The 57,671-nt window shown below is 67.2% G+C and carries 47 protein-coding genes and 1 pseudogene (2 of these 48 cut by a window edge); 27 read left to right on the top strand and 21 right to left on the bottom strand.

Annotated elements, in window-relative coordinates; genetic code table 11:
- On the top strand, nucleotides 1-2,831 hold the 3' portion of the coding sequence (locus KY501_RS38475) for an immunoglobulin-like domain-containing protein (protein WP_224368858.1). It extends 1,600 nt beyond the left edge of the window; 2,831 of the gene's 4,431 nt are visible here — the last part of the coding sequence; the start codon falls outside the window, past its left edge; its stop codon occupies nucleotides 2,829-2,831.
- A 78-nt stretch (nucleotides 2,832-2,909) separates the two neighbouring features.
- On the opposite strand, the gene KY501_RS38470 is transcribed toward KY501_RS38475, so the two are convergent.
- From KY501_RS38470 to KY501_RS38460, 4 genes and pseudogenes are all read right to left on the bottom strand, one after another.
- Nucleotides 2,910-3,464 (bottom strand): pilin, encoded by a 555-nt coding sequence (locus KY501_RS38470; protein ID WP_373691695.1) that lies wholly within the window; start codon nucleotides 3,462-3,464, stop codon nucleotides 2,910-2,912.
- Nucleotides 3,455-3,551: pseudogene (locus KY501_RS54425) on the bottom strand (prepilin-type N-terminal cleavage/methylation domain-containing protein); the annotation flags it as partial. The pseudogene KY501_RS54425 and the gene KY501_RS38470, both read right to left, overlap by 10 nt.
- Nucleotides 3,552-3,841: 290 nt before the next feature.
- The gene (locus KY501_RS38465) at nucleotides 3,842-4,486 is read right to left on the bottom strand and encodes a prepilin-type N-terminal cleavage/methylation domain-containing protein (RefSeq protein ID WP_224368856.1); all 645 of its coding nucleotides are present in this window, start codon (nucleotides 4,484-4,486) and stop codon (nucleotides 3,842-3,844) included.
- A 281-nt stretch (nucleotides 4,487-4,767) separates the two neighbouring features.
- Nucleotides 4,768-5,415, bottom strand: a complete 648-nt coding sequence (locus KY501_RS38460; protein WP_224368855.1) for a prepilin-type N-terminal cleavage/methylation domain-containing protein — start codon at nucleotides 5,413-5,415, stop codon at nucleotides 4,768-4,770.
- A 927-nt stretch (nucleotides 5,416-6,342) separates the two neighbouring features.
- Between KY501_RS38460 and KY501_RS38455 the strand changes: the two genes are divergently transcribed.
- The 3 genes from KY501_RS38455 to KY501_RS38445 all read left to right on the top strand — a co-directional run bounded on the left by KY501_RS38455 (nucleotide 6,343) and on the right by KY501_RS38445 (nucleotide 18,219).
- On the top strand, nucleotides 6,343-14,454 hold the full coding sequence (locus KY501_RS38455) for an immunoglobulin-like domain-containing protein (protein WP_224368854.1): 8,112 nt from the start codon (nucleotides 6,343-6,345) through the stop codon (nucleotides 14,452-14,454).
- A 178-nt stretch (nucleotides 14,455-14,632) separates the two neighbouring features.
- Nucleotides 14,633-17,083: an ELWxxDGT repeat protein gene (locus tag KY501_RS38450; RefSeq protein WP_224368853.1), complete on the top strand. Its 2,451-nt coding sequence runs from the start codon at nucleotides 14,633-14,635 to the stop codon at nucleotides 17,081-17,083.
- Nucleotides 17,080-18,219 carry an aminotransferase class V-fold PLP-dependent enzyme gene (locus KY501_RS38445; RefSeq protein WP_224368852.1) on the top strand — a complete coding sequence of 380 codons (1,140 nt, stop codon included), beginning with the start codon at nucleotides 17,080-17,082 and terminating at the stop codon, nucleotides 18,217-18,219. The genes KY501_RS38450 and KY501_RS38445 overlap by 4 nt, the downstream gene beginning before the upstream one ends.
- On the opposite strand, the gene KY501_RS38440 is transcribed toward KY501_RS38445, so the two are convergent.
- The 6 genes from KY501_RS38440 to KY501_RS38415 all read right to left on the bottom strand — a co-directional run bounded on the left by KY501_RS38440 (nucleotide 18,206) and on the right by KY501_RS38415 (nucleotide 22,617).
- Complete coding sequence (locus KY501_RS38440) at nucleotides 18,206-18,661, bottom strand: DUF6691 family protein (protein ID WP_224368851.1); 456 nt, start codon at nucleotides 18,659-18,661, stop codon at nucleotides 18,206-18,208. The two genes, KY501_RS38445 and KY501_RS38440, sit on opposite strands and share 14 nt — an antisense overlap.
- Entirely contained in the window at nucleotides 18,658-19,086 is a 429-nt protein-coding gene (locus KY501_RS38435) for a YeeE/YedE family protein (protein ID WP_224368850.1), read from the bottom strand. The genes KY501_RS38440 and KY501_RS38435 overlap by 4 nt, the downstream gene beginning before the upstream one ends.
- 10 nt (nucleotides 19,087-19,096) lie before the next feature.
- Nucleotides 19,097-20,005, bottom strand: coding sequence for a sulfite exporter TauE/SafE family protein (locus KY501_RS38430; RefSeq protein ID WP_224368849.1), 909 nt, complete (start codon nucleotides 20,003-20,005; stop codon nucleotides 19,097-19,099).
- Entirely contained in the window at nucleotides 20,002-20,376 is a 375-nt protein-coding gene (locus tag KY501_RS38425; RefSeq protein ID WP_224368848.1) for a rhodanese-like domain-containing protein, read from the bottom strand. The genes KY501_RS38430 and KY501_RS38425 overlap by 4 nt, the downstream gene beginning before the upstream one ends.
- Nucleotides 20,377-20,448: 72 nt before the next feature.
- A complete protein-coding gene (locus tag KY501_RS38420; protein ID WP_224368847.1) occupies nucleotides 20,449-21,147 on the bottom strand; it encodes an MBL fold metallo-hydrolase in 699 nt (232 codons plus the stop codon).
- A gap of 123 nt (nucleotides 21,148-21,270) precedes the next feature.
- Entirely contained in the window at nucleotides 21,271-22,617 is a 1,347-nt protein-coding gene (locus KY501_RS38415; RefSeq protein WP_224368846.1) for a sigma-54 interaction domain-containing protein, read from the bottom strand.
- A 200-nt stretch (nucleotides 22,618-22,817) separates the two neighbouring features.
- Between KY501_RS38415 and KY501_RS38410 the strand changes: the two genes are divergently transcribed.
- The 3 genes from KY501_RS38410 (at nucleotide 22,818) to KY501_RS38400 (ending at nucleotide 25,082) form a co-directional block, all read left to right on the top strand.
- Entirely contained in the window at nucleotides 22,818-24,080 is a 1,263-nt protein-coding gene (locus KY501_RS38410) for an NAD(P)/FAD-dependent oxidoreductase (protein WP_224368845.1), read from the top strand.
- Between the two features lie 94 nt (nucleotides 24,081-24,174).
- Nucleotides 24,175-24,726 (top strand): YaeQ family protein, encoded by a 552-nt coding sequence (locus tag KY501_RS38405; protein WP_224368844.1) that lies wholly within the window; start codon nucleotides 24,175-24,177, stop codon nucleotides 24,724-24,726.
- Nucleotides 24,723-25,082, top strand: coding sequence for a hypothetical protein (locus KY501_RS38400; protein WP_224368843.1), 360 nt, complete (start codon nucleotides 24,723-24,725; stop codon nucleotides 25,080-25,082). The genes KY501_RS38405 and KY501_RS38400 overlap by 4 nt, the downstream gene beginning before the upstream one ends.
- A gap of 32 nt (nucleotides 25,083-25,114) precedes the next feature.
- Here the strand turns inward: KY501_RS38400 and KY501_RS38395 are convergent, their stop codons facing one another.
- Together KY501_RS38395 and KY501_RS38390 are read right to left on the bottom strand one after the other, a co-directional pair.
- Complete coding sequence (locus KY501_RS38395; protein ID WP_224368842.1) at nucleotides 25,115-26,779, bottom strand: serine hydrolase domain-containing protein; 1,665 nt, start codon at nucleotides 26,777-26,779, stop codon at nucleotides 25,115-25,117.
- A 38-nt stretch (nucleotides 26,780-26,817) separates the two neighbouring features.
- Nucleotides 26,818-27,414, bottom strand: coding sequence for a DUF2442 domain-containing protein (locus tag KY501_RS38390; protein WP_224368841.1), 597 nt, complete (start codon nucleotides 27,412-27,414; stop codon nucleotides 26,818-26,820).
- 79 nt (nucleotides 27,415-27,493) lie between these two features.
- On the opposite strand from KY501_RS38390, the gene KY501_RS38385 reads away from it, so the two are divergent.
- Nucleotides 27,494-28,588, top strand: coding sequence for a hypothetical protein (locus tag KY501_RS38385; RefSeq protein WP_224368840.1), 1,095 nt, complete (start codon nucleotides 27,494-27,496; stop codon nucleotides 28,586-28,588).
- 51 nt (nucleotides 28,589-28,639) lie between these two features.
- On the opposite strand, the gene KY501_RS38380 is transcribed toward KY501_RS38385, so the two are convergent.
- The 5 genes from KY501_RS38380 to KY501_RS38360 form a co-directional block, all read right to left on the bottom strand.
- The gene (locus KY501_RS38380) at nucleotides 28,640-29,377 is read right to left on the bottom strand and encodes a hypothetical protein (RefSeq protein ID WP_224368839.1); all 738 of its coding nucleotides are present in this window, start codon (nucleotides 29,375-29,377) and stop codon (nucleotides 28,640-28,642) included.
- Entirely contained in the window at nucleotides 29,374-31,164 is a 1,791-nt protein-coding gene (locus KY501_RS38375) for a hypothetical protein (protein ID WP_224368838.1), read from the bottom strand. Before KY501_RS38375 ends, KY501_RS38380 begins: the two co-directional genes overlap by 4 nt.
- Before the next feature lie 430 nt (nucleotides 31,165-31,594).
- Entirely contained in the window at nucleotides 31,595-32,506 is a 912-nt protein-coding gene (gene cysK / locus KY501_RS38370) for a cysteine synthase A (RefSeq protein WP_224368837.1), read from the bottom strand.
- 36 nt (nucleotides 32,507-32,542) lie between these two features.
- Complete coding sequence (epsC, locus tag KY501_RS38365) at nucleotides 32,543-33,388, bottom strand: serine O-acetyltransferase EpsC (protein WP_224368836.1); 846 nt, start codon at nucleotides 33,386-33,388, stop codon at nucleotides 32,543-32,545.
- A gap of 129 nt (nucleotides 33,389-33,517) precedes the next feature.
- Entirely contained in the window at nucleotides 33,518-34,522 is a 1,005-nt protein-coding gene (locus KY501_RS38360) for an NAD(P)-dependent alcohol dehydrogenase (protein ID WP_224368835.1), read from the bottom strand.
- A 114-nt stretch (nucleotides 34,523-34,636) separates the two neighbouring features.
- On the opposite strand from KY501_RS38360, the gene KY501_RS38355 reads away from it, so the two are divergent.
- Nucleotides 34,637-36,280 (top strand): AMP-binding protein, encoded by a 1,644-nt coding sequence (locus tag KY501_RS38355; RefSeq protein WP_224368834.1) that lies wholly within the window; start codon nucleotides 34,637-34,639, stop codon nucleotides 36,278-36,280.
- Here the strand turns inward: KY501_RS38355 and KY501_RS38350 are convergent.
- On the bottom strand, nucleotides 36,267-36,797 hold the full coding sequence (locus KY501_RS38350; RefSeq protein WP_224368833.1) for a TfoX/Sxy family protein: 531 nt from the start codon (nucleotides 36,795-36,797) through the stop codon (nucleotides 36,267-36,269). The two genes, KY501_RS38355 and KY501_RS38350, sit on opposite strands and share 14 nt — an antisense overlap.
- A gap of 216 nt (nucleotides 36,798-37,013) precedes the next feature.
- Between KY501_RS38350 and KY501_RS38345 the strand changes: the two genes are divergently transcribed.
- Complete coding sequence (locus KY501_RS38345; RefSeq protein WP_224368832.1) at nucleotides 37,014-37,703, top strand: DUF2339 domain-containing protein; 690 nt, start codon at nucleotides 37,014-37,016, stop codon at nucleotides 37,701-37,703.
- A 1-nt stretch (nucleotide 37,704) separates the two neighbouring features.
- A complete protein-coding gene (locus KY501_RS38340; RefSeq protein WP_224368831.1) occupies nucleotides 37,705-38,385 on the top strand; it encodes a hypothetical protein in 681 nt (226 codons plus the stop codon).
- Here the strand turns inward: KY501_RS38340 and KY501_RS38335 are convergent.
- The gene (locus KY501_RS38335; RefSeq protein WP_224368830.1) at nucleotides 38,357-39,379 is read right to left on the bottom strand and encodes a serine/threonine-protein kinase; all 1,023 of its coding nucleotides are present in this window, start codon (nucleotides 39,377-39,379) and stop codon (nucleotides 38,357-38,359) included. The genes KY501_RS38340 and KY501_RS38335 overlap by 29 nt on opposite strands.
- 16 nt (nucleotides 39,380-39,395) lie before the next feature.
- Nucleotides 39,396-40,544 (bottom strand): oxygen-binding di-iron domain-containing protein, encoded by a 1,149-nt coding sequence (locus tag KY501_RS38330; RefSeq protein WP_224368829.1) that lies wholly within the window; start codon nucleotides 40,542-40,544, stop codon nucleotides 39,396-39,398.
- 329 nt (nucleotides 40,545-40,873) lie between these two features.
- On the opposite strand from KY501_RS38330, the gene KY501_RS38325 reads away from it, so the two are divergent.
- The 14 genes from KY501_RS38325 (at nucleotide 40,874) to KY501_RS38260 (ending at nucleotide 54,936) form a co-directional block, all read left to right on the top strand.
- Complete coding sequence (locus KY501_RS38325) at nucleotides 40,874-42,580, top strand: lamin tail domain-containing protein (RefSeq protein WP_224368828.1); 1,707 nt, start codon at nucleotides 40,874-40,876, stop codon at nucleotides 42,578-42,580.
- Nucleotides 42,581-42,804: 224 nt separating this feature from the next.
- Nucleotides 42,805-43,311 (top strand): ureidoglycolate lyase, encoded by a 507-nt coding sequence (locus KY501_RS38320; protein ID WP_224368827.1) that lies wholly within the window; start codon nucleotides 42,805-42,807, stop codon nucleotides 43,309-43,311.
- Between the two features lie 130 nt (nucleotides 43,312-43,441).
- Complete coding sequence (locus KY501_RS38315) at nucleotides 43,442-43,708, top strand: hypothetical protein (RefSeq protein WP_224368826.1); 267 nt, start codon at nucleotides 43,442-43,444, stop codon at nucleotides 43,706-43,708.
- A gap of 94 nt (nucleotides 43,709-43,802) precedes the next feature.
- Nucleotides 43,803-44,765: a DUF2381 family protein gene (locus tag KY501_RS38310; protein ID WP_224368825.1), complete on the top strand. Its 963-nt coding sequence runs from the start codon at nucleotides 43,803-43,805 to the stop codon at nucleotides 44,763-44,765.
- An 11-nt stretch (nucleotides 44,766-44,776) separates the two neighbouring features.
- Complete coding sequence (locus tag KY501_RS38305) at nucleotides 44,777-45,271, top strand: serine/threonine protein kinase (protein ID WP_224368824.1); 495 nt, start codon at nucleotides 44,777-44,779, stop codon at nucleotides 45,269-45,271.
- A gap of 83 nt (nucleotides 45,272-45,354) precedes the next feature.
- A complete protein-coding gene (locus tag KY501_RS38300; RefSeq protein ID WP_224368823.1) occupies nucleotides 45,355-45,864 on the top strand; it encodes an RNA polymerase sigma factor in 510 nt (169 codons plus the stop codon).
- A gap of 2 nt (nucleotides 45,865-45,866) precedes the next feature.
- On the top strand, nucleotides 45,867-46,505 hold the full coding sequence (locus KY501_RS38295; RefSeq protein WP_224368822.1) for a hypothetical protein: 639 nt from the start codon (nucleotides 45,867-45,869) through the stop codon (nucleotides 46,503-46,505).
- Nucleotides 46,506-46,610: 105 nt separating this feature from the next.
- Entirely contained in the window at nucleotides 46,611-47,447 is an 837-nt protein-coding gene (locus KY501_RS38290; protein ID WP_224368821.1) for an alpha/beta fold hydrolase, read from the top strand.
- A gap of 110 nt (nucleotides 47,448-47,557) precedes the next feature.
- Complete coding sequence (locus KY501_RS38285; protein ID WP_224368820.1) at nucleotides 47,558-48,979, top strand: tetratricopeptide repeat protein; 1,422 nt, start codon at nucleotides 47,558-47,560, stop codon at nucleotides 48,977-48,979.
- A complete protein-coding gene (locus KY501_RS38280; protein ID WP_224368819.1) occupies nucleotides 48,979-50,067 on the top strand; it encodes a glycosyltransferase in 1,089 nt (362 codons plus the stop codon). Before KY501_RS38285 ends, KY501_RS38280 begins: the two co-directional genes overlap by 1 nt.
- On the top strand, nucleotides 50,064-51,104 hold the full coding sequence (locus KY501_RS38275; protein ID WP_224368818.1) for a radical SAM/SPASM domain-containing protein: 1,041 nt from the start codon (nucleotides 50,064-50,066) through the stop codon (nucleotides 51,102-51,104). The genes KY501_RS38280 and KY501_RS38275 overlap by 4 nt, the downstream gene beginning before the upstream one ends.
- Nucleotides 51,101-51,979, top strand: coding sequence for a radical SAM protein (locus tag KY501_RS38270; protein ID WP_224368817.1), 879 nt, complete (start codon nucleotides 51,101-51,103; stop codon nucleotides 51,977-51,979). The genes KY501_RS38275 and KY501_RS38270 overlap by 4 nt, the downstream gene beginning before the upstream one ends.
- Nucleotides 51,980-52,097: 118 nt before the next feature.
- Nucleotides 52,098-54,266, top strand: coding sequence for a dipeptidyl-peptidase 3 family protein (locus KY501_RS38265; RefSeq protein ID WP_224368816.1), 2,169 nt, complete (start codon nucleotides 52,098-52,100; stop codon nucleotides 54,264-54,266).
- Nucleotides 54,267-54,738: 472 nt separating this feature from the next.
- Nucleotides 54,739-54,936, top strand: a complete 198-nt coding sequence (locus KY501_RS38260) for a hypothetical protein (protein ID WP_224368815.1) — start codon at nucleotides 54,739-54,741, stop codon at nucleotides 54,934-54,936.
- Between the two features lie 21 nt (nucleotides 54,937-54,957).
- On the opposite strand, the gene KY501_RS38255 is transcribed toward KY501_RS38260, so the two are convergent.
- The gene (locus tag KY501_RS38255) at nucleotides 54,958-56,049 is read right to left on the bottom strand and encodes an AI-2E family transporter (protein WP_224368814.1); all 1,092 of its coding nucleotides are present in this window, start codon (nucleotides 56,047-56,049) and stop codon (nucleotides 54,958-54,960) included.
- A gap of 117 nt (nucleotides 56,050-56,166) precedes the next feature.
- On the opposite strand from KY501_RS38255, the gene KY501_RS38250 reads away from it, so the two are divergent.
- Together KY501_RS38250 and xdhA are read left to right on the top strand one after the other, a co-directional pair.
- Nucleotides 56,167-56,583 carry a DoxX family protein gene (locus KY501_RS38250; protein WP_224368813.1) on the top strand — a complete coding sequence of 139 codons (417 nt, stop codon included), beginning with the start codon at nucleotides 56,167-56,169 and terminating at the stop codon, nucleotides 56,581-56,583.
- Between the two features lie 63 nt (nucleotides 56,584-56,646).
- Nucleotides 56,647-57,671: the 5' portion of a xanthine dehydrogenase small subunit gene (xdhA, locus tag KY501_RS38245; RefSeq protein ID WP_224368812.1), read on the top strand. Its footprint extends 427 nt past the window's final position; the window shows 1,025 of its 1,452 coding nt (coding positions 1-1,025); it begins with the start codon at nucleotides 56,647-56,649; its stop codon lies beyond the right edge, outside the window.

Below are 57,671 nucleotides of genomic sequence, written 5' to 3'. Positions count from 1 at the left end.
CGATCCTCTCCAGCAACGCCCCGCCGGTGGCGCTCTGCCAGAACCAGGACGTCTGCGCGGGCCCGGCGTGCACCGCTCAGGTCAGCATCAACAAGGGGTCGTACGATCCGGATGGAGACGCCATCTCGCTGGCGCAGTCGCCTGCGGGCCCGTATGCCATCGGCTCGCGCGCGGTGAGCCTCACCGTCTCCGACAGCTTCGCCAGCGCGAGCTGCTCCGGGAGCGTGAACGTGCGTGACTGCGAGCCGCCCACCATCACCTGCGGCCCGCCGGTGCAGGCCGAGTGCACGGGCAACCAGTCGGCCTCGGTGTCGGCGGGCGGAGCGGACGCCACGGATGCGTGCTCCACCGTGAGCGTGAGCGGCCCGGGCCTGGCCTCCTATCCGCTAGGCACCTCCTCCGTCACGTACACGGCGACGGATGCGGCGGGGAACACCGCCACGTGCACCACCGAGGTGCAGGTGCGGGACACGCTGCCTCCCTCCATCACCTGCCCGGCGCCTGTCACCGCCGAGTGCGTGGGCGGCGGCGCCTCCAACACCTCGGTGGGCACGGCGAGCGCCACGGACGTGTGCTCTCCCGCCACGGTGCTGGCCCCTGGGCAGGCCAGCTTCCCCCTGGGCACGGCGTCGCTCACCTGGTCCGCGACGGATACCTCCGGTAACTCGGCCAGCTGCACCGTGCCGTTCACCGTGGCGGACACCCAGGCGCCGACCGTCTCGCTGGTGGGCTCCTCCTCGCAGACGCTGGAGTGCGGCTCCTCCTATACGGATCCGGGCACCACGGCGACCGACGCGTGCGCGGGCAGCCTCTCCGCGCGAGTGGTGGCCAGTGGCACCGTCGACCCGGCGGTGCCCGGAAACTACACGCGGACCTATCGCGTGACTGATCCGTCGGGCAACACCTCGGCTGAAGTGACGCGCACGGTAAAGGTGCAGGACACCCAGGGCCCGAGCGTCACGTTGAACGGTCCCTCGTCGCTGACGCTCAACTGCTCCGAGACGTTCGTCGATCAGGGCGCCACCGCGGTGGACTCATGCCGTGGGGACGTTACCGACCGGGTGACGGTGTCGGGCTCGGTGAACTCCGGCAAGGCGGGCTCGTACGTGCTCACCTACGGCGCGACGGACCCGGCGGGCAATGCCGCCACACCGGTGACGCGCACGGTGACGGTGCTCAGCGCCCAGGGCCTGTCCATCGTCCTCAATGGCGCCAACCCGCTGCCGCTGGAGTGCAAGCGCGACTGGTACTCCGAGCCCGGCGCGACGGCGGTGGATGGGTGCTCCGGGCCCAGCTCCGCTGCCATCACCATCGATCACCCGTACATCGACTCGAACACTCCGGCCACCTATTCGGTCAGCTACCGCGCGCAGGACAGCGCGGGCACCGTGGCCACCGCTGTGCGCCAGGTCGTCGTCCAGGACACCCTGGCCCCGGAGATCTTCCTGAACGGTCAGGCCAGCATGGCCATCGAGTGCAAGGCGGGCACCTATGTGGAGCAGGGCGCCACGGCCACGGACCTGTGCTCGGGAGATCTCACCTCGGCCATCACCTTCTCGGGCGCGGTGAACCCGAACGCGACGGGTGCATACCCGGTGCTCTACCGCGTGCAGGACGGCAGCGGGCGCGTCGCGGAGAAGGTGCGGGACGTGAAGGTGGTGGACACGCGCGCGCCGACGATCACCCTCGAGGGAACGGCCGTTCCCGAGCTGGAGTGCTCGCGGGATGGCTTCCTGGCCATGGGGGCCACGGCCACGGACCTGTGCGCGGGTGACATCACCAGCCGCATCACCGTCTCGGGCACGCAGAACATCGTCGCGCCGGGGACGTACCCCATCACCTACAACGTCACGGATCCCTCCGGGAACGCGGCTCAGAGCGTCACGCGCAGCGTCACCGTCAAGGACACGAAGGCCCCCGTGTTGACCATCAATGGCGAGGCCGACATGACGCTGGAGTGCGGCGTGGACATCTACACGGAGCTGGGGGCCAAGGCGTATGACGCGTGCCAGGGAGACCTGACGAGCCAGGTGCGCACCTACGGCAACGGCGCCAACCCCAGCGCGGTAGGCACGTACAGCATCCAGTACGGCGTATGGGATGCGTCGGGCAACACCAGCATGGCCCTGCGCACGGTGAAGGTGGTGGACCGCCTGCCGCCCACGATCACGTTGGTGGGCTCCTCCGTCGTGCAGCACGAGTGCGCCAGTGGCTCCTTCGTCGATCCCGGCGCCACGGCGAAGGACGTGTGCTACGGCGACCTGACGCTCTCCATCAACAAGACCGGCAGCGTGAATGCCTGGACGCGCGGCAGCTACGCGATCACCTACAACGTGCAGGACAGCACGCTCCTGAAGGCCCCGTCCGTCACGCGCACGGTGCAGGTGGTGGACACGGTGCCGCCGACAGTCGACTGCCGAGAGAACATCGTGTGGCCGGCGGACCAGAGCATGAAGAGCTTCTCGCTGGCGGACTGTGTCACGGCCACGGATGCGTGCGACGGGTACGCGATCCCCAACAACGGCACCATCCTCTCCATCTCCAGCGACGAGCCCGAGGATGTGGCCGGTGACAGTGATGGGAGCACCACGGGGGACATCGTCATCACCGGCAAGAGCACCTTCAGCGTGAGGGCCGAGCGCCGGAGCGACGGGGATGGGCGCGTGTATGCGGTGACCTTCGTGCTGAAGGATCAGTCGGGCAATGCCAGGACGGGCCAGTGCAAGATTCGCGTGCCCGTTGCCGACGGAGGCCTGGCCAGTGACAGTGGCTCGTCCGCGGGCTACTCGGTGCAGGCGCCTCAGCAGGTGGCCAGCAGCTCGGCCCGGTAGTCGCGAGCGCGTTCACGAAGGGAAACGGCCCGTGTCTCGTCGAGGGACACGGGCCGTTTTGTTTCATCCGCCTTCAGATCAGTCGCAGTTGACGTCATTGTAGACGTTGAAGGGCTCGCCAGCGGCGACGTTCTCCGGAGCACCAGTGGCCGGGCAGGTGGCCTGGAGCTGGCCGTCCGAAGAGGCAATGGACCAGGTGTCGGCCTTATCGTTGACCGGGGTGTTGTCCACGTCACCCGCGCCGTAGGCGAGGAAGTCCCAGCTGTCCTGCGAGCCGAAGACGCCCGCGTTGGAAGCCATCCCATTGCTGGTGGCCTTCATGTTCCAGGTAGCGCCTGACAGAGACTCCACCGTGAAGAAGGCGGGGAAGCTCGGGAACTTGAACTGGTCCAGGCCGATGCAGGTGTCCATGTTGTTCTGGATGGTGTCAACGCCCGAGCGGTTCTCGTAGGAGGAGCAGTCGTTGTCGAGGTGGTAGCTGTAGCGGTTGCCGCGCTCGGGGCTGAAGCCGGAGGAGCGGATGGCCGCAGGCGGCATACGCTGCTGGGTGCGCAGACCGGTGAAGAGGCTCTTGAGGTTGGTGGTGACTTCGGACTGTCGGGCGCGGGCCTGGAAGCGGACGAAGTTGGGAATGGCGATGGCGGCCAGGATGCCGATGATGGCGACGACGATCATCAGCTCGATCAGGGTGAAGCCATGGTGACGGCGGTGGGTCTTCATAAGCGTACTCCCTTGAGTTGTGTTGGGTGGAGGTGAAGGACAGCGAGGAAAAGGAAGAGCAATCGACGGGCCATGCAGTGTGAAACAGTAAGTGATTGAGATTGCGAGGAGTTGGGGCAGGCATTGCGCGAGGGAAATGACAAAGCAGGGCAGTGGGTGACAGCTTTGGGCAGACGAGACAGCGCATGGTGGGAATGGAGTGGGGAGCAGGAACAGCCAAGCCCGCAAAGAGAAGACCCCCGAGTGCCTCGCCGCACTCGGGGGTCTTCTCTGATCAACTCATCTGAGTATCAGTCGCAGTTGACGTCGTTGTAGACGTTGAAGGGCTCACCGGCGGCGACGTTCTCCGGATAGCCCGTGGCCGGGCAGGTGCTCATGAGCTGGCCGTCCGCAGAGGAGATGGACCAGGTGTCGGCTTTGTCGTTGACCGGGTTGTTGTCCACGTCACCGGCGGCGTAGGCCAGGAATTCCCAGTCGTCCTGCGAGCCGAAGATGCCCGCGCTGGAAGCCATGCCATCGTTGGTGGCCTTCATGTTCCAGGTAGGGCCTGACAGCGCCTCCACGTTGAAGAAGGAAGGGAAGCTGGTGAACTTGAACTGGTCCACGCCGATGCAGGTGTCCGTGTTGTTCTCGACGGTGTTGACGCCTGCGCGGTCCTCGTAGGTGGGGGAGCAGCTGTCGTCGAGGTGGTAGCTGTAACGGTTGCCGCGCTCAGGGCTGAAGCCGGAGGAGCGGATGGAACCGGCTGGCTTGCGCTGCTGAGTCCGCAGACCGGTGAAGAGGCTCTTGAGGTTGGTAGTGACTTCGGACTGGCGGGCGCGGGCCTGGAAGCGGACGAAGTTGGGGATGGCGATGGCGGCCAGGATGCCGATGATGGCGACGACGATCATCAGCTCGATCAGGGTGAAACCGTGGCGGCGGCGGTGTGTCTTCATGAGGATGTTCTCTTGAGTTGTGGGTGAAGGACAGCGAGGAAAGGGAAGAGCAATCGGCGGGCCATGCAGCGTGAAACAGCAAGTGCATGAGATTGCGAGGAGTTGGGGCGGGGATGGCGCGAGGGAAATGACAAAGCAGGTCAGTGGGTGACAGCCTTGGGCAATGGAGTCAGGGCTCGGCGTGAATCGAGTGAGGCGTAGGAGCCGAGCCCGCAAAAGAGAAGACCCCCGAGTGCCTCGCCGCACTCGGGGGTCCAGACTCTTGTCAGCTCACCTGAGTATCAGTCGCAGTTGACGTCGTTGTAGATGTTGAAGGGCTCACCGGCGGCGACGTTCTCCGCATAGCCCGTGGCCGGGCAGTTCGCTTGGAGCATGGCATCCGAGGAGGCAATGGACCAGGTGTCGGCTTTGTCGTTGGCGGGGGTGTTGTCCACGTCACCGGCGGCGTAGGCCAGGAAGTCCCAGTCGTCCTGCGTGCCGTAGATGCCCGCACCGTTAGCCAAGCCATTGTTGGTGGCCTTCATGTTCCAGGTAGGGCCTTGCAGCGCCTCCACGCTGAAGAAGGCGGGGAAGCTGGGGAACTTGAACTGGTCCACGCCGATGCAGGCGTCCGTGTTGTTCTGGGTGACGTCAACGTTCGAGCGCTCCTCGTAGGTGGGGGCGCAGTCGTTGTCGAGGTGGTAGCTGTAACGGTTGCCGCGCTCAGGGCTGAAGCCGGAGGAGCGGATGGAACCGGCTGGCTTGCGCTGCTGAGTCCGCAGACCGGTGAAGAGGCTCTTGAGGTTGGTCGTGACTTCGGACTGTCGGGCGCGCGCCTGGAAGCGGACGAAGTTGGGAATGGCGATGGCGGCCAGGATGCCGATGATGGCGACGACGATCATCAGCTCGATCAGGGTGAAGCCCTGGCGACGTCGGTGCAGTGTCTTCATGATGAGTGTGCTCCTCGGTTTGTGTTGGAGATGTGAAGGACGGCGAGTCCCAGCAAGAGCAATCGGCGGGCCATGCATGTCGACACGGCAAGCGCACGAGATTGCGAGGAGTTGGAGCGAGCGCGGCGCGAGAGATGCGACAAAGCAGGGCAGTGGTGACGGCCTTGGGCAGTTGAACCCGCGCGGCGCGAGTGGGGAGCGGATCATTCGCGCGGTTCGCAAAAGAGAAGACCCCCGAGTGCCTCGCCGCACTCGGGGGTCCAGACTCCGTTCAACTCAGTTTCAGCTCAGTTACTATTGTCATCCGCCTTCATATGGAGCAGCTCAGCGGCGGCGACGGTCTCGGAGCGGCCCATCTGTCGTGCGAGAACGCGTCGACGCTGCGTCGGGGGGCATGAGCAATCAGCGGGCCACGCGCGAGCCCGCCGCAGGCCCACGGGATTCCTGGCGGTTGCAGCGCGCACCCCGCACGAGCAGCGACGAAGGAGGGCAGGCCGGTGACGCACTTCGGCACTGGCGGACCGATGGACCAGGCGCGTGATCCACACTCACCGACCGCTCGCAACTCCTTTACAGGAGTCGACATCCGGCACGAACTCCGGGGCGTGACGCACCGTTTCTCGAAGTTGGAGCTCGAAACACCTGCGACTGGGTGCGCACATGTCTGCCCCTCTGCGACAGTCCAGGGAATTCGATTAAACCGAGAAAATATCTACTTGCTTGGCTCTGCCTAAAAGGGAAAATTGCGGGACGGCTGAAGTGAAACTTTCAGCTAGGAGATGGTGGCGCAAGGTCCCGGGCCCCCCGGTTGCGCCCACATCGCCGTCTGCGAGTGAATCTTTCGAGTCGTGAAAAGCAGGTCCGTGGGATGCCGAGCGCTTTGTTCTTTAGACCGAGTCGTTCTTCAAGCCGTGGGGGATGTACAGCATGAAACTCAAAGGCGTATGGGGAGCAGCGCTGGTGGTGGTCGCCTTGGCGGCCAGCTCCTGCGACCAAAAGGAAGGTGCGCCACCGCCTGACGTCGCCCCGGCGAGCACGCGCACGACACGTCAGGACGTTCGTAGCACCAACAAGGTGCTGATCCTGAGCAGCACCGTGGATGGAGGCGCCAACAGCAAGGAGGCCGCAGCGGTTCAGGCTGCCAACTCCGCCACTCAGATCGAAGTCGTGACTCCGGCACAGTGGAACACGATGACGGCCACGCAGTTCATGTCCTACAAGGCCATCATCATCGGCGACGCGGCGTGCGAGAGCGGGTCCGCGGCGTTCCAGGCGGCCATCAACAACCGCAAGACCTGGGGCCCCATCATCGATGGTGACGTCGCCATCATCGCTTCAAACCCTTCCAGCAACGGTGTGGACCAGCTGGTGTACAACGGCGTGAAGTTCGCGCTGAACTCGGTGCAGTACCTGACCGGTATGTACGTCTCGCTGGGCTGCGCCTACCAGGATGCCGCCGCCCCGACGCATGTGGAACTGCTGGAGCCGTTCGGCGAATTCCAGGTCCAGGGCCTGTCGACATGTGCGGACACCGAGCACATGTTCGAGATGTACAACAGCATCATGTCCACCGACACGTGGGACTGGGCGCTCGTGGGCAATGACGCGTGCGCGACGCGGACGGTCTTCACGAAGTACCCGGACCACACCTTCTCGTATGCGGCGATCGCGGTGAACTCGTCTGGAGACCCGCTGCCGGGCGAGCGACACTACATCGATTACAGCATCGACCCGGGCAACGAGACGCCCTACACGGGCACGCCGTACGTCATCGTGCGCGGAGCCATGCCGCTTGGCGGCGGGTGCGGTACCCCCAACGCTCCCCTGACTTCGCAGGATCCTCTCCTTGTCTCCGAGGGATGCGACCTGGGTGACGGCATCAACGGCGCTCCCAACGACGGCAGCCAGAGCCCCGACGCGCTCTGCTCGTGGTCGTGCCAGATGCACTGGTGCGGCGACGGCCATACGGACGTCGACCAGGGCGAGGAGTGCGACAACGGCGGCCATAACGGCCGCACCGGTGACACCAGCGCCAACATCGGCGCGTGCAGCTCGTTCTGCAAGATTCCCGACATCCCGTCGAACAACAACCCGCCGGTGGCGCTGTGCGCCGCTCGGTCGGTGCAGGTGACGAACACCTGCGGCATGACGGCCGACATCAACAACGGCTCCAACGATCCGGACGGCGATCTGGCGGGCTGCGTTCAGAGCCCGGCGGGCCCGTACAGCATTGGCGAGACGATGGTCACGCTGACGTGCACGGATGACGCGGGCAACCAGGCTTCGTGCGAAGCCAAGGTGACGGTGACGGACAAGGTGCTGCCGACGGTGGCCCTGAGCGGCTCGCCGAACCAGACGCTGGAGTGCGTCAAGGGCGGCACGTACACCGATGATGGCGCGACCGCGAGCGACCTGTGCGAGGGCCCGCTGCCGCAGAGTGCCATCACCAAGTCGGGCACGGTGAACATGGGCGTGCCCAGCCTCTACACCCTGAGCTACTACGCGACGGACTCGTCCGGTAACCAGTCCGCGACCGTTCAGCGCAAGGTCACCGTGTCCGACACGCTCAAGCCGGTCATCACGCGCAATGGCATGGACACGACCATTGAGTGCCGCGACGCCTACACCGACCAGGGTGCCACGGCGGCCGACCAGTGCGACGGCCCGCTCAATGTCGTGACGACCGGGTCCGTGAACTCGGCGGCGGTGGGCGACTACGTGCTCCGCTACAACGTGAAGGACGGGGCTGGTCACCCTGCCGATGAGATGACCCGCACCATCTTCGTGCGTGACAGGTTGAAGCCCACCGTCACGCCCATCGCCCCGACGACCCTGACTGCAGAGTGTGGTGGCACCTTCACCGATCTGGGCGCCACGGCCGACGACTTGTGCGCTGGGGCCCTGGTGGCGTCGGTCCTCAACAGCAATCTCGACCTGAAGGTGCCGGGTAGCTACAGCATCACCTATAAGGCGACGGACCCGTCCGGCAACGTGGGCACTTCGTCCGCGCGCTCGGTGACGGTGTCTGACACGCTGGTGCCGACGCTGACGCTCCTTGGCGAGCCCTCCATGGGCCTGGAGTGCGCCACGGCGTTCACCGACCCGGGCGCCTCGGCCAGCGACCAGTGCTACGGCAACCTGACGAGCGCCATCTCCAAGACGGGCACGGTGAACAACAAGCAGCTGGGTACGCCTCAGACCATCACCTACAACGTGAAGGATCCGAAGAACAATGCCGCGACTCCGGTGACGCGTACCGTCACGGTGAGCGACACGCAGGGCCCGACCGTCACGGTCAATGGCCCGCTGAGCCAGAACGTGGAATGCGGCGGCGCGTACGCGGATCCGGGCGCCTCGGCCAATGACGCGTGCGCCGGCGCGCTGACGGTCACGGTCAACAGCCCGGCCAACCCGAACGCCCCTGGCAACTACGACGTGACGTACAGCGCGACGGACCCGTCGGGCAACACGACCACGTCGGCCTCGCACCGCACGGTGACGGTGAGCGACACGCTGGCGCCGACGCTGACGCTGCTGGGCGCTTCTCCCTCGACGCTCGAGTGCGGTGGCACGTACACCGACCCAGGCGCCACGGCCAGCGACCAGTGCGCTGGCAACATCACCGCGAACATCACCAAGACGGGCTCGGTCAACGCGCAGCTGCCTGGGCCGTACGGGCTCCACTACACGGTGAGCGACGGCAACGGCCACAGCGTGTCGGCCGACCGCACGGTGACGGTGAAGGACACCCTGGCTCCGACGGTGACGCTCACCGGCCAGACCACGGTCTCCGTGGAGTGCGGTGGCGCGTACAACGACCCGGGCGCCACGGCGAGCGACGCGTGCGCCGGGACGCTGGCGGCAGTGCCCACCTCCACGCCGAACGCGAACATCCCCAACACCTACAACGTCTACTACACGGCGACGGACCCGTCCGGCAACGTGGGCACCTCGGCCACCAGCCGCACGGTGACGGTGGCGGACACCCTGCCGCCGACCATCACCCTCAACGGTCCGGCCAACCTGCCGCAGGAGTGCGGTGTGGAGTTCAACGATCCGGGCGCCACGGCCAACGACCAGTGCGTCGGCAACCTGCCGGTGACGAAGGCCGGCGGTGTGAACGTGCAGGTGCCCGCCGCCTACCCGCTGACCTACAGCGCGAATGACGGCAGCCACACCGTGACCACGGAGCGTACGGTCACGGTGAGCGACACGCAGGCTCCGACCATCGCTATCTCGGGCGATCTCAACGTGACGTACGAGTGCGGCTCGCCCTACGTGGATCAGGGCGCGACGGCCAACGACACGTGCGATGGCAACCTGACCAACCGCATCGTGGCGACCCAGACGGGCAACCAGGCCGAGCCGGGCGTCTTCACCATCTCGTACAGCGTGACGGACAACGCGGGCCACCAGACGGTGTCGCCCACGCAGCGCACGGTGCACGTCAACGACAACGCCCCGCCCACCCTGGTCCTCAACGGCTCGGCGACGGTGGCGCTCGAGTGCGCCGATCCGTACAACGACCTCGGTGCCAAGGCCAACGACGCGTGCTTCGGTGACGTGTCCAGCCGCATCACGAAGACGGGCACGGTGAACAACAACCAGCCGGGCAGCTACCAGGTCACCTACAACGTGTCGGATCCGGCGGGCCAGGCGGCTCCGGCGGTCTCCCGCACGGTGAACGTGAGCGACACGAAGAAGCCCGTCGTCACCATCAAGGGCTCGGCCACGGCCACGGTGGAGTGCGGTGGCTCGTACGCGGATGAGGGCGCGACGGCGAACGACGCGTGCGCCGGGGCGCTGACTGCGGTGGCCAACACCGTGATCGACCCGACCGCGCCGGGCAACTACACCGTCACCTACTCGGCGACGGACCCGTCCGGCAACACCGGTGTCTCGGCCACGGGCCGCACGGTCACGGTGGCGGACACGCTGCCTCCGACCATCGCGCTCAACGGCCAGGCCACCATGGGCCTGGAGTGCGCCTCGGAGTTCGCTGATCCGGGTGCCACCGCCAACGACCAGTGCTCCGGCGCCCTGCCGGTGACCAAGTCGGGCAGCGTGGACCAGATGACGCCGGGCGCCTACCCGCTGCACTACTCCGCCACGGATGGGGCCAACCACACCATCAGCGTGGACCGCACGGTGAACGTGAGCGACACGCTGCCGCCCGCCATCACCCTCAACGGCAACGTCAATGACACGTTTGAGTGCGGCACCTCCTACGTGGATCCGGGCGCGGTGGGCTTCGACGCGTGCGCCGGGACGGTGCCGGTCACCTCGACGTCCGTGGGCAACCCGAACCAGCCGGGCCAGATCATCTACACCTACACGGCCAAGGACCCGTCGGGGAACAGCTACACCTCGCCGATCACCCGTACGGTGACGGTGAACGACAACGCTCCGCCCGTCCTGGCGCTCATCGGCTCGGGCACCCAGTCGCAGGAGTGCGGTTCGCCGTACACCGACCCCGGTGCCACGGCCAACGACGCGTGCTTCGGCGACCTGACGGCGCAGATCACCAAGACGGGCACGGTGAACACCGCCCAGCCGGCCAGCTACCAGATCACCTACAACGTGACGGATCCTTCGGGCCAGTCGGCTCCGGCGGTCCACCGCACGGTGAACGTGAGCGACTCGCTGGCGCCGACCATCAACGTGCTCGGCCCGCTGAGCCAGTCGGTGCAGTGCGGCAGCGGTCCCTTCGCGGATCCGGGCGCCACGGCCAATGACCAGTGCGCGGGCGACCTGACGGCGCAGATCGTCAAGTCCGGCAGCGTGAACTCGGGCGCGGCGGGCAACTACAGCATCACCTACAGCGTGACGGACCCGGCGGGCCACACGGTTACCTCGGCGGATACCCGCACGGTGACGGTGGTGGACAACCTGCCGCCGACGCTGACGCTGCTGGGCAATGCCAACTCCGGCCTGGAGTGCGGCTCGGAGTTCAACGATCCGGGCGCGACGGCCAACGACGCGTGCGCCGGGGACCTGACGGGGCAGATCACCAAGTCGGGCTCTGTGGATCCGAAGGTGCCGGCGACCTACACCGTGCACTACAGCGTGACGGATGGGTCCAACCCCGCGGTGACCGCGGACCGCACGGTGACGGTGAGCGACACGCTGCCGCCGACGCTGAGCCTCAATGGCTCTCCGACGCAGTCGGTGGAGTGTGGCGGCGAGTACACCGATCCGGGTGCCACGGCCACCGACGTGTGCGCTGGCAACCTGGACGCCAAGGTGCAGGTGGCCGGTGCGGTGAACACGCACCAGGTGGGCAACTACAACGTCAGCTACACCGTGAGCGACACGGCCGGCCACACCGCGGGCCCTGTCAACCGCGCGGTGTCGGTGGCTGACACGCTGCCTCCGACCATCCTCGTCAACGGCCCGACCGAGCAGGCGTACGAGTGCGGCGCGGCCTACGTGGATCCGGGCGCCACGGCGAATGACCAGTGCGCCGGTGACCTGACGAGCCAGATCGTGGCGAACCAGGTGGGCAATCCGAACCAGCCGGGCGTCTTCACCATCACCTACAGCGTGACGGATCCGGCCGGCCACAGCGTCACCTCGCCGGTGGTCCGCACGGTGCACGTGAACGACAACGCCGCTCCCACGCTGGCCCTCAATGGCCCGGCGCTGCAGAACCTGGAGTGCGGCAGCCCCTACGTGGATCCGGGTGCGACGGCCAACGATGCGTGCACTGGAAACCTCACGGGCTCCATCGTGCGCAGCGGCACCGTCAACTCGAACCAGCCCAACAACTACGTTCTCTCCTACAACGTGACGGATGTGGCCGGGAACAGCGCCCCGACCGTCACCCGCACGGTGCACGTGGAGGACACGCTCAACCCGACCATCACGGTGCAGGGCCCGCTCAACGCGACGTACGAGTGCGGCACGGAGTACAACGATCCGGGCGCCACGGCGAACGACGCGTGCTCCGGTGACCTGACCTCGTCCATCGTGAAGACGACGGCGCCGGTGCCGAACCAGCCGGCCAACTTCACCATCACCTACAGCGTGACGGACAACGCGGGCCACACCACGGTGTCCTCGACGCAGCGCACGGTGACGATGAACGACAACCTGCCGCCGAGCATCGTGCTCAACGGCCCGGCTCAGCAGACGCTGGAGTGCAGCGCTGGCGACTACGTCGATCCGGGCGCGACGGCGACGGACGCGTGCGTGGGCAACGTGCCGGTGACGGTCGCCGGCTCGGTGAACATGCATGTGAACGGCAACTACCAACTGCGGTACACGGCGCAGGACACGGTGGGCAACACCTCGCCCACAGTCACCCGCAACGTGCAGATCATCGACTCGGTGGGCCCGGCCATCACCCTCAATGGTGAGGCCGCTGTCAAAGTGGAGTGCAAGGCCGAGTACGTGGACCAGGGCGCCACCGCCGTGGACGTGTGCTCGCCGACGACCACCATCACCTCGACGTCCAACGTGAACACGGCCGTGCCGAACGCGTACCTGGTGACCTACTTCGCCAAGGACGAGAGCGGGAACACGACCCAGGCGGTGCGCAACGTGCTGGTGGAGGACACGACGGCTCCGGTCCTCGCGCTCAAGGGTGCCAACCCGATGGCGGCCGAGTGCGGCGTGCCGTACGTGGATCCGGGCGCCACGGCCACCGACTCGTGCCAGGCCGCCGCGCCGCAGGTCTTCCTCGACTTCAACGGCGTGGACATCACGAAGGTGGATACCTACACCGTGCGGTACCGGGCGCTGGACAACTACGGCAACCAGTCCTTCCTGGAGCGCACCGTGAACGTGAATGACACGAGGGGCCCGGTGATCTCGCTGGTGGGTCCGGAGTACGTGGAGATCGAGTGCGGCACCCAGCCTCCGCTGGACGCCACGGCGACGGACCTCTGCGAGGGCCTCGTTCCCCCCGATCGCATCACGCGCACGCCGGCCACGCTGCCCAATGTGTCGGACCCGGATGGCGCGGACTTCACGGTGACGTACACGGCCGTGGATAGCAGGGGCAACGTCAGCACCGGCAACGTGTCCCGCACCTACCACGTGGTGGACAACACGCCGCCGGTCCTGACGGTGAACGGGGACATGGACTTGTTCTACGAGTGCACGGGCCACGCGATTGGCAACGTGTGGCAGAACCCGGGCGCCACGGCGACCGACTCGTGCCAGGGCAATGTCCAGGTGCACCAGTACAACACGGGTGACGACGATGGCGACGGCATCCCCGGCGACATCGATCCGGACGACTTCGGGCCTGGCCCGACGACCGAGGTGGAGGGGCTGTACTACGTGCAGTACCTGGCGTGGGATGACAGCTACAAGATCTCCGCCGCCATCCTGTCCGTGTACGTGCAGGACACCCTCAAGCCGGTGCTCTCGCTCAACGGTCCGGAGAACGTCCAGACGCAGTGCTTCAGCCCGACGGACGATCCGACGGACGCTGATACCGAGGTGGACATCGATCCGGATCCGTACGTGGAGCAGGGCGCCACGGGTGACGACCAGTGCTACGGCGACGTGTCTCCGTCCGTCATCGTGTCGGGTCAGATCAACAAGACGCTGCCTGGCGTGTACACGCTCCGCTACGACGTGCGTGACGGCGCCTACAACTGGGCCGACTACGTCACGCGTTCGGTGGAGGTCATCGACAACCTGTCGCCGAAGCTGAAGGCCAGCCCGCCGATCAAGGTGTTCCCCGCGGACAACGGCATGCGGACGGTGCAGCTGAGCGAGTGCTCGCTCGCGTGGGATCGCTGCGACGGCTACATGGACATCATGACCAAGGCGTACGATCTGCAGGTCACCAGCAACGATCCGGCGAACGACGCGAACGACATCGTGGTGGTCAACAACGCCACGTTCCAGGTTCGCGCCAAGCGGACGTCCACGAACACCCAGCGGGTGTACACGGCGACGTTCAAGGTGGACGACAGCTCGGTCAACACGACGACCGGTACGTGCAAGGTCTACGTGCCGACGACGACGAACGAGCCGCCTCCGACGCTGCTGGCCGCGCCCCCGGAGACCCTGGCGGGCCGCTAGTCACTGCCGGTTGAAGTCCTCACACGGCCGGTGCCCGGAACACAGGGCACCGGCCGTCGTGTATTCAGGGGTATGCCACATTGGCAGATGGGCGCGGCGCACGCGGCGCGGGGCTCCCTCCGCGTGGGGGAGTGCGGTAGACAGGAGGTGGGGCTCCTTCCTGGAGGTGAGCGCAACCATGTGGCTCCACCGTCGCGCCGCGCACCTGCTGTTGCTCCTGTCCGTCCTGGTGCTGCCCGTGCTGTCGCGCGGGCAGCCTTCCGGTGGCAATGGCACGGTGCCGGGCGATCCGTGCGCGGTGCCCACGCGGGTGATGGGCTCCGAGACTCTCTCCCAGGCCGAGAAGCTGCTGGATGTGGCGGACACGCTCTATTTCGTGCGGAACAATGGCTCCGACTCGTCCCTGTGGATGGCTCAGGGAACGGCCAATGCCGTCGAGCTCCTGCCGTCCTCGCCGGGCTGGGGGAGCACCGACACGCTCAACCACCTCACAGCCGTGGGCAACAAGCTGTTCTTCACGGTGGACAGAGCGTCCTCGACGGAGCTGTGGACGAGCGATGGGAGCACCGTCGACCGTCTGAAGAGCTTTTCCAAGGGAGGGGTGGGCGATCAGTCCCATTTCACCGCCGTGGGCTCAACGTTGTTCTTCGCCGCGGCCGAGGGGACCCAGGGCTTCGAGCTGTGGCGGAGCGATGGAACTTCTGGGGGCACCGTTCTCGTGCAGAACATCCGCGCGGACCCTGAAGGATCCAACCCCTCGGAGCTGGTGGCGATGGGCGGTTGGCTCTTCTTCGCGGCGGATGACGGTATCCATGGCAACGAGCTGTGGAAGAGCAATGGGACGCAGACCGCGATGGTGCAGGACATCTGGAACGGTGGTTCCAGCTCCCCCAGCTCGCTGCGGGTGATGGATGGCATGCTCTACTTCACCGCCACGGATGGGAGCGCCGTGAACGCGGCGCTCTGGCGGAGCAATGGGGCAGGGCTGACCGAGCGGGTCTTCAATCTCGCCACCGCGGCGGGCCGGCCCGAGGCTCTCACCGTGGCGGGGAGCCAGCTCTTCTTCGTGCTCAAGGACACTGATCACGACGAAGAGGTGTGGGTGAGAGATGGGACGAGCGGGAGCACGCACCTGGTGGCGGACATTCAGCAGGGCCCGTACTCCTCGACTCCCCGGAACCTCACCGCCGTGGGCGGACAGCTGTTCTTCATGGCGAACGATTCGATCACCGGCCCGGAGCTTTGGCGGAGCGATGGTTCGCTGGCAGGAACCCGGCTGGTGAAGGAATTCGTTCCCGGCTCGACCGGTCCGTCCGACTCGGTGCTGCTGTCGGGCGCCGGGGTGCTGCTGGTGGAGATCAACGACAGCGTCTCGGGCCGCTCGCTCTGGAAGAGCGATGGGGTGGGCACGGTGCGGCTCACGGGCATCGCTCCGCCGGCGGAAAGCTCCACCCGGAGCGAGATGACCATCTCGGGAGGCCGGCTCTTCTTCGTGGCCTATGATCCCCAGGTGGGCGCGAAGGTGCTCTTCGTCCTCCCGCTCAACCAGGTGGACTGCTTCAAGCCCGTCCTGCTGTGCCCGGGAGATCTGCAGGTGGAGGCGGCCAGCTCCAATGGCTCGTACTTCTCCGTTCCCTACGCGGTGTTCGATGATGCGGTGGTCGCCCCCAGCGTGACGCCCGAGCCGCAGTCCCTCGCGCGCGTGTACCCGCTGGGAAACACGCACCTCACAATCGAGGCGAAGGACGGCGCGGGGAACAGCAAGTCCTGCGAGTTCAACGTCAATGTCCAGGACACGACGCCCCCGCTGCTGCTGTGCCCCAAGGCGATCGTGCAGGAAGCCACCGAGCCAGCCGGGGCCATGGCCACCTACTTCGTGGCGGCGAGTGACGCGGTCGCTTCGAACCTGCATGTGAGCTACAGCCATCAATCCGGGATCGTGTTCCCGGTGGGCACGACGAACGTCAATGTGACGGCCAGCGATGGGGTGAGCACCTCCACCTGCCAGATCCCGCTCACGATCCAGGACACGGTGAAGCCGAGCCTCACGTGTCCGGGGGATCAGGTTTTCCAGGCCGATCAAGCCGAGCCGAAACCTGTGCCCTACACGTACCAGGCGGACGATGCCGTCACCCCGAAGGAGGAGCTGAGCCTGATCACCGATCACCCGCCGGGCAGTGCGTTCCCGGTGGGGGAGACGCATGTGACGCTCACGGTGAAGGACAAGGCCGGCAATGCTTCGGAGCCGTGCTCCTTCTGGGTGAAGAACCTGGATTTGACTCCGCCCACGATCACCTGCCCCGGGCCCCAGCAGGTGGCCACTTCCTCGTCCGAGGGCACGGAGGTGCGTTTCCAGGAGGCGAAGGCGGAGGACAACCTGGGCGAGGTGCACGTGAGCTATAGCCCGGAGCCGGGCAGCCGCTTCCCTGTGGGGGAGACCGTCGTCACCGCCACGGCCACGGACGCGGGGCAGAGAACGGCGAGCTGCACCTTCACCGTGACCGTTGTCCAGCAGGCCCACGTGGCTGGCAGCTGCCAGGCGGGAGCCTCCGGTGGAGTGGTGGGCTGGTTGGTGCTGGTGCTGGTGCCGCTGTGGGCGCGCCGCCGGGCCGAGCGAGGGGCGCGGTGAGCTCGCCATTCGACGCCTACCGAGCTGAGTTCCCCGTCGTGGAGACGCAGCTGTACCTCAACCACGCGGGGGTGGCGCCCACGAGCGTGCGCGCCGCCAAGGCAGTGCGGGAGTGGATGGACGACGTGGTGCACCACGGCGTGCGGCACGAGCGCCAGTGGGAGGCCCGGGTCGAGCACACCCGGAAGCTCGCGGCCCGGCTGATCGGAGCGGAGCCGGAGGAGATCGCCTTCGTGCGCAACACCAGCCATGGATTGGGGCTGGTGGCCGAGGGACTGGACTGGCGGCCCGGGGACGAGGTGGCCGTGGCCACGTCGCTCGAGTACCCCTCCAACGTGTACCCCTGGCTGCACCTGAAGGATCGCGGCGTGGAGGTGCGGGAGATCGCCGAGAGCGAGGGCGGTGTCACTCCCGAGGCCGTGGCGGCGGCCCTCACTCCGCGCACCCGGCTGGTGGCGGTCAGCTCCGTGCAGTACGCCAGTGGCTACCGGACGGATCTGGATGCGCTGGGGGCCGTGTGCGAGCGCGCCGGCGTGCTGCTGTGCGTGGACGGCATCCAGAGCGTGGGCTGCGTGCCCGTGGACGTGAAGCGCAGCGGCATCCACTTCCTGAGCGCGGACAGCCACAAGTGGATGCTGGGCATCGCGGGCATTGGCATCCTGTATGTGAGGAAGGCCGTGCTGCCCCGGCTGCGCCCCGTGCTGGTGGGGTGGCGCAGCACCACGGATGCGTGGAACTTCCACCGCGCCCACTTCGAGCTGCGCTCGGATGCGCTGAAGCTGGAGGAGGGCAGTCCCTCGTATACGGGCATCTATGCACTCGGGGCCGCGCTGGAGTTGTTGCTGGAGGTGGGGCCGGTGGTCATCGAGGCCCGCATCCAGGAGTTGCTGCGCATCCTGGAGGGAGCGCTGCGGGCCCTGGGCTGTGACACGGGCCCAGCGCCGGAGCACCGTGCCGGTATCCTCACCTTCCTGCCTCCTGCTGGAGATCCGCGGCAGTTGCACGGCTGGCTGACCGAGCGCGACGTGACGCTCTCGCTGCGCCGGGGCCGCTTGCGCCTCTCGCCGCACTTCTACAACCAGCCCGAGGAGCTGGAGCGGCTGGTCCGGTGGGTGCGCGACTTCACGAGCCGGTGAGCCGTCCGTGAGGCTCGGAGGCGGTGGCTCGCGAGCGCTCCCACCACCCGAAGAGCCACATCCCGGCGAACATGGAGAGCACGAAGAGCAGGACCGTGTCGGCGCCCGAGGCGAGCGAGACCAGAGCTGGTCCAGGGCAGTAACCCGCGAGTCCCCACCCCACGCCGAACAGGGCCGCCCCCGTGACGAGGTGCCCGTCCACCCGTGCCTTCGAGAGCGTGGGGAAGGTTGGTGCCAGCACAGGGGCCTTGCGGCGGCGGATGAGCCAGGAGAGGGGTGCGTGCACGGCGAGCGCTCCGCCCATTACGAAGGCCAGGGTGGGATCCCAGGCGCCCGTGAAATCGAGGAAGGCCTGCACCCTGGCTGGATCCGTCATGCCCCCGAACCCGAGGCCGAGTGCGAAGAGCAGCCCGGCGGCCACCGCGGACCCCAGCGCGCTCATGGTGCACCTCCGGTGAGGTGGCGGACGAGGAAGACGGTGGCGGCGCCGGTGGCCATGAAGGTCAGCGTCGCCACGATGGAGCGCATCGCGCCCCAGGAGATGCCGCACACGCCATGGCCACTGGTGCAGCCATTGCCCAGGCGCGAGCCGAACCCCACCAGGAGCCCCGCGGCCACCACTCCTCCCGCTCCGGACACAGAGGAAGCTTCGACCACCTGGGGCCAGAGGATCCGCATGAGGATGCCGCCCCCGATGAGCCCCAGCAGGAACGCGAGGCGCCAGGCCCACTCGGCCCGGCTGGACGGGGCGAGGAGCCCTCCGGCAATTCCGCTGATGCCCGCGATGCGGCCGTTGAAGAGGAGGAGGAGCGAAGCGCTCGTGCCGATGAGCGCGCCCCCCATGAGCGCAACCAGGAAGGGGTGCATGAAGAGGACCTCACGGAGAGGAACGGGAGCCGTCGATGACTCCCTTGGAGGGGAGGGTGGGCCTCACTCCGAGCGTCAGGAGTGACAGGCAGAGCACGCCGAGCGCGAGGCCGCCCGCCAACACGAGCGCCCGCACAGCGGGGACGTGGAGGAGCGACAACAGTTCTCGGACGAGGATGAACGCACCGAGCGCCACGATGAAGCTCGCGAAGGTTTTGCGCAAGCTCTCTGGGGAGAATCCCCGGCCCAGCCGGGTGCCGAGAAGCGAGCCGAGGATGGAGGCCACCGACATGCCTCCCGCGAGCGCCCAGTCCACGGGAGCACCGCTCAGGAGCGCGCTGAGCAGCCCCGAGGCACAGTTCAGCGTGATGACCAGCAGCGAGGTGGCCACCGCCCCCGGCATGGACAGCCCGCCGAAGAGGACCAGCGCGGGCACCACCATGAAGCCGCCGCCCGCTCCCACCAGGCCCGTCAGCAGCCCGACGCCGAACCCGTTGCGCAGCACGGCAGCCAGGTGCTTCCCCGCGGGTTGTTCGGGCACCTCGGCGGTGGCCGGCACCGGACGCCCGCGCAGCATGGCCACGGCGGTGGCGAGCACCATCCCCGCGAAGGCGACGAGCAGCAGGGCGGGAGGCACGAACTTCCCCACGCGTCCCCCCAGCGCCGCGCCCAGCATGCCGGCCACGCCGAAGAGCAGGCCCACCCGCCACTCCACCCGGCCCGCGCGGGCGTGGGACAGCGTGCCAACGGCGCTCGTCATTCCCACCACCACCAGCGAGGTGGCAATGGCTCCGCGCGGGCTCATGCCGAGCACATAGACGAGGATGGGGACCGTCAGGATGGAGCCGCCACCTCCGAGCAGACCGAGCGAGACACCCGCCACCAGCGAGAGGACGGCGCCGAGCAGGAGGGTGCTCACGAGGAGGTTCCCTGCCGTTGGCTGGTGCTCACCTGCTCGCTGGCACCCGAGCCCTCCACCTCGAGCCCGGCCTCGTGCACCGCGAGCATTCCTCCCTCCAGGTTGGAGAGCGAGGTGAAGCCCTGCTCGGCGAGCATGCGCGCGGCCTTCATGGAGCGCATTCCCGAGCGGCAGATGAGCAGCAGCGGAGTCTCTCGAGGCCATGCCCCCGCCGCGCTGGGGAGGGTGGCGAGCGGGACCAGCTCCGAGCGTGGCAGGTGCCCCAGCTTGCCCTCGAACTCCGAGGGCTCGCGGACGTCGATGCGACGCACCGCGGGGGGCAGGGTGCTCAGCTCACGGGGAAAGACGGAGTGGATCTGCGCGGAGGACATGAGGGTCTCTCAAGCCCCTCTCGTGGCGAGGAGCGGATCGGGTTCGATGGATGAACGGCGTGTCGCTGGGCTTCAGGCTTGGGGCGGTGGCGCGTTCAGTCCGCAGGCGCGATTGGCGGGGACCGCGATGCCGAGCTTCTTCGGCGGAGGCAGGTTCAGCTCGGACATGAGCTGGATGAAGGAAGCGCGGTCCTTGCCGGCCAGCCGCGGGTTGAAGCGCTTCTCCTCGCCGATGGTCGTCACCATGCGGCCCTTGTAGTCGTGGCCGGGGTGCACCCAGACTTCGTCCGGCAGCGTGAAGAGCACCTGGGTGATGGAGTCGTAGAGCTGCCCCGCGTCTCCATTCTGGAAGTCAGTGCGCCCGGTGCCGCGCACCAGGAGCGCGTCTCCCGTGAAGAGATGCTCTTCCACCAGGTAGCTCAGGCTGTCATCCGTGTGGCCCGGCGTCGCGAGCGCCACGATGCACAGCCCTCCCAACTGGAGGAGCTCCCCGTGCCGCACGTGGACGTTGGCGCAGGAGGCCCCTCGGGTGCTCGCCACCACCTGACAGCCGGTGCGCTCGCGCAGCTGGCCCGCCCCCGTCACATGGTCCGCGTGCACGTGCGTCTCCAGCACGTACGCCAGCGTCAGCTCCAGCTCCTTCACCAGGGTCAGGTCTCTCTCGGTTTGTTCGAGCACCGGATCGATGAGGGCCGCCTGGCGGGAGAGCGGGTCGGCGAGCAGGTACGTGTACGTCGAGGACTCGGGGTCGAAGAGCTGCCGGAAGATCATGGTCCTTCCTCCTGGCAGGGCTTCTTTGCCAGTCGCGTGCCATGGGCATGGACCCAGAGCGCCAGAAGGGATTCAGTGACTTGCAACCCTTGCGCTCGTTGCTGAAACGCTTCGTGAAACGTTTCAGTGTTCCGATGGCCCTCCTGCCTCTCGGAGCCTTCGCCACAGCGTGACGCGGCTGATGCCCAGAAGGGTCGCCGCGCGCGCCCGGTTGCCCCGCGTCTGCTCGAGTGCTCGGCGGATGTCCTCGATGCCGATGTCTCTCGTCGCGCCAGTCGAAGCCGAGGCGCTCTCGGGAGCCAGCGGCAAGCGCACCGGGCGTGCCTGCTCGTTGAACTCGGGCGGCAGCTCGGCCTCGGTGAGCGTGGGGCCCTCGCCCATGACGTGGGCGTACTCCATCACGTTGCGCAGCTCTCGCACGTTGCCCGGCCAGGCGTACTCCTGGAGCTGGCGGCGGGCCCGCGAGGAGAAGCGCAGCACCTGCCGGCCTCCGCGCGCGTTGAGCTCGGCCAGGAAGCGCTCGGCCAACGGGAGGATGTCTCCCGGGCGCTCCCGGAGCGAGGGCAGGAAGATGGGCACCACCCGCAGCCGGTACATGAGATCCGCGCGGAAGTGGCCCTGCTCCACTTCCCGCCGCAGCGCCCGGTGCGTGGCCGCCACGATGCGCACGTCCACCGAGACAGGCTCTCGCCCGCCCACTGGGATGACGGTGCGCGTCTCCAGCACGCGCAGCAGCTTGGCCTGCAGTTCCAGTGGCAGCTCCGCCACCTCGTCCAGGAAGAGCGTGCCTCCCTGCGCCAGCCTGAAGTGGCCCGGACTGTCCCGTACTGCCCCGGTGAAGGCTCCGCGCACGTGGCCGAACAGCTCGCTCTCCAGCAGGGTGGGCGAGAGGGCCGCGCAGTTGATGGCGCGGAAGGGGCCTCTCGCCCGGGCCGAGAGGGTGTGCAGGGCGTTGGCGACGAGCTCCTTGCCGGTGCCGCTTTCCCCGCGCACCAGCACGCTGGCTTCCGTGCGCGCCGCCTTCTCGATGATTCGGAAGAGCCGCCGCATGCGCAAATCCTGCGTCCACAGCCCTTGGAAGGTCTCCTCCCGGCTGTTCGGATCCACGTGGCAGGGCGCCAGGTGCACCGCATGGCCCGTGCTTCGGTTTCCCTCCGCGAGGGCCGTGGCTCGCACCCGCAGCAGCCGAAGCTTCCCGTTCCTCATGGGCTGGCCGAGAGAGAGGAGTCCCTCGCGCTGGGAGCGCAGCAGGGTTCGGAGTTCCTCCTCCGTGCCGGTGAACCCTTCGTGGAAGCGCTGTCCGGGGGAGGAGGTGGGGCCCAGCAAGGCTCGGGCTTCGGCTCCCAGGGCGAGCAACCGGCCCTGCCCGTCGAGCAGCACCGTGGGGCCTGCGACCGCCTCGAGCGCTCGCAGGGCCTGGCGCAGCGCCTCTTCGGTCAGTGCGGCTGTTTTCAGGGACGTTTCCTTCATGACAGCAGTCTTAGCCCTGAGGACGGGGGCGCGTGTTGCAGAGCGTTTCGTAGGCGTTTCAGCGCTCGTTTCAGCAGTGCCTTCCGGGGCGGGCTCTCAGAGGATGCGCCGGGGTCGCCTTGGGGAGAGACCCTTGGCACGCGCCATGCTGGGGCGAGAGGAGAAGACGAACCCGAAGCAATCCGGAGAAGGAGACCTCCATGCAGACCGTACCGACCTCGCAGGCTCTCGCCGCACCGATGGCCCTGGTGCCTGCTCGCGAGCACCACCGCGTCGTCATCATTGGAGGAGGCACCGCGGGCATCACCGTGGCTGCCCGCCTGCGGAGGCACGGAGTGCAGGGCGTGGCCATCATCGAGCCCTCTCGCAAGCACTACTACCAACCGTTGTGGACGCTCGTCGGTGCGGGGGCGGCTCGCGCGGAGGACAGCGTGCGTGACGAGGCCGACTTCATCCCAGAGGGCACGCGGTGGATCCAGGACCGCGCCGTGGAGGTAGATCCGGTGGTTCGCCAGGTGAGCACTCTGTCGGGCCTGCGCGTGGGCTACGACTACCTGATCGTTGCTCCGGGCATTCAGCTCAACTGGGACAAGGTGCGCGGGCTGCGTGAGGCCCTGCGGACTCCCTATGTCTCCAGCAACTACGACTTCGAGCTGGCGCCGAAGACGTGGAAGATGATCCAGGACTTCGATGGAGGCACCGCGCTCTTCACGCACCCTTCCACGCCGGTGAAGTGCGCCGGAGCTCCCCAGAAGATCATGTACCTGGCGGCCGACTATCTGCGGCGCACGGGCAAGCGGGAGCGATCGAGGATCCTCTTCGGATCGGGGGCCAAGGCGATCTTCGGCGTGAAGCCGTTCGCGGCGGTGTTGGAGCGCGTGGTGGAGCGGTACGGCATCGATGCTCGTTTTCAGCACAACCTGGTGGAGGTCCGTGGAGACACGCGCGAGGCCGTCTTCGAGGTGACGCGCGAGGATGGCAGCAAGGCGGAGTCCATCATTCCCTACGACATCCTCCACGTGACGCCGCCGCAGAGCGCGCCGGACTTCATCCAGCGCAGCCCGCTGGCGCATGCGGACGGGCCGTGCAAGGGCTGGGTGAAGGCGGACAAGTACACGCTCCAGCACCCGGACTTCCCCGAGGTGTTCGCGTTGGGGGATGTGTCGGATCTGCCCACCTCGCGCACGGGCGCCGCCATCCGCAAGCAGGCTCCGGTGTTGGTGGAGAACCTGAGGGCAGTGATGGAGGGCCGCAAGCCCGAGGCGCGCTATGACGGCTATGCCTCGTGTCCGCTCACCACGGGCTACGGCAAGCTGCTGCTCGCCGAGTTCGACTACGACGGGAAGCCCACTCCGAGCTTCCCGCTCATCGACACGCTCCAGGAGCGGCGCGACATGTGGCTGATGAAGAAGTACGGCCTGCCGCGGCTCTACTGGGGGCTCATGCTGCGCGGGCGCGCTTGAACTGGGGCCGCCTGGGGTACGTCACAATCCCCCGGGGCCTGCGGGATGCGCTATACCGCACTGCCCCTCCCCTCGAAGGGCACCGGAATCCCAGATGGCCCTTGCTCCCACTCTGTATGACTTCCAGATCTCCCTGAGCCACGTTGATCGCGCGATCGACCAGCCGCAACTGGGCCTCAAGGTCGCGCGTCACCCCTCCGAGACGATGCACCGCCTCTGGTTGCGGGTGCTCGCCTACTGCTGGCTCTGGGAAGAGCGGATGACCTTCGGCAAGGGGCTCGCCGAACCTGACGCGCCGGACCTCGAGTGCCGCGACTACACAGGGCTCGTCACCCAGTGGGTGCGAGTGGGCAAGGCGGATCCGGTCAAGGTTCAGCGCGCTGTTGATCAGAACCCCCACGCGAAGGTCTCCGTCCTGTTCGAGTCGGCTGACCGGCTCGAGGCCTTCGTCGCGGAGGCGCGGGAGGTCAAGGCTGCACGCGTGGCCAAGGCGGAGCTTGCCGCGGTCGACGCCGAGCTGCTGGAGGCGCTTTCGGCATTCGATTCACGGCGCATCAAGGTGTCGCTGACCTTCGTGGGCGATCATGTCTACGCCGACTGCGAGGGTCAGACGTTCGACGGTCCGCTGACCCGCGCGACCCTGTGAAGCTGGAGCGCCACGTCGGAGGGCTCTCACGGGCTCGCAAAGGCAACTACCTGCGCGCGCGTGGGTGGAGCGAGACCGAGCACGGCTGGCAGAGCCCGATCTTCGGCACGCTGCCCGTCGCCAAGGCCCTCCACCACCAGCTCACGGATGATCTCAGTCAGGCCCTCCGCAAGCGGGGGTGGCAGGTGCTCGGGTTCTCCGAGCGAGGCTACGTGCAGATGCGCGACGGCGAGCGCGGCAGACCGTGCTCGCTGCCCAAGGCGCTGCGCATCCAGGCACGCCGCGAGAATCTGCCAGTGGCCGAGCTGACCTACTCGCTGTTCCTCGCGGCACTGCTCGAGTCCGAAGGCCCGTAATTCTCATACGCTGCGGTGCTGGAGGGTCAGCCCTACCGCTCCTTTCGCTCGAACCGCAGGTCGCTCAAGACGAAGCCCGTCATCCGCCCGGCTCCATCACGGGTCAGCCGGAGAAGGCCGGAGGTTGTGTTGAACGCGTCGGCGAAGGCGGGCTCGAGCGGATGGCTCCCGATGGCCCGCCCTTTCAGCACCGCCTTCCCATCCTTCAGTTCGATGCGCCAGGTGGTATCCAGCTCGGGGCTGTAATACGCCCCTGCCAGCGGCTTCCAGTCGCCGTCCGAGAGCGTGACCGGCTGCACCCGCTTGAGGATTCCCAGCGTCTCCTCGCCGCGCGACAGCGTCACCTGCCCGCCCGAGAAAGAGAGCACGATCGGGGTGCCTTCCATCTCGAAGCGCTCGCTGCCTACCGCCCTCAGGGGACGATTGCTCCCTTTGTAGTTGAACTGGAGCTGGTTGTTCTCCTGGAGGATTTGCACCACGCGCTGCGCGGCCTCGTCATAGTAGTGCCCCGCATACCGGCCGAGATCCCCGGCAGGAGCTTCCGGTGCGCTCGCCGTCACGGGCGCGGGAGCCTTCGCTTCCTGCTTCGGCTCGGCCGCACCGAAGGCGTCGCCCAGGATGATGTCCGCCACGTTCTCGGCGAGATTCGGCCGGGCATCACCCCGGTTGCAGAGGACAGCGATGGAGACATGCTGCGCAGGGAAGCGCATCAGCAGGGTGCGATAGCCCGCCCATCCCCCGGAATGATGGATGCGCTGCACGCCGCGGTAGGTGTCCAGGAAGAGCCCCCGGCCGTAAGGAGTGCTGTCTCCCGTATCCAGCGCACCCCGCTCCTGGAGCGCGTCGATGAGGGCACGCCCTCCGACGCGGGCGCTGTAGAAGTTCTCCTCCCATTTGACCAGCTCGGTGACATTGGTCTGGACCTGCCCGTCTCCCACCTGATCCCAGTTCGACATGTCGATCCGATAGCCCTCCTTCTCCGAAGGCGAGTAGGCCGTGGCGCGCCCAGGGAGGATGGCAGTGTGGTCGTCGCGGAAGTGGCTCCGGGTCATGCCGAGAGGCTGGAAGAGGCGCTCCTTCGCGAACTCGGCCAGGGTCTTGCCGGTGACTCGCTTCACGATGAGCGCCGCCAGGAAGTAGCCGGTGTTGCTGTATTCGAAACGCGTTCCCGTTTTGAACTTCAGGGCTCGCTGGCGGGCAATCACCTCCAGGGCGTCGTCGTCATCCGTGACGTCCTCATAGTGATAGCCCTTGAAGAGGAGGAGATCGTTGTAGTCGCGCAGTCCGCTCGTGTGGTGGAGCAGGTGGTCGATGGTGATGGGCGTCCCGTAGTCTGGGACCTCAGGCAGGTACTTCCGGATGTCATCTGTCAGCGCGAGTTTCTTCTCGTTTGCCAGCAACACGAGGCTCGCAGCGGTGAACTGCTTGGAGACCGAGCCGACGTCGAACAGGGTCGTGGGGGTGATGGGCGTGGCCTGGTTCAGGTCGGCCATGCCGTAGCCGCGGGAGTAGAGGACCCGGCCGTCCTGGTAGATGCCGAGGGCACAGCCCGGGCTCGAAGGACTGTTGTAGGCCTTGAACACCGCATCGATGCGGGCCGGGTTGATGCGGACGGGCGGGGGAGGGGTGGCAAGGGCCGGAAGCGCTGCCATGAAACTGACGAGTCCGACGACGCTGCGGCGCAACGAGGCGTGCATGGGCTGTCCTGTGAGAAGGGCGGAGCCTGCCTCCTGGCTCAGGAAATCTCAACGACGCAGGCGCCCAGCTCCAGCAGGAGGGGAGCCCGAGCGGGGACCCGCCAGCGCTCGCCCGGAGTTGACGAGGTCGTCCCTCCAGCGCTCGTGGTTCCCTCCACCACCTCGACGAAATAGCAGGGGTGGTGTCCGCCGCCGACTGTCACGCGGGCATGGAACGGAGCCACACCTTCCTGGTCCACGACGACGGCGTTGGTCTCCGCGCGTCCGAGGCTGATCCCCTGGGACCAGGTCTCGTACCACCCGCCAATCTCCACCGTGGAGAGCACGGCCCCCTCTTTCGAGCGGAGCGTCGCCGTCACCCGGGACTTCTGCACGCGCCAATACAGCAGGTACGCGCTGAACGGTCGCGCCTCTCCCCAGGCGAGCGTGCCCGTCTCGGGGTCCACGCGGACCGTCTGGAAGTTCTCCGGCGAGCGCAGCCAGTCGCGAGTCTCCGCGGTGAGGTCCGGGACGCGCTCCGGCTCCCATTCGAAGAGGCAGGGCTTGAGGTTCGCCTCGCCCTCGTGCCCATCGCTGAAGCGGAGCCGGACGACGAAGGGAGCGACACAGCGGACTTCGAGAATCACCGCAGCCATGGCCGGGAAGATTTCCGCCGGATTTCGTTCTGAAGTCCAGAACCCCCGAAGCCTGCTTCGGCCCCTCTGGAGAACCCAGATGAACGTACGTCGCCTGCTGACCTCCCTGATTGCCTTCTCGGCCATCACCGCCTGTGGACCTGCTGATGTGGAGAACCCGGCCACCGCCGAGCTCGAGCAGTCCCTGTGTGCTCAGTCCAACTACCTGACCAATCCCACCTTCAATACCGTGGGACCCAACGGCACTCCCACTACGGTCACCACGGCGGTGGCCGGAGGCGCGGGCAACTCGGCGGCGGCCAACTGGACGCTCTTCACCAACACTCCCGGCACGGTCTTCACCGAGTTGCTGCCCTCCAGCCGCAATGACGGCACCCGCATGATCCACGTGCGCACCCAGGGTCCGGGCAACGGCCTGGTCCAGGTGTTCCAGCCGTTCAACACCGGCCCCACCCAGGTCATCTCGGGCGCCTGGATCTACGTGCTCAGCGGGCGCGTCTGCATCGGCACCGGGAACGGAGGCAACACCGGGTGCGATGCGTACAGCTCCACCACCGGCCAGTGGCAGTACGTCACCGCCTCCAATGGCGTCATCCCCGCCAATGAGTTCATCATCTACTCCACCACCACGACCGGCGCAGACTTCTACGTGGACGAGGCGAGCGTCCAGTTCTCGCCCAACCTGCTCGCCAACCCGACGTTCGCCACTGTCGGCCCCAATGGCTCGCTCACTTCGGTGACGACCAGCGTGCCGGGCTCGGCCGGGTGGTCCGCCGCGGCCAACTGGTCGCTGTTCACCAATAATCCGGGACTCATCACCAGCAGGCTCGAGCCCTCCACGCTGCCGGGCGGCGTGAACATGCTGCACGTCATCACCCACGCGGACCGGAATGGTGTGGTCCAGGTGTTCCCTGGCGCCAACTCGTGCACGGCCAATGGTCCGGCGCATGTCCTGTCGGGCGCGTATGTCTACGTGAACTCAGGCCAGGTGTGCATCGGCACGGGTAACGGCGGCAACACCTCGTGCAACGCGTTCAGCACCACGACGGGCCAGTGGCAGTGGCTCCAGGCGCCCAACGCGAACTCGCCCGCCAACGAATTCATCGTCTACGCCGCGAGCACGGCGGGCGCGGACTACTTCGTAGGCTTCGCCCGCGTCACCGAGACGCCCTGAGCGAGGCCATGCTACGCGGGCACGCTTGAACTTGGAGCTACCTGAGGTGCGTCACAACACGCGGGCGGCGCGGGCCTCCTCCAGCGAGTACTCCCGCCCGACGGTGGTGAAGGGGCCTGTCTTCTGAATGAGCCACGCGCGGGAGCCCGGAGGCAGGTAGAAGTCCTCGTTGAAGGGGGCCAGTCCCAAGTGGTGCAGGTAGTCCTTGAGCATCTCGAAGGTGAAGCGGTCCCTCAGTCGGCGCGCCTGGTACTTCTCCACTTGCTCGAAGGGGAAGGGCTCACCGGAGTGACCGAAGACCCAGCGTCCTCCATCATTCGCGGCATAGATGGAGCGCACATAGTTGAGGATCTTCCCCGGCTGCTCCGGGCCGAACACATCCAGCATCACCGCGCCATAGCGGCCTTGATTCCCGCGCAGTGTGTGGGGCACGGTGACCACTCGCAGACACCGGATGCTCAGCCGCCGGGCCATGTAGCGCATGGGGCTGGCGGCATCCGTGCCGGTCCAACCGTTCTCAAGGTAGGCTGTCCAAGCGCTGCGCGTCGGGATGAACAGGTGTCGCTGTGTCTCCCCACTGGTCAGGGGCAGCAGGCTGGAGAGCGCCTGCTCCAAGGAGCCCGAGACGGGGAGCACCTCTACGGTGATGCCCCGGGGCGTCATCAGCCCTTCCTGCCACGTGGCGAAGGCTCGCGCCGCCTGCTCCGTCCCCAGTTCCAGAAAACCTGTTGTCGAGGTGACGGGTGCCCAGCGGTCCTCCAGCAGCAGTCCTTTCATCTCTTGCGTCATTGAGTCACGTCTCTTGGCTCAGGGATGATGATCCGGATGATCTCGGCTTCCGGGTCGTTGGCGGTGAGGCGCGACTGGTGGGCAGGGCCACGACCCGAAGTAGGTGAGTCGTACTCCACATGATAGCGACGTCCGTTGTAGTCGAATTGCAAGTCCGGCCGATTGATTCCCACGCGCTGGTCGTTCCTGGTCGTCAGTTGCTGCTGGTTCACCCGAACGTTCGTGGCGCCTAGCTCGTCCAGGTACTTGATGTCCCTCTGGAGTTGCGCGTTCTGGCTGGGCCTGGGGCTAATGGGACGTTCCAGCGGCAACAGGTCTGGCGCCTTCGGCTTGACGGTGACGTCCTGGCGCAGACGCGGGCCGGCGGGCACCTGCGGCGTTGGGTTCTTGCCCGTGAGCGCTTGGACCAGTTCTGGAGAGGGCGCTAGGGGGGCCGATGCCGGAGGAGGCGGTGCTGGTGTCGGAGCAGGTTTTGGCGCAGGCGGAGAGGGTTCTGGAGCAGGCGCTGCGGCTTTCGGCGGAGCAGGCGGAGCCTTCACCTTGCCAGGGCCCACCGGCTCCACCCGCGCCGGGACACCCCACCCAGGCACGGGCCGCGTGGCGCTCATCAACTTGCCAGCAGCCACTCCTACCGCCAGCGCCGTGAAGAACTCCTGGGCCGCACCGAGCTTGGACACTTCCCGAGCGGTGAACATCTCCTGGCCGCTGCCCATCTGCCAGCCGCGCTCCAGCGCGAAGAAGAGCGGGTTGCTATCCCTCGCCAACCCATACAGCCCCAGGGAGAGCTGAAGGGTGGCTGGGTGTGTCATCACGTAGTGCTTGACGATGCGCCGCCGGTTCTCCCAGTGGGCATACCCCTCGGCGGCGGTGGCTCCTGTGCCTACCAGCCATTGCATGTCCTCGGTCTGTTCAGGGGTGAGGCGCTCGGGTGTCACCAGCGGCCACATGCGAACAGGCTCGGGCACCGTCGCCGAACTCATGGCTTCGACGTATTTGTACTCCCACTCGGAGAGCGGGTGGGTCCAGTGCTTGATGTTCTCCCCAGGGCCCGAGGCCCACCAGGACAGGACGTCCCCGGGTTTTCGCAGGAGCAGAATCTGCTGAATCACATCCCGCTCGCTGGAGGGGACGTGCACCACTTCCGAAGGAGCGGGCGAGAGCCCAGCCGTTCTCACCTCTGCCGCAGATGAGGGGCTCGCGCCCTGCGGCTGGAAGGCTCCTGCTGGACTCAGGGCGGATTGCTGCGCCCATGGGCGCTGAGACGGGGCAAGGACCCGCGAACGGGACGGGGAGCCGAAGCCGAAGAGGATACCCACCCCGAGGGAGACCACCCCTTCCCCGTGCGCGGGCTGGGAGGGCGGGAACGCGTACACGCCACCAAGGCCCATCTCCAGCCCAATGCCCCCACGAATGGCGTGCACGCCGACTTCGCCGCCCGCCCGCAGCCGTGGAGGCCATAAGGAGCGGGGGGTGACGGCCACTCCTCCGATGGCTTTGAAGTACAGCGGCCCCTCGCCCGTGAAGCGCGCGACCGCGTCCGTGGATAGCTCCCACGCTGCGGAGGAGGTGGCCTGAGGCAGCAACGTCAAGCGCCCGCCGAGTCCCTGGCCTGCTTCCCACAGGCCCCACAGGCTCACGCTGTACGAGGTACGCGGCGCCCAGGGGCTACCCAGCGCGGTGCCCTGCGAGACACCCGCCCCCACAACGGCCCGTATCGGGTTCGTCTCGTCAGAGGCGTGTGCCCCGGGCGCGACGAAGACAGCCAGCAGCAAGAGGCTGACAGCCACATGCAACCGTGAGGGCTGGCGCGCTCCCGGGGGCCTCACGCGGCCAGCCCTTCGAGGGTCGCTCCGCGGAGCGGATGCGGGGAGTGTTGGCGTGATCCATTCACCACACCCAAGAGCTTCAGCTTGGGCATCCGCTGGCGGCGTCCCGCTGCATCCTGAATCATCTCTTGAGCTTCACCGCACGTGCTGGCCCTGCCAAGTTCTCGTGCCCTTGCGGACGGTGAGGGGCGCGGCGGTTTCTGTGCGCTCCCCGGGGCCGGGTTTCCGAGCCGAACGGCCAAGCGTCCGACGGGGAATCATGCGGACGGTGGGCGACTTCCTCAACGAGAAGCACAAGAGCCAGACGCTGCTGCGGACCTTCTGAGCCAGAGAAGCGAGGGGCATATGGCACCCTCGCCTCCAATCTTTCCACGAGGGGGAGAGCGCTCGCTCAGAACAGGTTCTCGATGGAGAGGTAACGCTCGCCCGTGTCATAGCAGAACGTAAGCACCCGGCTGCCATCAGGGATCTCGCTCAGCTTGCGGTTCACCGCCGCCAGTGCCGCCCCCGACGAGATGCCCACGAAGATGCCCTCCTCACGCGCCGAGCGGCGGGCGAAGTCGAACGCCTCCTCCTCCGGAATCTGGATGGCCCCGTCGATGGCCGCCGTGTGCAGGTTCTTCGGGATGAAGCCCGCGCCGATGCCCTGAATGGGGTGCGGCCCCGGCTGCCCGCCGCTGATCACCGGAGACTTCACCGGCTCCACCGCGAACACCTTCAGCTTCGGCCACACCTTCTTCAACTCCTCGCCGATCGCCGTGATGTGGCCGCCCGTGCCCACGCCCGTGATGATGTAGTCCAGCCCCTCCGGGAAGTCCGCCTGGATCTCCTTCACCGTGGTGCGCTTGTGCACCTCGATGTTCGCCTCGTTCTCGAACTGCTGCGGCATCCACGCGTTCGGCGTCTGCGCCACCATCTCCTGTGCCCGCGCAATCGCTCCCTTCATGCCCTGCGCCCGAGGCGTCAGCTCGAACGTCGCCCCGTACGCCGCCATCAGCCGGCGCCGCTCCAAGCTCATGGACTCGGGCATCACGAGGATCAGCTTGTACCCCTTCACCGCCGCCACCATCGCCAGACCGATACCCGTGTTCCCCGAGGTCGGCTCGATGATGACGCTGTCCTTCTTGAGGATGCCCCGCTTCTCGGCGTCCTCGATCATCGACAGGCCGATGCGGTCCTTGATGCTGCCGCCCGGGTTGGCGCGCTCCAGCTTCATGTAGACCTCGACCCGCGACGGGAAGAGCCGGTTGATGCGGACGTGCGGAGTGTTGCCAATGGTCTGCAGGATGTTCGCTGCCTTCATTCGGTGGAGCCTCGCGGGTAGGGAACTGCGCAGGGGTTAGATGTGGAACTCGATCTCTCCGAGGTCCGCGTCGTTGTTGCGGTGACGCACTTCGGTGCGGCGGGTGACGATGGACTGGGGCGGCACGCTCTGCGTCAGCCACGCGTTGCCGGCGATGACGGTGCCTCGGCCCACCACCGTGTCTCCGCCCAGGATGGTGGCGTTGGCGTACACCACCACCTCATCCTCGAGCGTGGGGTGGCGCTTCTTGTTCGACAGGTTCTTCTGCACCACCAGCGCGCCCAGCGTGACGCCCTGGTAGATCTTCACCCCGTCCCCAATCACCGTCGTCTCGCCAATCACCACGCCGGTGCCATGGTCGATGACGAAGCGCCGGCCGATGGTGGCTCCCGGGTGGATGTCCACGCCGGTGCGCTGGTGGGCGAACTCCGTGAGCAGGCGCGGCAGCAGCGGTAGCCCCAGCACATGCAGCGCGTGCGCCACCCGGAAGATGGCGATGGCGTAGAAGCCCGGATAGGTGAGGATCACCTCGTCCACGCTGCGCGCGGCCGGATCCGCCTGGTGGATGGCCGTGGCGTCCTGCCGCAGCAAGTCGTAGATGTCCGGCAATTGCTCCATGAAGCGCCGGGAGATGGTCGCGTCCACCTCGGGGTAGAGCGGCGCCAGGATCGATTGTAGCCGGACGAGGTAGGCCTCCACGGCCATCACGTCCCGTTGAACGGCGGCCGCGTTGCACTCCAATTGCTCGGCGAAGTGGGGGAAGAGCAGCCCCAGTACCTGTTGGACGAAGGCGGGCGCCGCGACCCGGATCTCCGGGGGGAAGCATTGGCGCTGGCGGCTCTCCAGCAGCACCGACAGCAGCCTGTCGTGAGGGGCATCCATGGGGGAGCGGACCTTAACCCACCCCGATTCGCGGGGCGGAGGTTTTTCCACTATAACGGATGGGCTTCCGCTCCGCCCACTTCTGGTCGCGCCCTTGTCTGGCGGGCTGCGTCAGTGCCTCCAGAACCCTCAGAGTTCCAGGACGGCCCGGTAGCGTACCTCATTGCGCGCCACGCGGCCGAGGGCCTGGTTGACCTGATCGATCCGGAAGCGCTCGGTCTGCGCCTTCACCCCGTGCCGGGCGGCCACCTGGAGCATCTCTCGCATCTCGGCGGGGCTGCCGGTATTGCTGCCGACGATCCGCTTGTTGGTCACCAGCAGGGGGAAGATGGGCACGCTGACGTTGCTCGGAGGCGAGCCCACGAAGCACAGCGTCCCGCCCGGGCGCAGGGCGTTGATGTAGTCCATCCACGGCAGGTCCGCGTTCACCGTGGAGAGGATGAAGTCGAACGCGCTGGCGTGCTTGCGCAGGGGCTCTTCACCCCGAGTGGAGACGAAGTGGTGGGCTCCGTGGCGGCGGGCCTCGGCCTCCTTGTCCGGGGAGGTGGAGAAGGCTGTCACCTCGCAGCCGAAGGCCCGCGCGAACTGGAGCCCCAGGTGCCCCAGCCCGCCAATGCCGATGACGCCCACGCGGTGCTGCGGCCCCATGCCGTACTGTTTCAGCGGAGAGAAGACGGTGATGCCGCCGCACAGCATGGGCGCGACCGTCTCCGAGGCCAGCGTCTCCGGGACGGGGATGACGAAGCGGCTGTTGAGCTGGATGAACTCGGCGTAGCCGCCGTGCCGGCCCACGCAGGTGGGGGCGAAGCGCGGACAGAGGTTCTCCTGGCCTCGCGCGCACCAGTCACACTCGCCACAGGAGTTCGATTCCCAACCCACGCCCACGCGCTGGCCCGGCTTCAACTGCGTCACCAGCGAGCCCACCTGGCTGATGGTGCCGACGATCTCGTGGCCGGGGACCAGGGGGAAGCTGCTCAGCCCCCAGTCATTGTTCACCATGTGGAGATCCGTGTGGCAGATGCCGCAGTGCGAAATCTTCACCTGCACCTCATGGGGGCCGAGCGGCCGGGGCTCGAACTCGAACGGCACGAGGCTCTGACCCTTCCCAGGAGCGGCATAGGCTTGGATTTTCATGGGGGAGTTCCGTAACGCACTTCGTCCGCCTGTGTCTGCCGCCCTGAGGGGTAGTGACAGGATGCAGTGACAGACATCTTGCGAGGGCATGTGACTCACGGTGAGGATCGCTTCATGTCCTCCATGCCTTCCTACGTTCACGGTACCAGCACGACTCCGCTGCTGGGAGAGACCATCGGTCAAAACCTCCAGCGCACGGTGGAACGGCACGGCGACGCGGAGGCGTTGGTGGTGCTGTCCCAGGGTTTCCGCGCCACGTACCGGCAGTTCTGGGAGCTCACCACATACGTGGCGCGAGGGCTGCTGGCGCTGGGAGTAGAGAAGGGGGATCGCGTGGGGCTGTGGTCACCCAACCGCTTCGAATGGGTGGTGGCCCAGTACGCGCTGGCGCGGGTGGGGGCCATCCTCGTGAACCTCAACCCGGCGTACAAGACAGCGGAGCTGGAGTACTCGCTGCGCCAGTCCGGTACGAGCGTGTTGCTGCTGGCGCGAGGCTTCCGCCAGTCCGACTACCGGAAGATGTTGGAGGAGGTCCGTCCCCGCTGCCCCGAATTGCGGCTGGCGCTGGTGCTGGACGATGACTGGGAGATGTTGCGCTCCAACGGCACGAAGGTGAGCGAGCGCACGCTGGCGGACCGGGAGGCTTCGCTGCAGTTCGATGATCCGATCAACATCCAATACACGTCCGGCACCACGGGCTTCCCCAAGGGCGCCACGCTGTCGCACCACAACGTGCTCAACAATGGCTTCTTCATTGGAGAGGTGCTGCGCTACGGCCCGGCGGATCGCGTGTGCATCCCCGTGCCCTTCTACCATTGCTTCGGGATGGTGATTGGCAACCTGGCTTGCACCAGCCACGGCGCGTGCATGGTGATTCCGAGCGAGGCGTTCGAGCCGCTGGCCGTGCTCCAGGCGGTGCAGTCCGAGCGCTGCACCTCGCTCTACGGCGTGCCCACCATGTTCATTGGCGAGCTGGATCACCCGCGCTTCGGAGAGTTCGACTTCTCCACGCTGCGCACCGGCGTCATGGCGGGCTCGCCATGCCCGGTGGAGGTGATGAAGAAGGTTCAGTCTCGGATGAACATGCGCGAGGTGACCATCTGCTACGGCATGACGGAGACCTCTCCGGTGTCCACCCAGAGCTCGCTGGAGGATCCACTGGACCGGCGCGTGTCGACCGTGGGCCGTGTGCACCCGCATATCGAGGTGAAGATCGTCAACCCCGAGACGGGCGCGGTGGTTCCTCAAGGTACTCCGGGCGAGCTGTGCACGCGTGGGTACAGCGTGATGCTCGGGTACTGGAACAACGCGGAGGCGACGAAGAGCTCCATCGACGAGGCCGGGTGGATGCACACCGGAGACCTGGCCACCATGGACGCCGAGGGCTACGTGAAGATCGTCGGCCGCATCAAGGACATGATCATCCGCGGCGGCGAGAACGTGTACCCGCGCGAGATCGAAGAGTTCCTCCACACCCATCCGGGCGTCAGCGAGGCCCAGGTGATCGGCGTGCCGAGCGAGAAGTACGGCGAGGAGGTGATGGCCTGGGTGAAGACGAAGCCGGGCGTGACGCTCACCGAGGCCGAGCTGCAGGCCTTCTGCTCCGGGAAGATCTCCACCTTCAAGATTCCCCGCTACTGGAAGTTCGTGACGGAGTTCCCCCTCACCGTGACGGGCAAGGTGCAGAAGTTCCGGATGCGGGAGATCTCCGTGGGCGAGCTGGGGCTCCAGGCCGCCGCGGCCATCAAGACCGCTTAGCCGTGCGCGAACTCTTGGCCGCCTTACGCGCCGGGGTCTTCTTGGCGGTGGCGGCCTTCTTGGCGGTGGCGGCCTTCTTGGCGGTGGCGGCCTTCTTGGCGGCCGGAGCCTTCTTGGTGGCCGGAGCCTTCTTGGCAGTCGGGGCCTTCTTCGCAGCGGGAGCCTTCTTGGCGGCTTTCTTCGCCGCGGCCCGCTGGGCTGCTTCCACGGCGCGGCGTGCCCAGGGCAGCAGCGCGTGGGCGTCATCGCTCGCGTCCGCGGGGGGCGTCCAATAGGGCATCTGGGTGGGGCCCTTGCCCTTGCCGCCGTCGTAGGTCCACTGCTCGCAGCCCGCCGCCTCGAAGGCCGGCCGGGAGACGTCATCCGCCTTGAGGTAGAAGCGGCCCTGGACGATGAGGCCAAACACCATCCCGCCGTAATAGAAGCCCCAGCCGCCGAACATCGAGCGCGCCTGCACCGGCCCGAGCGGCTCCAGCAACTCCAGGGTGTACTGAACGATGCTGTCCATCTGCGGCATGCGCGTGCTCCTCCCCTTCGCGAGGTGCCCACCATAGCCCTACCGGGCGGGTAGGGAAGCTCCATCGTGAGGTCGCTGTGAAGGCTCGCGTTGCGCGCGTGTGCGCGGCGTTGCACAGCCCGCTGCACACCCGAGCCCGCAAACCCGCATGCCGCCATGCGTCAGGTGCTGGCTCGCTCGCTGCAACCCTTCCGTGACACACGGAGGAGGACGCAAATGAGCGCAACGAAGTGGGATGTGAGGGTCATGGCCATCGCGGGCGCGGGCTTGCTGGGGCTCGCGGGAGTGTTTCTCTGGAGGGATCTCCAGGTCCCCATGGAGATGTTGCTCGCGCTCGGCGCGGTGGGAGCCGCCGCCCTGGCCTTCATCGGCGTCCCGAAGGAGCGTCCCCTCGTGGGAGCCATCGCGGTGCTGGCGTGCAGCCTCCTCGGCGGTGCGTGGTACGCGGCCACCAAGTCCAGCATGCTGCTCGTGGGCCTGGCGGTGACGCTCGCGGCCGCACTGCTCTCGGTGTGGCGTTCGCGACAGGTGGAAGGGGAGCCGGATCGCCTCCAGTCCTTTCTTACCTGGTACGGCCTGACGTCCGCGGCCATCGCCGCCTCGTGGGCCTTCTACTTCCACTTCCTCACCATGGGCTTCGCCGAGGATGACGTGGGCCGTCGCGTGGTGCTCACCCTGGGCTGGCTCGTCACGGGTGTGCTTATGGTGCTCCACGGCCGCAAGCGCGGCGAGGGTGTCATCCGCGACGCTGGCTTCGCCTTCATCGCCATCTCCCTGGGCAAGGCCCTCGTTTATGACACCACCCACCTCAGCGGCACGCTGCGCGTGGCGGGGTTGGCCGTCGCGGGTTTGTTGATGCTCGGCGGCGCGTGGCTGTCCACCCGGACTTCTCCTCGGAGCGCCTGAGATGGGACCGCTGCTCTCCCTCACCACGGCGTTGCTCGTCACCACCACACCCCCAGGCGCTTGCTACATCCCCTCGGATCAGACGGCCGGGTGGAAGCGGGTGGAACTGCCGGAAGGAACTCCCGCGCTCGTGGCCCCGGTGGGCATCGAGCAGTTCCGCTCGGGCGAGCGCGCGCTCCTCCAGGAGAAGGATCCGCCGCATACCTACTACGGAGCCTCCAAGCCGCACGCGGGGCGCATGGAATACAACTTCCTGATTCCGAAGGGCACCTTCCGCCTGGATGTGGACTTCCTCGAGTCCCTGGATGGCGCGAAGGTGGATGTCACCGCTTACGTCGGAGCGCGCCCCTACCCCCTGTTGAGCGGGCGGCGGCGGTTCGGCACGAACCTCGTGCTCGACTGGGATGTGCGGGACGTGAGCAGCGTGGTGGTGTCCGTCCATCACCACCTGCGGGAGGAACCAGTGGTGCGCCACTGGGAGGTGAGCCGCGAGGTCTACCCCTCCCAGGAGGAAACACTGCTCGCGTCCTTCCGGGCGGGCCGCTCGCTCTACTACCGGCACCCGGGCGGCAGGCGCATCGAGCTGTGTGGCAACCCGAATCAGCTCCTCCTGCTCTCTCGTTGGCCGGAAGGCGAGCCCGTGGCCGTGACGCTCACACGAGCTGGAGCTGCGGCCCCTTGAGCGCGGAGTGGAGCCTGGCCCGGTTCGGCAGCACCAGGGGCCAGAGCTCCCGCAGGGCCGCGCGCAGGGCCGAGGCGCTCGGGTAGCGCGCCGCGGTGTCCTTGGCCAGCAGCGTGAGGACGAGCCGCTCGAAGGGCTCGGGCAGTTGGGGGTTGAGGGTGCGCGGGGGTACCGGCTGCTGCTGCACGTGCTGGAACATCAACGGCACCGGCTGGGTGTGGCGGAAGGGCAGCTGGCCGGTGAGCAGCTCGTAGGCCACCACTCCCAGCGAGTACAGATCCGTGACGGCAGACACCGGCTCTCCCATCACCTGCTCCGGCGCCATGTACTCCGGCGTGCCGAAGACCGCGCCCTGCACCGTGTGCCCCTCCACGTGCTGGCTCTTGGCGAGCCCGAAGTCCATCAGCTTGAGCACGCCCGTGTGGGTGACGAAGAGGTTGCCGGGCTTCACGTCCCGGTGCAGCACGCCGCGCTCGTGTGCATGCTCCAGCGCGCACACGGCGTGGGTGAGCCAGCGCAGGGACTCGGCCAGCGTGGGACGCCGCGATTGGAGGTGGCTCCTCAGGTCCATCCCCTGGAGCAGCTCGGAGATGAGGAAGTGCCGCTCGCCGTCCGTCCCTACGTTCAGCAGGCGCAGGACATTGGGGTGATCCAGCACTTGCGCGTGCTCCAACTCCTGGCGGAAGCGGGCCACGAGCGCCGGGTTCTGACTGGAGGCCGTCAGCAGCTTGAGCGCCACGTGCATGCCGGACTGGAGATCCGTGGCGGCATACACCGCCGCGCTGCCGCCGGCTCCCAGCCAGCGCTCCGCCCGGTAGCGGCCCGCCACCACCTGCCCCGGCACCAGTCCGCGCACGGTGACGGGGGCGGGAGGCACGGGCGTCACCGCACCCTGGATCAACGTGCCGGAAGGGGTCCGGGCCGGCACGAGCGGTGGAGGACTCTCCGCCCCGCCGAGATAGCTCACGGCCGAGTCATCATCCTTGGGATTCACGAGGCCGTCCCACAGGTCAGTTGTTGAGCAGCGACACCTGGGCGGGAGCCCCATTGCCCTCGATGTCCAGGTGGGGCGTGGGCAGGTTGTACTCGGCGGCGGCGCTGGTGGCCTCGACGAGGATGGGGCCGGCGATCTCCGGCGGCTCTCCTTGGCAGAGCAGATCCACCACGTGCTCCAGGGTCCACTTGCCCATGCGGTTCACCGTGAGCCGCTTGCCGTCGAAGGCGGCGGTGTCCGTCAACTCCGGGCTGGTGGCGAGCTTGGACTCCACCGAGTTGCCCAGGTAGCCGCGCGCCAGCGTCAGCACCCGGTCCACCACCGAGTTCCACGCCTGCAGGTGCGTGCGGTCCTGCGCCTCGTCCATGATGTCCAGGCCCACCTGCAGCCGCTCCATGCGCTCCAGGAACTGCTCCACGAGCGGACCCCGGATGACGCGCCCGTGCTGCGGAGCGATCATCTCCACACCGGGCTGGAGCTTGCGGATGGCCGCCACCACGCGCACCAACGCCGCGTTCACCGGCATGTAGATCTGATGGAAGGCGCGGATGCCCTTCCAGTCGTTCTCCTCGGCCCACAGGCCCTGGGCGTTGGCGTCGGTGAGCCCGCCGAACAGATCGCCCGAGAACAGCACGCGCGTCTGCGGATCATAGAGCATCACCGCGCCGCGGAAATGGCAGAAGGGCGAGGGCACCGGCAGCAGCTTGTGGCCGGTGGGGACGTTCAGCCCCTGGGCGAACTTCTCCGTGGCGATGAAGCGGTTGCGCGGCAGGTTCATGTGGACGATGAGCCGCCACGTGTCCTCCGAGCAGACGATGCCGGCGCGAGGGGCGTAGCGCGCGGAGATGATGGCCGCGGACGAGCCCACGTCCGGATCCTGGTGGTTGATGAAGACGGCGGACAGGCGCTCCATGCCGCCAATCAGCGACGTCACCTTCGTGTGGATGGTGGAGAAGTCGCTGCTCGAGCCGGGATCGATCAGCAGGTTGAACTCATTTTGTTTCTGGGTCTTCGGGTCCACGCCACGAAAGCGGCGCAGGTAGGGGTTCGCGTAGAAGATGCTGCCGGGCTCCCGCTTGCCCACCCAGAAGGTCTCGGGGGCAATCTCGACGGGCACCAGGCGCAGATCCGGATTCGCAGGGACGGGGAAGGGAGAGGTGGTCATGGCTGAAGATGCGAGGAGGGGGGGACTCCTCTCTTCAGCAATGGGGATGCCACGCCCTGTCTTCCTCGAAGGGCGATCGAGAAAGCGCATGTTTTGCGGGGATGCTGAGGAACAGGCAAACCTTGCGCAAACCTTGCGTGAAACATGGAGGGGTGGGTGTCCGCTGTGACTGCAATCCAGGAGGAGTGTTCACTGCGCGTTCACGCAACGCGGGCCTGAAACATGGCGATAAGGTGGGAGGGGAGCAGGAATGCCTGCTCCCTTCGGAGAACCTGTCGTCTCTGAAAATCCCCCGATCGCTCCGGTTCCGGAGCAGGACTCAATCCATCGTGACAAAGACCGAAACCTCCTCGAGGCACTCCTTTCTGGACCGCCGGCTGCTGGCGGCCCTGGTCTCCCTGACGCTCGTGGCCTGCGGTGGCACCGAGCAGGAGCAGGTAGACAGTGACACCCTGGGCACGCAGCAGGCCGCGGCGAGCACGGCGGTGCGCTTGATGGCCGCCAACATCACCAGTGGCAACGGGCAGAGCTATGACCCGGGCGAAGGCATCCGCATCTTCAAGGGGTTCAAGCCGGATGTGGTGATGATCCAGGAGTTCAACTACGGGGACAACTCGGCCAGCGCCATCCGGAGCTTTGTCGACTCGGCCTTTGGGACGAGCTTCTACTACTACCGCGAGGGCGGCGCGCAGATCCCCAACGGCATCATCAGCCGCTGGCCCATCATCGCCTCGGGCGAGTGGGATGACACGCAGGTGGACAACCGGGACTTCGCCTGGGCGCGCATCGACGTGCCGGGCTCGAAGGACCTCTGGGTGGTCAGCGTGCACCTGCTCACCTCGAGCAGCTCCGTGCGCAACACCGAGGCGACCAACCTGAGCAACTTCATCAAGGCCAACGTCCCCACCGGGGATTACCTGGCCATCGGCGGTGACTTCAACAGCGACACCCGCTCCGAGGCTCTCTTTACCGCCTTCTCCTCGGTGGTGACGACGACGAGCCCGTACCCGGCGGACCGCAACGGCAACAACAACACCAACGCGGCACGCGCCAAGCCGTACGATCACGTGCTGGTGGACAGCGATCTGCGCCAGTACCAGGTGGCCACGGTGATTGGTGGCAGCTCTTTCGCCGGAGGTGTGGTGGCGGATACTCGCGTGTACTCGCCCATCTCGGAGATCTCCCCGGCGCTGGCCGCCGACAGCGGCGCCACCAACATGCAGCACATGGGCGTCATCAAGGACTTCCTCATCCCCGGTGACACGACGAGCGCGAGCATCACGGTGACGTCGCCCAACGGTGGCGAGAGCTATGCGGGCGGCAGCAGCCAGGCCATCACCTGGACGGCCTCCAGCGTGACGAACGTGAAGGTGGAGTACACGCTGAACGGCAGCACCTGGACGGTGCTCACCTCCAGCACGTCGGCCTCGACGGGCAGCTACACGTGGACGGTGCCCAGCAGCGCCACCACCACCGCGAAGGTGCGGGTGACGGATGCGTCCAACTCGGCCGTCACGGACTCGAGCAACGCGAACTTCACCATCACCACCGGCGGCGGCACGGGCACGGGCACCGTGTTCATCAACGAGGTGCTCATCAACGAGGCTGGCTCGGACGTGAACGGTGAGTTCGTGGAGCTGGTCAACCCGAGCAGCTCGTCGGTGAGCATCGCCGGGTGGACGATCTCGGATGCGACGGGTCTGCGGCACACGTTCGCCAGCGGCACGACGCTGGCGGCGGGCAAGGCGATTGTCGTGTTCGGGAGTTCGGCGGGCATTCCGTCGGGGGTGACGAACGCGGTGGGCTCGTCCACGGGTTCGCTCAACCTGTCAAACAGCACCGAGACGGTGACGGTGAAGAACTCTTCGGGGACGACGGTGGACACGGCCACCTTCGGCTCGGGGCTCACGGGGACGGACGGGGTGTCGGCCAACCGCAGCCCGGATGTCACCAGCGGCGCGAGCTTCGTGCTGCACACCAGCGTGGGCAGCACCTCGTCTTCGCCGGGTAAGAAGGCCAACGGAACCGCCTTCTAAGGAGGCGCGCCTGAACGGCGGTTGAAGAGCAAGGCACCCGGGACCTCTCCATGGCCCCGGGTGTTCTTGTTTTCAGGGCTTGCGGGACCAGGGGCCCTGTAGGATGGGGCCCGATCTCAGTGGATCGTGAGCGCCGCTCCCCACTAGTGGGGAGTGAACGCCGCCATCCACTGCGCCCCTGTGTCGCATGGGGTGTGTAACTCTGCGGTGTTGGAGCATTGAGCATGCACGAAGTACTTCGGGCGCAGCCGCTCACGCGGGAGGCGTTCGCGCCATTCGGTGACGTCATCGGCTTGGGGCTGGCAGGAGGTTCCAGCGCCAACCAGGGGACGGCGACGCGGTTCGATCGCATCGCCCAGCTCACCAGTAGTCGGCCGGGGGCGCAGCCGAACCTCGCGGTGTTCCGCTCGGTAGCCAAGGCGCTGCCCTTCGAGGTGCGCCTGGTGGAGCGGCACCCGTGCTCCACGCAGATGTTCGTGCCGCTGTCGTGCCAGCGCTTCCTCGTCGTGGTGTGCCCGAGCGATGCGCGCGGTGAGCCGGAACTGGGCCAACTGCGCGCGTTCCTGTGTGGCCCGGGGCAGGGCGTGAACTACCGCGCGGGCGTGTGGCACCACCCCATCATCGCGCTCGACGGGCCGGCGGAGTTCCTCATGATGGCGTGGGAGGATGGCACGGCGCTCGACTGCGAGGAGCGCCCACTCTCCACGCCGCTGCGGGTGAGCAGCGACTGAGCGGTGCGGGATGGGCGCACTCGGGGAAACCCAAGGACAGAATCCCGTTCGCCTGCGTCTCGGAGGCGTGCGGTAGCCTCTCGAGGCCGGCGGTCCTCCGCCGGTTTCCCCCCAACGTTGGAGGCTCTCCATGCGGCGTATTCTCGCGGCGCTCTGCCTTTCCCTTGGACTCGTGGCTTGCGGCGGCACCCTGGACTCCCCGGAGGATCAGGCTCAGCAGCCCGCGCAGCAGGAGCAGGAGGTCAAGGTGATTCCGCCCCTGCTCTCCTATTGCTGGGTTCTCGAGGGGACGGGCTGTTCCCCTGTGGGAAAGACCCAGAACTGCACGGATGGCATCTGGACGGATTACGTCTGCACCTGCAGAGCCACCGGCTGGGACTGCCCCGAGGTCCGCTGAGCCGGGCGGTCGCGCGCCTCTGGTATGGCCAGCAGACCGGTTCGGCCAGAGGCGCGCCGGCCAGGGAACTGCCCGGACGCTGTCGCTGTCGGAGTTGGTCGCTTGGGACCCATCTGCTAGGTTGTCCCACGCCATGCGGAACTTCCTACCCTCCCGGTATGCCCTGATCATTGTCCTGGTGGCTTCCGTGTCCCTGGCCAGGAACCCGGATGACAAGATCGTGATCCGGTCCCTCACGGCTTCGGAGCACCCCGGAGACGCGCCAGACAGCATCTACGTGTCCGGACAGGTGGCGACCGTTCTCCGCTTCGAGCAAGAGGTTGCTCCGGACAAGACCCAACTCCTTGGGTGGGAGGGGCGGTTCGAGCCCCTGCTGGTGGGAAGCAAGAAAGTGGTTGTGGAACCGCTCCGGGAACTCGGCAAAGACGAACGGATTCCCTTGGTCGTCACGCTCCAGGACGGATCCGTGTTGCAGTTCCTCGTGCGGCCCCAACGCCCTGAGGGTTGGACGGACCACCAGGTCAACGTCTTCAAGGATCGCGATAGCTACAACGCGGTGCTCTCGTCCTTGAACGACTCGCTCAAGCGGGAGCGTGAGTTGCGCGAGGAGAACGAGAGGCTCAAGAAGGAGGAGACCTCGGTCGATCACGCCCTCGCGGCGCTTCTCGTCAAAGGGGAGGTGAAGAAGACGCGCTTCCGCAGCGAGCAAGTAGTGGTCCTGAAGGATGGGGATATGGAGATCAGGGTCGAGACCTTCTCGGGCCGAGGGAAGGCAGCGGTCGTGGTCCGCTTGACCAACACCTACAGCGACGAGCCCTGGCGGTTCAGGGATGCCCGGCTGATTGCTGACCTTACCTCCTACAGTTCTCTGCCCTTCTCGCTCCGCATGGACCGCGCTGAGATTGTTCCCGGTCAATCAGGGACGATTGCGGTAGTGGTGGATCACAGTGCCTTTGAATCAAAGGAGGGCCTTCGGGATCTGGCACTGGAGATCTTCCGACAAGACGGGCTGCGGCAGGTGATTGTGAACCTGGATCACGCGCTCGTTCGGAAGTAGGAGTGCGGCGCATGCCCACAGCCCAAGCGCTCTCCATCGGCGCGATTCTCCTGCTCTGTACGTTCTGCGGCTGTGCCACGACCAGCGGTGGTGTGGCGTTGCGCCCAGATGGCACTCCAGGTCCTCAAGACTGCCCGAAGGAGGCCAAGTTGACGATGCGGGCGATGCGGCTTCAGGTGGGGGACACCGCGTGGGTGGAACTTGACGCGAACCAGATCAAGTCGAGTCCTATCTACCTGTATGACGGGCCTATCGAGAGCGTCCTCAAGGACGATTTTGGCACGCTCGAAGCCACCACTCGCCTCTACGGTCAGGTCTGGACGGGGGGCCCCCAGGTCGTCATCCGGTACTATGAAGCCGACCCGCCCGACTTGGAGAAGTTGCCGATCTGCGCGGTGGCTCGCCTGAGTGAGAACCAGCTCCGAAAGCTCCCGGGCTCGAAGCCTGGGATGGCGATGCTTCAGTTCTCCGTTTCGGGCGTCACCGTCGTTGACGCCTTCCGGTGAGCCCCCTGTCGGCTCTTCCTGCCGTGGAGCGGGTTCTCAGTGCGCTGTAAGTCCCCGGCGCGTGCGGTGTCTGATGGGGCGAGATGGACGCCACACGCCGCGAAGAACTGTTCCGAACCTGGTCCCATGAGCACCTCGGCATCCTGCTCAAGGTGGCCCGGGCCTTCGCACCCTCCGCCGCGGATCGGGACGAGCTGTTGCAGGACCTGCTCTCCACGCTCTGGGAGGCGCTCCCCGCCTTCCGCGCGGGGAGCAAGGCGTCCACCTTCATCTACCGCGTAGCGCACAACCGCGCCCTCAACTGGCAGCGCGGCCGCACCCGGTACTGGCGCCGCATCCAGCCGCTGGAGGAGCTGCCCGATGCGGAGCTCCCTGGCCCCCCGGAAGATGACTCCCGAGAGCAACTGGCACTGCTCTACGAGGCCATTCACGCCCTGGCGCCCCTGGACCGGACGCTCGTCCTGCTCTCGCTCGACGGGCTGCCCTACAGCGAGATCGCCGAGGTGACCGGGCTGACCGAGAACCACATCGGCGTGCGGCTCACCCGGGCGCGCCAGCGGCTCAAGGACACACTCTCTCAGCGGAGGCAATGACCATGGATCCCCTCGAAGCCGTGTGGAGCACCCAGGAGCAGCATGCCGCGCGAGCCGTGCAGCGCTTCGCCGTCGAAGAACTCCTGCGAGGGCTGCGGCGCCGCCAGCGGCTGCGGACCGTCGCGCTCATCTACGTCCTCCTGGCAGGGCTGGGCACCCTGGGGCTCGCGGGTTATGTGGCCGCCACACGCCTGGCGGGGGACTGGGTGAGTCTGGCTGTGCTCTCGCTGCTGCTGATACCGCTCTTCGTCCTCCTCTCCTCGCGGGTCCGGGCGTACACCGAGGAGTGGCGTGAAGCCCGGCGCCTGGAGGCCTCCGTAGCCGCAGCGACCCGAGCCTCACTCGCGGCGGTCGACGCGGAGCTCCGGGCAGCCCGGTATCTGCAGCGCGCCCAGCTCTTCACCGTCGCCGTCCTGCCCTTGGCCCTCTGGCGCGAGCACGCCCTGGGACTCGCGAGCTCCTCGCACCTGCTGAGCCAGGCCCTCCTCTTCGGAGTCATGCTCGCGCTCGCGGCGGGAGTTCTTCGCTACCGCGCCGTGCGCATCCTCCAGCCTCGCAGGGAGCGGCTGCGCTCGCTCCTGGAGGCCCTGAAGGACCCGATTGGGGAAGGTAGCTCCGCGGGCAGGGCGAGCCAAGGATGATCCGCGAGTGAACCGGGAGCGTGCTCCAGAGCCTCTCCTGGCCCGTCTGTTGCGTGGGGCGCGCTCGGTGCTCAGTCATGAGCCACCCACGAAAGGGAGGGTGCCATGCCCGAGGTTCGTTCCCGAGACGCGCTCATTCGATTCGATGACATGGGGCAGGGCGAGTCGGCTCTGCTCTTCCTGCCTGGGTGGTGTACCAGCCGGGCTGTCTTCGCCCCGCTCGCCCTGAGGCTCGCGGCGCACCATCGGGTGCTCTCCGTTGATCTGCGCGGCCATGGCCAGTCCGAGCAAGGAGGCGAGGACTTCTCCAGCAGCACCCTCCTGGAGGATCTGCTCGCGGTGTTGGAGGCCCGCGGTGTGCGCCGAGTGGTCCCCGTGGCGCTGTCCCACGCGGGATGGTTCGCGATCGAACTGCGGCGCCGGCTCGGCGAGCGGATCTCCGGGCTCGTGCTGTTGGATTGGATCGTGCTTGAGCCTCCGCCTCCCTTTTTGGACGCGCTGAAGGGGCTCCAATCCCAGGCCTGGCGGGACAGCCGTGACGCGCTCTTCGGGATGTGGCTGCAGGGCGTCGATTCGCCGGAGATCCTCCGCTTCATCCGCGAGGACATGGGCTCCTTCGGAGGGGAGATGTGGAGGCGGGCGGCTCGGGAGATCTCCAGCGCCTACGCTCGGGAGGGCTATCCGCTCCGGGCCCTGTCGGCGCTGGTGCCGCCCGTGCCGACGGTGCATCTGTACTCCCAGCCGGAGGATCCGGGCTACCTGATGGCGCAGCAGTCCTTCGCCTCGGATCATCCCTGGTTCCAGGTCGTGAAGCTGGAGGCGCGGAGTCACTTCCCGACGCTGGAGGTGCCCGAGGCAGTGGTAGAGCACATCGAACGCTTCCTCTCCCATGTCATGCCGCTGCGGCCCGAGGCCCCCACGCCTCCCGCTTCCGCGCTGTGAGTGGGGGCCGTCCCCTCCTGGGGCGGGTGCTCTTTCTCCTTTCCGTGCATTGCTCCTCCCGACGCTCCTGGCGTTAACTCGCGAGCGATCCAATGGGAGGGGTGGTTCACGTGAAGCGATGGAACTTCGTGGCGCTGGGGCTGGCCGTGTTGCTGGGAACGGCGGCGGTGGCGAAGGCCCCGGCAGGGAAGGGCGCGACGAAGGCGGAGGCGGGGGGCAACCCACGGGCGCTCGCGGTATACGAAGAGGGCAAGCGTCTCTACGACGCGAAGAAGTACGCCGCCGCGTTGCAGAAATTCGATCAGGCCGCCGAACTGGAGCCCGACAAGGCCCGGTGGCAGTACAACCGCGGACTCGCGCTGAGGAAGCTCAACCGTTTCCCGGAGGCACGGGAGGCTCTGCTGAAATCGCGGGCCCTGGATCCGGAGTACAAGCGGGCGGAGATCAACGACAAGCTGCGAGAGATGGGGTTCTCCCCCGAGGACTCCACTCCGACGACTCCCTCCACTCCGGCGACGGAACCTCCCGCCGCGGTGGACGCACCCACCCAAGGAGCTGACACTGCCCCGCCCCTTCCCCCCGCGCCAGTGACACAGGAGGCGTCGAGTCAGCGGCGGGAGGGACAGGGCTCGGGAGGGCTGTGCTGTGCCGTGGGAGGCGGCGCGGCCCTTGTCGGCCTCGTCATGCTGTTCCGCCGCTTCAGGCGCTCGAAGGAGTCCAGAGGAGAGGAACAGGGGAATGCCCAGTCCGCCCGGCGCGCTACTCCGGAGGATCTCCAGTCCCTGGAGGCACTGCTGGAGAAGGCCGCCGCCTCGCTCATCCCCGTGGAGCACGCGCTGCGGCTGGGGGAGGATCCGGATCTGCGGGCCATGCTCAACCAGGCCACCATGTCCGAGCAGCGGGCGCGTGAAGGCCTGGAGCGGGCTCGGAGTACTCGCATCCTTCCTCCGTCGCTCGATGGCCAGTGCCGCGAGGCCGAGGAGCGCGCATATGCCGCGCTGGAACGGGCGAAGTCTCTCTATGGAGACAAGGCCGTGCTGGAGGAGGGAGAGCGCGTGGGCTGCTACTTCTGCGCGCGCCCGTTGGCGAATCCGGCCTTCCGCCAGCAGGTGCCGATCAAGCGAGGCTCGGAGGTGGTTCACGTCCTCGCGTGTCCGCCCTGCGCGAACATGGCCTCCGCGGGCCAGTCGCCTCCGGTGAAGGTGGTCATCGATCAGAACGGGCAGCGGGTGCACTGGAGCGAGCTGGAGGACTACTCGCCGTATGTCCATCGGCATCGGCCCTATCAGGGGGCTCGGCTCGTGCAGCCCTGGGAGTACACCCCGCAGCGCTCGATGGGCGAGGTGGCGGCGATGGCGGCGGGTGGCGCGCTGGCCGCCGGAGCCGTGGCGTACGGCGTAAGCCGGTTGCTGGATCTCGACAATGCCCAGGAGGCCGCGGAGGCAGAGGAGGCAGCACAGGCCGCGGCACAAGCAGCGGCAAGGCGGGCCAGCGAGCGTCGCGAGGAGCGTGACTGGAAGGATCACTCCTGATGGCCCCGCCTCGCTTCCTCTTCTATGCCGTCAACGGGCTGGGCCTGGGGCACGTGACGCGGCTGTTGTCCATCGCTCGGGCGCTGAAGCGGTTGTCGCCCGAGTGCGAGGTGCTCTTCCTCACCTCGTCCGAGGCGGATCACGTCATCTACCGCGAAGGCTTCGCGGCGGTGAAGCTGCCCTCGAAGACGATCCGGGAGCGCTGCGGCCTGCGCAAGGGCAGCTACCTCAAGCTGGTGCAGACGGTGACGTGGAACACGCTGGCTGCGTTCGATCCGGATGTGCTGGTGGTGGACACCTACCCTACGGGCAGCTTCGAGGAGCTCATCCCGGCGCTGCGCTGGCGGCAGAAGAACGTCTTCGTCTTCCGGGAGCAACGGGAGGCCGCGGCGGGCTCGGAGCTGCTCCAGACCTCGCTGCGCCTGTACGATCGCATCCTCATCCCGCACGGAGACGTATCGGCGGTGGGCCCGTTGCCCGAGCCCGCGAAGGCTCGCGCAGTGGGGCCCATCCTCATTCGCGAGCGCCACGAATTGCCCTCTCGAGCGCAGGCGCGCCAGGCGCTCGGGCTGCCGGAGGATGCCACGGTGCTGTACGCCTCCTTTGGAGGCGGAGGAGATCCCGAGGGAGCACGGGCCCTCACGCTCACGACCCAGGTGGTGCGAGAGCTGCCAGGAGTCCGGTTGGTGGTAGGCGCCGGCCCACTCTGGCGCGAGTCACCACCGATGCTGGAGGGCGCCCTGGTGCTGCAGGGCCGCTACCCCGCGCTGGACTTTCTGCCCGCCTTCGATGGAGCGGTGACAGCGGCCGGGTACAACGCCGTCCACGAGCTGCTCTATGCGGGCGTTCCCTCCGTCTTCGTTCCCTTCGAGCGGATGGTGGATGACCAGGAGAAGCGGGTGAGAGAGGTGGCGGAGGCCGGGGCGGGACTGGCGTGCTCGCCGCTGACGAAGGAGGGGCTCACCCGGGCGGTGCGCGAGCTGATGAACCCGGCCACACGAGAGCGCCTGCGAGCCGCCGCCCGAAAGAAGGTGGCAGGCAACGGCGCGGAGCCCGCGGCTCGGGCGCTGCTGGAGCTGCTCTCATGAAGAACGAGGACACGCTGAGAGAGCGCCTGAAGGGCTACCTGGAGCGCAAGCCACGCATGGGCCCGGAGACGGTCCACCTGGACGTCACCAACGCGTGTAACCTGGACTGCATCACCTGCTGGAACTACGCGCCGGATCTGGCGGTGCCCAAGCCGGTGGCGTGGAAGCGGCAGCGGATGGACCCGGCCACCTTCCACCGCATGGTGGACGAGTCGGCCGAAGCGGGCGCCGAGCGCATCGTCATCAGCGGAGGGGGCGAGCCCTTCACCCATCCGGAGATCTACACCTTCATCGAGAAGGTGAAGTCCCGAGGCCTGAGGCTCACGGTCATTACCAACGGCACGCTGTGCAACTGGGATCGGGTGCGTGCGCTCGAAGTGGATCAGTTCCTGCTCAACATGGCCTCCGCGTCGCCGGAGACCTACGTGGCCTATCACCCCAACCAACCGCCAGAGACGTTCCACCGGCTGCTGGAGGGCGTGAGGACCGTGCGGGATGTCACGGCCATCAACCTGGTGCAGGTCATCAACCGGGTGAACTACTTCGAGCTGCCAGAGATGGTGAGGTTGGCGCACGAGGTGGGGGCGCGCTCGTCCTTCAAAGTCGGGGATGTGCCAAAGGGAACGGAGGGCCACGCGCTCACCGATGCGCAGAAGGAGCAGGTGCTCCGGGAGCTGATCCCCGAGGCGCGCAAGCGGGCCAAGGCGCTGAAGGTGAAGCACAACCTGGACGCCTACGAGGCGCAGCTATCGGGGAAGTGGCCCTCGGGGCAGGAGACGGGGTGCTTCGCGGGCTACCTCTACAGCCGGGTCTACGTGGACGGGCGCGTGTTCTTCTGCTGCGAGCACATCGAGGCGGGACACGTGAAGGACGGACCCTTCCAGCAGGTGTGGAGAGCACCGGCCTACGAGGCCGTGAGGCAGCGGCTCCACCGGGGCGAGTACTACCCGGGCTGCGCGCGGTGCGGGAAGCACGACATGAACTTCGCGGCGTCGAGGGACTTGCGCGAGATGCTCGAAGCGGGGGAGCTGCCATGAGCGGGCCACGCCCCACGGTGAGCTGGAACATCGTCGGTGGGTGCAACTACCGCTGCACGTACTGCGTGCAGAAGCACATGCCCGGCATCGGCGGGCCCACGGACGAGCAATTGGATGCGGCGCTCGGCACGCTCTCGGCGCTGCCCGGAAGCTGGGAGTTCAAGATCTCCGGCGGAGAGCCCTTCATGCTCAAGCGGCTGCCGGAGGTGGCGAGGAGGCTGGCGGGGGCGGGACATAGAGTCTCGCTGCTCACCAACCTCTCCGCCCCGCTGCGAGTGATTGCCCACTTCATCGAGGAGGCGGGGGAGCAACTGCGGACCTTCTCCTGCTCGCTGCACCGCGAGGAGGTGGAGGAGGCGGAGTTCTTCGAAAAGGCCCGAGCGGTGAAGGAGCTGCTGGCGAAGTGGCCTCGGGCCACCTTCGTGGTGAACAGCGTGGTGGTGCCCGGACAGGTCTCCGAGGTGGCCACCAGCCGCGAGCGCTTCGAGGGCGCGGGCATCAAGTTCTACCCGCAGCTCATGCGGGTGAACGGACAGCCGGCGGAGTACGGGTGGATGGACTGGTGGCGCATCGATCGGGCGTTCGGGGACATGGTGTCTCCGTCGCAGATGAACCGGGGCTATCAGCTCAAGGGGCGGCTGTGCCACGCGGGCAGCAAGTACTTCATCATCCACCCCAAGGGGGATGCCTTCTCCTGCTACCCGGGGAAGCGGTTCGGGGACGGGCACCTGGGCAACGTCTTCGATGGCACGCTGCGTCTATGGGATGCCCCGGTCCCGTGCCGCTATGAGGTGTGCCCCTGCACCGTGCCCCAGAACAGGGGCATCATCGAGGGCTTTGGCGGGGGAGCCACCGAGGACAAGCACTCCTTCTGACCCCCTCTGGGAGTGCGGACCGGGGTGCTCTGGGATGAGGGGCGGCGGCCTCAAACTGGAACCCAGCGGAATCGGGTGTTAACTGCGAGGCCCCCGATCCTTTTTGGGAGCCTGAAGAATGTACGCCCTCCTCCTGGTCTCCGTGCTGTCCGCCGCTCCCGAGGCGAAGCCGGCCGAGCCCGCGAAGCCGAGCGCACCCACCGCCGCCACGTTCCTCAAGGGGCGCTCGGGCAATCAGGCCATCGCGCAGATCTTCGCGCCGGGAGTGGCCGGACTGACTCCGGAGGACAAGCGGGTCGCCTGGTACCTCACGCTCGCGGCCCATGCGGGCGAGGACATCGGCTACGACCAGCTCGGGTGGAAGGTGCTCGAGGTGAAGCGCCTCATCGAGGGCGTGTACCTCTTCGGCCAGGAGGGCGCTGGCGGCCCGGGCCTCTTCGACAAGCGGGTCAGCAAGTACCTCACGCGCTTCTACGGAGAGACGGGCAACCACGATCAGACCACGGGCCAGAAGTTCGTCCCCGAGTTCACCGCGGGCGAGCTGGAGGCCGCCGCGGTCCGTGCCTTCCGGGCCGGCGTCACCTTCGGAGTGAAGGACGAGTACGCCCTGCGCACCTGGATCAAGGCGTTGCAGCCGACGATTTTCGACGCCTCGTTCGAGCCCATGCTCACCGCGAAGTCTCCGCCGCAGGGGCAGGACATGCTCACGGCCTCGGCGAACACGGCCTATGGGCCGGGCGTGACGCTGGCGGAGCTGGAGGACTTCTCGGAGAAGAACCCGCTCAACTCGCGCGTGGTGAAGCAGGACGGCAAGCTGGTGGAGCAGATCTTCCGCGCCGGGGACAAGAAGATCCCCCCGGGGCTCTACGCGGACCCGCTCTCGCGCGTCATCGCCCACCTCAACGAGGCGATGAAGTCCGCCAACGCGAAGCAGAAGCCGGTGCTGGCCAAGCTCATCCGCTACTTCCAGACGGGCAGCCCCAAGGACTGGGAGGCCTACAACATCGCCTGGTTGAAGGTGGACTCGGTGGTGGACGGCAACATCGGCTTCATCGAGACGTACGTGGATCCGCGCGGGCAGAAGGGCCAGTGGGAGGCCCTCATCAACTACCGCAACTCCGCCGAGAACCAGATCATGGAGCTCATCGGCAAGAAGGCCCAGTACTTCGAGGACCGGATGCCCTGGCCGGAGCAGTACAAGCGCAAGAAGGTGACGCTGCCGGTGGCCAAGGCCGTGGACTTCGTGGCCACCCACCCCAATCCGCCCGCTGGCATCAACCTGCCCAACGAGCAGAACATCCGCGAGAAGTACGGCAGCAAGAGCATCCTCGTGGCCAACGTCATGGACGCGGCCTCGGCGCTGAGGAGGCTGCCGCTGGCGCTCGAGTTCTCTCGCACGCCCGAGGATCGCGCCCAGGCCGAGAAGTACTCCGTCGCCGCGCGCAAGTGGCTGGTCGCCTTCCACGAGGTGCTTGGCCACGCGTCGGGCCAGGTGGACAAGAAGAAGCTCGGCAAGCAGCTGCCCTCGTACTACCTCAAGGAGTACGACAACACCCTGGAGGAGGCCCGCGCGGACCTCGTGGCGCTCTGGCACGCCTTTGATCCGGCGCTCTCGGAGCTGTCTCCGGATGCGGCGAAGATTGCCCAGCAGATGTACCGGGACTTCCTGGTGGAGGGGCTCACCAACCTGGCCCGCGTGGAGAAGGGGGACTCGTTCGAGGAGGACCACCAGCGCGGCCACCACATGACGGTGAGCTTCCTCATCGAGAAGGGCGCGGTGAAGCAGGTGACGGAGAACGGGCGCTCCTACTGGACGGTGGTGGACTACGACAAGATGCGCGAGGCCGTGGGCGAGCTGCTCACGAAGCTCATGGTCATCAAGGCCACCGGCGACTACGAGGGCATCCGCCAACTGGTGACGCAGAAGGGCATCAAGTTCGATCCGAAGCTGCGCGACGAGGTGGCGCAGCGGGTGAAGGCGGCGGATGTGCCGTCGGTCCTCTTCATGAACGCGCCGCGCCTGGTGCCCGTGGTGGATGCGCAGGGGCAGGTGACGGACGTGACGGTGAACACCGCCCAGGGCTTCATTGATCAACACCTGGAGCGCAGCGTGCTCGGGAAGCTGCCACCCGCTGATGCCACCAAGGCCGCCGCCCGTCTGGCCAGCTCGCCTGAAGCCTTGAAGGAGCTCTTCAAGTCGGTGATGCCTGCTCCCCCCGCCGAGCCGCCCGCGGCGAAGCCCGCGACTCCGAACAAGCGCGGGACAAAAACCGGGAACGGACGCTGAGCCGCAGCCGGAGGACTTGACGCCCCGTGTCAAAAGCATGGGGGTAACGGGGACGCAGACAGCTGCGTCTCTCGAACCACAGAGATCCGTCAGGGGGGGACATTCGTTGACAGGATGTCTCGGAGGGGCAGGGTTGATCTGCCAGGTCTTGGCGGCCCCCGTGGCGGAGGCCCGGCGCAAGGAGGGGGGACCGACATGTCAGACCGGCTCGTTAGGTTGCGTGGTGTCCGGGGGCAAAAGCCCTGGCCGGACGCCTGCTTGGGCGAAGGGGGCGAACCTTCGAGGGGAGGGTGGTGTCTGGGAGGCGGAGTGGCCCGGATGGAACTTCCCAGGTCCTTCGCGAGGACTCGGGGCGCCGGGCTGGGAAGTGGCGGTGACACTTGAGGGCAGGCAAGGTGTTTTCAAGAGCGGCACAGCGATTGCTCATCTCGCCGCTCGCATCCACGTCGCGGATTCACCTGAGGGGGGAACCATGCTGACCGCATCTGAGCTGAACATCATCCCTGACGCAGCGCGCCTCGATGCCAGGCCGGCGCTGAAGATTGTCTCCCAGCGCCCGCTGCCGAGCGAGCTGCCGCCGCGTCCCCAGGCGCCGCGCACCTTCCGCACGCGCGCCGAGGAGATCGAGGACTTCGAGAGCATGTGGGACGTGCCGGTGCGTTCCTGGTAGTTCCCGCCGTCCCCGCTGCCCTCAAGTAGGCGGGGTGGGCGGATCCGCGGGCTTGGCCGAGGGCCGGCCGTAGTCCCGCTCGTAGATGCGAATCAAGGCCAGGAAGAAGGAGACGATGAGCGGGCCAAGCAGCAGGCCCACCGTCCCGAACACGGCCAGCCCTCCCAACAGCGCGAAGAAGACGATGGCCCCGTGCATGTCCAGGCCGCGCTTCACCAGCAGGGGCTTGACGATGTTGTCCACCAGGCCCACCACCACCACGCCCCAGACGGCCAGGAAGAGAGCCATCCACTGGTGTCCGGTGACGAGCAGGATTCCGGCGGCGGCGAAGCACACCACGGCCGCGCCGATGGCGGGGATGAGGGCCAGGAAGAACGTCACCGCGGCGAAGAAGAAGGGCACGGGCACCCGGGCAATGAGGTAGCCCACGAGCGCAGCCACGGCCTGCACGCCCGCGGTGGCCACCGAGGACACCAGCACGGAGGTGGCTACGAGGCGGAACTCGCGGAGGATCTCCACGGTCTGCCCGCGCTTGAGGGGCGAGACGCTCTCGAGCCAGTTCACCAGCTGTTGGCCCTCCACCAGTAAGAAGTAGAAGGCGATCAGCATCATCACCGTCTGGAAGGCGAAGGAGCCGGTAGCCGCTACCACGCCCGTGACGGCCTTGGCGGCGGTGCCTCCCTGGGCGCTGACCTGCTCCTGGAACTTCTCGTCCAGTTGCATCTCCTCCACCTGGAAGCGCTCCATGAGCTTGTCGGAGAGGTTTCGCACCGGCCCGGGCAGGCGCTCCTTGAGGCCCTCCACCCCTTCCGCTTTCATCGTCCCCTGGATGAAGCGCATGCCGGCGGCGGCCTCGCTGATGAGGAAGGCGGTGAAGCCGGTGAGCGGCAGCAGCAGGGCGATGATGACGCCGAAGCAGATGATGCCCGCGGAGAGGTTGGGGCGGTTGCGCAGGCCTCGGGTGAGCTTCTTGTGGATTCCATAGAGCGTGCCGGCGAGCACCGCCGCCAGGAAGAAGCCCTTGGCGAAGGGCTGGACGATGAGCGCCAGCAGGAGGATGGACAGCACGATGAGGCCCACGAAGACGCGGCGGGCGACCAGATCCGAAGCCATAGGGAGACGACATTAGGCCCCCGCTGCCCGGGCGGAAGGGGAAACCGGTTCGAAACGCTGACTTCCTCACGGTGACGAGAGGCTTGGGAACGCTTGCGGGCCGGGTAGAGTGGGGCGATGCCGTCGATCGACTCGCCCCAGTTCCCCGTGTGGATGCTTCAGGTCCTCCCCGTGGCCTACCTGGCCATCACCTTCCTCCAGTCCAGCCTGGACAAGGTGTTCGATTGGAAGGGCAACCTGGGGTGGCAGACCCAGTTCTTCTCCAAGGTGCCGGTGCTGCGGGGCATCGTGAAGCCCCTGTTGGCCACACTCACAGTGATGGAGCTGGCGGCTGGGGTGTTGTGCGCGGTGGGGTTGGTGGCGCTGGTGGCCACTGGGAGCCCTCGGCTGGCCTGCCTGGGGAGCATGGTGGCGGGGCTGTGTTGCCTGGCGCTCGTGGGGGGCCAGCGCATCGCCAAGGACTATGCGGGGGCGGCGCCCATTGCCCCCTACTTCCTCGTCAGCCTGGCGGGGATCTACTTCAACCGAGGGTGAGGCGGCGCCCGGAGCCGGGGTAGACTGCGAGGCAGCCGCCGCTTCTGGGCGGCCAGGAGACCCATGGATCGGCTGCGCTTCTATCTCAACGACCGGCTCGTCGAGGAGTCGGGGCTCTCTCCCACCACCACCGTGCTGCGCTACCTGAGGGAGCGCGCCCACCTGACGGGTACCAAGGAAGGGTGCGCGGAGGGGGACTGCGGGGCCTGCACGGTGGCCGTGTTGGAGGAGGACGGGAAGGGCGGGCAAGCGCTGCGAGCCATCAACGCGTGCCTGCTGTTGCTGCCCATGGTGCAGGGCAAGCGCGTGTACACGGTGGAGGCGCTGAAGGATCGCGGCGAGTACCACGCGGTGCAGAAGGTGCTGGCCAGCGAGCTGGGCTCGCAGTGCGGGTACTGCACGCCGGGCGTCACCATGGCGCTCTTGGAGGCCTGTCACCGCAAGGACTTCGACGAGCCCTGGAAGCTGGACGCGCAGATGTGCGGCAATCTCTGTCGCTGCACGGGATACCGGCCCATCCGGGATGCGGCGGCGCGGGTGGCGGGGCTGGGGCCGCAGGATCGCTTTGCTCGGGCGCTGGCGGAGACGAAGCCCGAGCCCATGGAGCTGGCCTACTCGGCGGGCCCGCAGCGCTACTTCACGCCGGCCACGCTCGAGACGCTGTGGGAGGTGCTCGAGGCGCACCCGGGGGCGCGCTTCGTGGTGGGCGGCACGGACCTGTCGCTGGAGGTGACGAAGCGCTTCGCCGAGCCGCCGCTGCTGGTGTCGCTGGAGGCGCTGCCCGTGCTGCGCACGCTGGAGCCTCGGCTGGGCGGGCACCGGGTGGGGGCGACGGTGCGGCTCACGGAGCTGGAGGACTACTCGCGCGGCGTCTGCCCGTCCCTGGAGCGGATGATCCGGTACTTCGGGGCGCGGCAGATCAAGAACCGGGCGACGGTGGGCGGCAACCTGTGCACGGCGTCTCCCATTGGAGACCTGGCGCCGGTGCTCATCTCCCTGGGCGCGGAGGCGGTGCTGCTCTCGCGGGCGGGCGAGCGGAGGATGCCGCTGGAGGAGTTCTTCGTGGACTACCGCCGCACGGCACTGAA

The organism is Hyalangium versicolor, from assembly GCF_020103695.1.
In the GTDB taxonomy this organism is placed as follows: Bacteria; Myxococcota; Myxococcia; order Myxococcales; family Myxococcaceae; genus Hyalangium; species Hyalangium versicolor.
The sequence above is the reverse complement of the archived record's forward strand: the minus strand, read 5'-3'. Positions and strand labels throughout refer to the sequence as shown.

Coding starts and splice junctions, on each gene's coding strand:
- KY501_RS38420 (WP_224368847.1), bottom strand. CDS start 21,147: ATGATCTTCCGGCAGCTCTTCGACCCCGAGTCCTCGACGTACACGTAC.
- KY501_RS38455 (WP_224368854.1), top strand. CDS start 6,343: ATGAAACTCAAAGGCGTATGGGGAGCAGCGCTGGTGGTGGTCGCCTTG.
- KY501_RS38345 (WP_224368832.1), top strand. CDS start 37,014: ATGAGCGCAACGAAGTGGGATGTGAGGGTCATGGCCATCGCGGGCGCG.
- KY501_RS38300 (WP_224368823.1), top strand. CDS start 45,355: ATGGACGCCACACGCCGCGAAGAACTGTTCCGAACCTGGTCCCATGAG.
- KY501_RS38415 (WP_224368846.1), bottom strand. CDS start 22,617: ATGAAGGAAACGTCCCTGAAAACAGCCGCACTGACCGAAGAGGCGCTG.
- KY501_RS38435 (WP_224368850.1), bottom strand. CDS start 19,086: ATGCACCCCTTCCTGGTTGCGCTCATGGGGGGCGCGCTCATCGGCACG.
- KY501_RS38260 (WP_224368815.1), top strand. CDS start 54,739: ATGCTGACCGCATCTGAGCTGAACATCATCCCTGACGCAGCGCGCCTC.
- KY501_RS38355 (WP_224368834.1), top strand. CDS start 34,637: ATGTCCTCCATGCCTTCCTACGTTCACGGTACCAGCACGACTCCGCTG.
- KY501_RS38255 (WP_224368814.1), bottom strand. CDS start 56,049: ATGGCTTCGGATCTGGTCGCCCGCCGCGTCTTCGTGGGCCTCATCGTG.
- KY501_RS38290 (WP_224368821.1), top strand. CDS start 46,611: ATGCCCGAGGTTCGTTCCCGAGACGCGCTCATTCGATTCGATGACATG.
- KY501_RS38380 (WP_224368839.1), bottom strand. CDS start 29,377: ATGACGCAAGAGATGAAAGGACTGCTGCTGGAGGACCGCTGGGCACCC.
- KY501_RS38360 (WP_224368835.1), bottom strand. CDS start 34,522: ATGAAAATCCAAGCCTATGCCGCTCCTGGGAAGGGTCAGAGCCTCGTG.
- cysK (WP_224368837.1), bottom strand. CDS start 32,506: ATGAAGGCAGCGAACATCCTGCAGACCATTGGCAACACTCCGCACGTC.
- KY501_RS38395 (WP_224368842.1), bottom strand. CDS start 26,779: ATGCACGCCTCGTTGCGCCGCAGCGTCGTCGGACTCGTCAGTTTCATG.
- KY501_RS38390 (WP_224368841.1), bottom strand. CDS start 27,414: ATGGCTGCGGTGATTCTCGAAGTCCGCTGTGTCGCTCCCTTCGTCGTC.
- KY501_RS38275 (WP_224368818.1), top strand. CDS start 50,064: ATGAAGAACGAGGACACGCTGAGAGAGCGCCTGAAGGGCTACCTGGAG.
- KY501_RS38425 (WP_224368848.1), bottom strand. CDS start 20,376: ATGTCCTCCGCGCAGATCCACTCCGTCTTTCCCCGTGAGCTGAGCACC.
- KY501_RS38330 (WP_224368829.1), bottom strand. CDS start 40,544: ATGACCACCTCTCCCTTCCCCGTCCCTGCGAATCCGGATCTGCGCCTG.
- KY501_RS38320 (WP_224368827.1), top strand. CDS start 42,805: ATGCACGAAGTACTTCGGGCGCAGCCGCTCACGCGGGAGGCGTTCGCG.
- KY501_RS38350 (WP_224368833.1), bottom strand. CDS start 36,797: ATGCCGCAGATGGACAGCATCGTTCAGTACACCCTGGAGTTGCTGGAG.
- KY501_RS38450 (WP_224368853.1), top strand. CDS start 14,633: ATGTGGCTCCACCGTCGCGCCGCGCACCTGCTGTTGCTCCTGTCCGTC.
- KY501_RS38250 (WP_224368813.1), top strand. CDS start 56,167: ATGCCGTCGATCGACTCGCCCCAGTTCCCCGTGTGGATGCTTCAGGTC.
- KY501_RS38295 (WP_224368822.1), top strand. CDS start 45,867: ATGGATCCCCTCGAAGCCGTGTGGAGCACCCAGGAGCAGCATGCCGCG.
- KY501_RS38340 (WP_224368831.1), top strand. CDS start 37,705: ATGGGACCGCTGCTCTCCCTCACCACGGCGTTGCTCGTCACCACCACA.
- KY501_RS38440 (WP_224368851.1), bottom strand. CDS start 18,661: ATGAGCGCGCTGGGGTCCGCGGTGGCCGCCGGGCTGCTCTTCGCACTC.
- KY501_RS38410 (WP_224368845.1), top strand. CDS start 22,818: ATGCAGACCGTACCGACCTCGCAGGCTCTCGCCGCACCGATGGCCCTG.
- KY501_RS38265 (WP_224368816.1), top strand. CDS start 52,098: ATGTACGCCCTCCTCCTGGTCTCCGTGCTGTCCGCCGCTCCCGAGGCG.
- KY501_RS38405 (WP_224368844.1), top strand. CDS start 24,175: ATGGCCCTTGCTCCCACTCTGTATGACTTCCAGATCTCCCTGAGCCAC.
- KY501_RS38460 (WP_224368855.1), bottom strand. CDS start 5,415: ATGAAGACACTGCACCGACGTCGCCAGGGCTTCACCCTGATCGAGCTG.
- KY501_RS38305 (WP_224368824.1), top strand. CDS start 44,777: ATGCCCACAGCCCAAGCGCTCTCCATCGGCGCGATTCTCCTGCTCTGT.
- KY501_RS38385 (WP_224368840.1), top strand. CDS start 27,494: ATGAACGTACGTCGCCTGCTGACCTCCCTGATTGCCTTCTCGGCCATC.
- KY501_RS38270 (WP_224368817.1), top strand. CDS start 51,101: ATGAGCGGGCCACGCCCCACGGTGAGCTGGAACATCGTCGGTGGGTGC.
- KY501_RS38315 (WP_224368826.1), top strand. CDS start 43,442: ATGCGGCGTATTCTCGCGGCGCTCTGCCTTTCCCTTGGACTCGTGGCT.
- epsC (WP_224368836.1), bottom strand. CDS start 33,388: ATGGATGCCCCTCACGACAGGCTGCTGTCGGTGCTGCTGGAGAGCCGC.
- KY501_RS38465 (WP_224368856.1), bottom strand. CDS start 4,486: ATGAAGACACACCGCCGCCGCCACGGTTTCACCCTGATCGAGCTGATG.
- KY501_RS38280 (WP_224368819.1), top strand. CDS start 48,979: ATGGCCCCGCCTCGCTTCCTCTTCTATGCCGTCAACGGGCTGGGCCTG.